Here is a 57,671-nt window from a genome sequence, read left to right as displayed (position 1 = left end):
TAACTTTCGGTAAAAATGGCCTAACACCAGAAAATGGCTTTGCTGATCACGCTGAAGTCCTTATTTACACACGTAAAGCCGCTAAACATGTTGGTGCAACCACAATGGACCGTCCTGAGTGGATTGCAGTGCACCCTGATGGTCACCAAGTCTATTGCACACTGACTAACAACAAAAACCGCGGTAAAGAAGGACAACCTGTAGGCGGCCCTAACCCAAGAGCCGAAAACCATTATGGTCAAATCGTTCGTTGGACACCACCTAATGGCGACCACACAGCAGATAAGTTTAACTGGGACCTTTACCTAGTTGCAGGTAACCCAAATCAGCATCAAGATGCTTATGCAGGTAGCCACAATATCGGTTCTCATAACATGTTTAACAGCCCAGATGGTATCGGTTTTGACGATGCGGGCCGTCTATGGATTCAAACAGATGGTAACTATAAAAACAAAGGAGATTTCCTAGGCCAAGGAAATAACCAAATGTTATGTGCAGACCCTGATACCGGCGAGATTCACCGCTTTATGACAGGTCCTGTGGGTTGTGAAATCACAGGTCTTGAATTCAGCCCAGACAGCAAAGCGATGTTTGTCGGCATTCAACACCCTGATGCCCACTTCCCAGAAGGTGGTAACAGCAAACCGCGTTCTACTGTGGTTGTCATCACCCGTAAAGACGGTGGTGTGATTGGGGCTTAATTAACACCAATCTTGTGTAGCAGAGCAAATAAACGCCCTTCAATTGAAGGGCGTTTTTTTATCTGAAATAGCCATGATAGATGGTCAAAGCAAAATACATATTGATGCCTTTTCATTTCTCAGTTTAAGCCCACCTTTTATATTCTATCTTTTAAAGGTAGAGCCTCTTCCATGATGAGATTGATCAAACATAGATATAACGGTTTTATAAGTTAGCAACTAATCAGGGAATAGATTATTATTTACAGGGGGCTTAGAAAATGTCTTGTTCGAACACTCACTCTCACACTGGCCATGTTCATGGCCCAAACTGTGGACACACAGCCATTAAACATGGAAACCATATTGATTACCTAGTTGATGGCGAGCTCCATCATCCTCATGGAGATCACTGTGATGGTCATGTTATCGAGCTGAGTGATACCAATGCTGATATTTGTAACCCAGTGAATACTTGCGGTGGCCATACTCATGGGCCTGATTGTGGCCATGAAGCGATAAAGCATGGGGATCACACAGATTATATTGTTGATGGGCGCTTGCACCACCAGCATGGATACCACTGTGATGACCACGGACCTGTTGATCTTGCTTAAAAAAAGCTTGGAAACAAAACCAGATCAAATTGAAAGTATATAAAGAAAGGTTTATTGAAATGACCCCAATACAGAAAGTATTGGGGTTTTATTTTTTACTAGCTATTCACTAACTTGCTAATAAAATCACGGCGTTCATTAACGGTTGAAAACTGAGCACTTTTTTCACCTTGAGCATCCGTAAATACGACTCGATTTTTATGAACCGAAATCGAGTAAACCGGTTGTTTAACTTGGATCTGTGTACCATTAAATATAACAGTCATAATAAAACTCACTATAAAGGCGCAGTCTAAACTACGCATCATTTCTAATAAGCCTCATTATCGTATAACGATTTAATTCTGAAGTTCTTCTATTTTATCACCATATCGAATAGCGAACTTAATTGGAATTGAGTACAGGACGCAACATTTTCTGTATTTCGTTGTTCAATAATTTAGCTTTAACGTTTGGATTTTTTAATCTTGCTTACGCATTCTTAGGTAAGACTGAAATCGAGGAAGTTAGTTCGAGGATTTGCTTAAATAAATCGCCGTCGAGGCTAACATTTAATAAATAAAGTAGCAACCACTACATAGCATTTAATGAAGTAGTGGTTGCTAGTGTTATTTCCTTATAAAAGCTAAACTAAAGCTATTGCTCATACCCATGATATACAACAATCGGGACATAGCCGTATTCCATACCCGCAGGCGGCGTAACGATAAGATTCTCATCGATTGACACTAACTCACCCTCAGTTGGTGCTGCCATATAATCCTTATCAATCGACCATTCTTTATGCATCTTCTCAATAAAGGCCTGTAGGTGCGCTTTCTTTTCCTCACTAAAACTAAACTGCTGGAACGCAGGCTGATCAATAAATCGATACCATTTATAATCCACAGTAGAACCATCATTAAGCTGTACAGTATAAGTTGTATTCTCTATTGGACCAGGGCTCACCCAAGCACCAAGCTCTGGAGCAGAGTAAGAGTCACCTTTTGTTTTAGCGATAAAGGTTTTATCAAATAAGCCTGTTTCCTCTGGCACGTCATCCATTGATATGGCTTGGTACTCGCCATTTTCATATTTAAAATATTGCGGTAAACGACCCGCTGGTGACACCTCACTGTTATTCCACTTGAGCCCCCAGGATATGCCATCATCGAAAACAGTTGGGGTAGCCGTTTCATTTATGCCACTAATGGAAGAGTCTGAGAACTTATAGTCTACCGAAGCTGTAAATAAGTCTAACGTCACACCAGCATTCGCAAACGAGCCATCCACAAGGTCAGCACCGCTTTCCCCACTTGATAGATCGTCATATAAAGCAGATTTAGAATAGAGTTTTACATCTCTCACAATAACTGAGCGATCATTGTCGTCGATAGGAAAATACAAGGCAGGTATTTTCCGATACTGATTTCCATCATTATCACTACCTTCAAAATGTGGGACTGTATTAAATTCCATTGCGCCGCTTGTGGAATCAGGCACTGCCATTTTTGCATCTAAGCCTTTGCCAATATCAAACTCATAGTCAAATTCTTCAGCAATACGACTCCAAGAATCAGGGATATAATAAGCCAATGGCCCTTTAAAATTCTCAGTATTAACGAACAAGGTCCAGCTATTATCCCCTGTCGGTGTATTTATTTGAGAGGCATCATTTTCAGCAGAGGTAAAAATCACCCTATCAACCACATCACCGCCAACACTTCTGTCTAAAGGCCTCGCCACATTATATAAAAGCGCCTTATCTTGAAGTTGATTTGATGGATATTGATAGATTTCTTCGGTCCATAAGTCGAGCTGTACCGACACACCACTATCGTCATCATTTAGGTAGACAGACCAAGCATCACGAGCAACCTCTTGAAACTGAGAAATCTCTTCCCCATTTTTATCAAGCTGCACCCATTCATCACCCTCTTTCTGTATAAATTCGCCTAAATAGCTAGGCTCATCAAGCGGTAATGACATCCAGGTATAGCCAATGAACTCACCATTTGGATTACCTTCAAACGTCATAGCATCTGGTGGAATAAGCACGCGATTACTCAGTTGTGCCAACCCCATTTTGTCATCATCAAGGGGGGCGCTTGAGTAGAAAAATGGCCAACCTGGTGTTGAAATTTCATAGTCATAACACTGGGAAGTACCATTAATAGAAAATTTGGGTTGGTTGGTTTGAAAACGATTATTTATCCAATAACCTGAGCCTCCCTCCATGGTTTGAAAAACATCTTGGAAGTGATTGCCACTGCGCTCAGACCAATTTGATGCCAAGGTACCTTCAGGACATAAGTCCTCCTCGACACCATTGTTATCAGGCCTTACCCAAATACCAGGTAAACCAATTTGCAGGGACTGCAGCGGTTTATTCAATAAAGGCCAAACAGAACTGTAAAAACCAATACCCGCATTATAGTCTTCATAGCCACTTGGTAAGGTGGCTGAGTACCAAATATAACCGAGAGTTTGAGTGCCATCTCTATAAGTGGGTGTCGCAGCTGAATCATCCAAAGAGGCATAAGTCACTCGGCTAGCAGTATAACCTCGTACAGAGCTATCTACAGGCGACATCACATTGTATATCTCAACCTCAGAACCCGATATGGCTGCTTGGTATATTTTATTCGTATATAGATCAATACGAACTTTTTTAGTAAAGGAGGAATCTACCAAGGCAACAGACCATTCATCCCGATAAAGTTCAACATACTCATCCACTTCATTGCCATTGGATAAGAGTTCAACCCATATTTTATCCTGCTGTAGGACGAATTCACCTAAATACTTATCATTAGCGCTCACTTTTTGGGTTAGCTGAAAAATCAAAATAAGTAAAATAAAACAACGATAGAAAATAGACGTTTTAGTATTCAGATTACTATTCATATATATTCCTTTGAATATTTAAAGTTTACCGACCAATATCCCACCAGCCACAGCCTCTGGGATTTAAATAACTCAGTCTGTGTTACTAAAAAGTCCTTTAAAACGGATGCTAAACGATCAAAATGACTGACAATTTTTACCTTATAGTAAGCTCAAAGCAGAACAAGACACTCGTGAAAATCCATGACATAACAATTCGCAACGTCTTGATAATACAGACAGCTAAAATCACCCTCTAAGCATTTAATATAAAATGCTAAAGGCTCATTTTTGTCTCAATTCCTCCCTTGATATAGTGCTAAAAGCCTATCAAGAAAGTTTTTATCGATTCACTTAAAAATCTAATTAAGACAATGTATTAAAGGTAGGAGTATTAAGATAAATAATAATGTTTATTAGGAAAAACAATCTAAGAATTGCTATCTTGCGAGCAGAAGCACAAATAGACTAAACTTTTTGGCACATTCAATTATTAGTATTTAGTGTGCGAATGCAAATCTGCACCTCACCTCTATAAAATGACCTATAAAATGACAGTCACTCTATGGGTAATCCGATAGAGTTAGGAGAGCATAAATACTTGTCATTAACGCTTTATGCGTTTGTAGCATAAGAGCCTTAGTTGCCTACTTAAGCAAAGTGTTAGCTACGCCTTCCACCAGACACCATATCATTGCATCTATCACAAGTAATGGAGCCACAATGGGTCACTTCAGGGTTATCTGATATTGTGCTAGTTAACTTGTCAATGAACTCCTTGAACCTGTAGATTCTTACTTGAGCTTCACCAAAACTGGCCACTTTTTCAATATTACGGGTAACGCATCTTAACTTTTCAAAGCCATCAGAGCATGAGCCTTCTTCGACCTCTGTGACGATATCTTTGCTTAGTGCCCACCGTCTAAAGAGAGTTCGACCAGCCAATTCCTCTGCATAATGAATTGGCGTACATGACTCAAAATCAACCCCCATGAGCATTATGAAAGCATCCTCTTTGAGCTCATAAATTTTCTTATATACGGAGTAAACATTTAACTCAGACTGTCCTAATAGGAGCCTCTGCCTATTTGTGCCAGCAACCACAAATGAGTTTGTTGGGTGAGAGGTGCGAGATGACATATCATGTTTTAAAAGTAATTTGGGGATGACCCCCATTGACCGTTCGATTTGATCATCACTGCCCAAATAATTAACCGGACAGATTTCTTTTACTGTTGAGTAATCAATGCCGTCATTTTCATAGTTTTTACGAATAGGGGACGTTTGTGATTGATAGAAAAACGCAGGACACACTAAAGTACAACCTGTGTCCATAAATGCTTCTATCAATGTTTCTGGCCCTTTATCTACCAAACCTAATGATTTAAATGATGCATGCAGACAAATAGTGCTATTAGACAGACCTAATTCATTTATTTTGCTTATAAAGTCACTTTTGGTTATCAACTGAACACCTTCCTGGCTAAATGTTAATTCAACTCCTGTTAGAGCTTGGAGGGATATTTATGTGAGTGCTGCTTTAACTCACTCATCTTGCCTGGATAAATATTGAAGGTTTAAATCTTCCTGATTCAATAAACTATCCTTTTTTCCGCTGAAGTTGAACTTAGCCATCAGTCTTTAAGGGACTCAAGGCCTTGCTTGTATTTTCTGATTCTAGAGAGAACCAATAAGGAAGACAGAATTAAGAAAGATAATACTCCTAAAGACCCAGCGCCATCACGATGGCTTATTTTCACTTGCTCAGGGTTTTCTTTAATACGCTCTTGGAAACTCGATAACTGGTTATTTAAATTGATCACCATATCATCAGCTGCTTCTTCAAAACCTTGAATACTATCTGCCCTCAGCTCCTCGCTTAAATTAACCAAAGTTGATTTACCAAGCACTCTGCTGGTACCTGGCGCCCTAAAAAGCATGGATTTACTTTCAATGTCATATACAACCGTATCCATTAGAGTGCTTGTATCGTTTTTTTCACCGGACACTAGATAAGCTCCCACAATGGTCCAGTAACTTAATGACAGCGCGCCCTCATCGGTAAATTGCACTTGGTCATAGGACACTAAAGCAATCACATCAATGCCATACATGGTCTTAATCTGAGAAATATTTGGAAAACTACCTCCTGGCGTCAGGTAAGCCGAGGGAATCACTTCAATACTGCTTACAAATTCTAACTCTCTAAAGTTGTCAGAGACGCTTTCTAAAATTTGATTCTTTTTAAACTCGGTAATTTTTCCTGAATAAGATTTACCTGTCCAAACGTTTTTTTGAGAGTTGTTGTCTGAGCTCTCAGGGACAAAGGCCACCCCTACACGCAAAGGCAAGGTTAAATGAGGAGTAGAAGCTGTCACTAAAAAATCGTCAGATGTCGGGTATAGATACTCCATAACACTACTTTTGGTGTTTATTCTTTGACTTGAACAACCTGATAAGCCCAAAGCGACTAACGCAATAAGAACAACTAAAGACTTCATTGAATTAAAAATCGCCATATATCCCTCGCAAAATAATACTCCAGCGGCTCACACTCATTAACAGACTAAAATTACAGTTAGTTTGTGTACTCACTTTAAATTGACATAAAACTCATTGTTTTGAAAATGTTTTTCACGTTATCTGGTCTCTACATCATGATTAATCTACATCATGATTAAATGAGTTAGAAAGCACGCAAAAAGCTTCTTATGCACTCCTTATCTAGATATAAACGTTATCTAGTGAAACTCAGCTATTTTTTACAGCACCTTAGATAAAAAAAACGCCCTTCATGAGAAGGGCGTTTTTTTCACTATTTAAACGCTTATTTTGGACACGTATTTACGCTAAACACACTGCTCTTCTTCAGGTTCGATATCTTCTGCTAAGAAACCACCCGTTTGGTGAGCCCAAAGTTGCGCGTAGATACCACCCGATTGGCTGAGTTCGTCGTGGGTGCCTTGTTCGACTACCTTGCCATCATCCATAACAATGAGTCGGTCCATGGCTGCAATGGTTGAAAGTCTGTGGGCAATGGCAATAACGGTTTTGCCTTTCATCAAGCGGTTTAAGCTCACTTGAATTGAGGCTTCGACTTCTGAATCCAGTGCCGAGGTGGCTTCATCTAATACCAGCAAAGGCGCATCTTTTAGTAAAACACGGGCAATAGCGATACGTTGACGCTGACCACCTGAGAGCTTGACCCCCCGCTCTCCAACCATGGCATCATAACCAAGATTTCCATGAGGATCAGACAGCGTCAGAATGAAATCATGAGCCTCAGCACGTTTCGCTGCAGCGATCATTTCATCTTCACTGGCATCAGGTCTGCCGTACATCAAGTTTTCACGCACGGTTCTATGTAACAAGGAGGTGTCTTGGGTCACCATACCAATTTGTGCTCTAAGGCTATCTTGCTGAACATCACTGATATCCTGGTCATCTATCTTGATGTTACCGCCTTCCACGTCATAAAAGCGCATTAGTAGGTTTACCAAGGTGGACTTACCTGCACCAGAGCGTCCGACTAGTCCGACCTTCTCTCCTGCTTTAATGTGCAGGTTCAATCCGTCTATACCACCTTCGTCTTTACCATATTGAAAACGTGTACTCTGATATTGAATATCACCTTTCTCAACAGTTAGCTTTGGTGCCCCTTCTTTGTCTAATACGGTTTGGGCTTTAGACAAGGTTTTCATGCCATCTGCGACTGTGCCTATGTGCTCAAATAAGCCACCGATCTCCCACATAATCCATTGGGACATGCCGTTTAATCTAAGCGCCATGGCAATCGCAATGGCAATCGCACCAACAGACACTGCGTTTTGCATCCATAACCAAATCGACAAACAAGCCACACTGAATGACAAGATGTAGTTAAGGGCTTGAACACTGACATTCAAAAAAGTCACCAAACGCATTTGCTTGTAAGTGGTATCTAAAAAGCCATCCATACTTTCTTGGGCATAATTCGCTTCGCGTTTATCATGGGAAAAAAGCTTCACCGTATTGATATTGGTGTAGCTATCGACAATTCGACCTGTCATTGTGGATCTGGCATCTGCCTGTAAAGATGAAATCTGCTTCAACTTAGGCACAAAATAAACCTGTACACAGGTATAACACACTAACCAAATCAGCATAGGTAACATAAGACGCCAATCCGATTGCGCCACTATCACCAACATGGAAATGAAATACACCAGAATAAAGACCAAGACATCCAATAGCTTCATCACAGCTTCACGCACAGCGAGTGAAGTTTGAAGCACCTTGGTGGCAACTCTTCCTGCGAAGTCATCCTGATAAAAAGAGACGCTTTGCTTTAATAAATATCGATGGGCCATCCAGCGTATCATCATGGGGAAGTTCCCCATCAAGGTTTGATGCACAACACATGAGTGAATAAAAACCACCACAGGAAGCGCCACTAATAACATGAGAGACATGTAAATCAGGCTCATACCTTCTTGTTGTAAAAAGGTTTCTGGCGTCTTAGTCGACAACCAATCCACCAGCTTACCCATAAAATCAAAAAGAATGACTTCTAAAATGGCAAGTAAAGCAGTCAGTAAAGACATGATGATTAACGGCCGTCCGAAGCCTTTAGTATAGTGACGACAAAACGCAATCAGACCAGTGGGTGGCTGAGTGGGTTCATCATCGGGAAAAGGTTGAGTCCATTTTTCAAAAAAACCTAACATAAATATCCTTTAGATTGTCCAGAATTGGACAACAGAAAATAGAGAGAGCACTCCTTTTAAAAACACGCAATTAAAACAAGGAGGGAAAGACTTTAGATTAACACAAGACAGGCTTTTTTTAGCACAACAGAAAGTTAAAATTCGTGTATAACACAGGCGAAAAATGTAAAAAATAAGACAGCCCCCTAAAAACCACTAGCCTATGCGTTTTCCTCTTAAAATCCCGTATACTCACCCCTTTAATGACCAGCATATAAGGCCTACCCTCACCAATGACACTCAATTTAGGTACGATTTTAATTCTAGGCTTGCTCAGTGCGTTAACACCACTGGCAATTGATACTTATCTACCCAGTATTCCTGCCATTGCTGAATCCATTAATACGGAAATTAATTTGGTGCAGCTAACAATTAGTATCTATTTAGGGGTTTATGCTTTTTCTCAACTTCTATATGGGCCTATTTCAGATGCTTATGGACGTCGTAAAGTCCTTTTGTTCGGCATGGCTGTCTTTTTTATCGGTACCTTAATTTGTATTTTTAGCACTGATTTTAATAGTTTGATGTTAGGCCGTGCTATCCAAGCCTTTGGTGGTGCTGGGGTGGCTGTTGCTAACCAATCTTTAGTCAAGGATGGCTTGAGTCCAGATCAGTTTGCCAAAGCCATGTCTTACATTATGTTAGTGATGTCAGTCGCACCTCTTATCGCGCCTCTTATCGGCGGCGCCATCTTACTTGTCTTAGATTGGCATTATATTTTTGTCTTTTTAGCCTTGATTACGTTAATCAGCGCCAGCTTGTTTTATTTTAAAATCCCTGAGACCTTAGCCCTTGAAAAGCGCCACCCTCTTGCGCTAAAAAGCGCCCTTCTTAACTACTATAAACTGCTAAGAAATCCACTTGTGATGGGCCATATACTGACAGGCGCCTTTCACTTTACTGGCATGATTACCTTTATCACAGGCTCAGCCTATGTCTATATCGAGTTTTATGGTGTGAGTGAACAGATGTTTGGCGTCTTGTTCGCCCTAAATATGATTGCCATGATGTTAGCGACCACCATCAACGCTCGTCTTATCGATAAGATTGGCGCTAAAAAAGTCACAGAGCATGCTCTAAAAGCAGTACTTGTTTGTTCTCTTATCATGCTTGGCTTGATGTTTTTTACCAAACCGAGTTTATCTATTTTGATCTTGCCCATTATCATTTTTGTTGGCTGCCTTGGCATTCTAGGTGGCGGCCTTATGGCAGGTGCAATGCAACATGCTGGCAATTTGAATGGCAGTGTCACTGCCTTAGCAGGTACAACACGTTTCTCAATGGGCGCGGTTGGCGGTATTTTAGTGAGCCTATTACATAACGATAGCTTCACGCCTATGCTAGGCATTATGGCAGTTTGTGGCCTTGCTTCTTTTACTTGTTATCATTTATTTTGTAAGCAAAGCGTCGCAACGAGCAAATAGAATTTAAACATCAAGAGGATAGCAATACCTTTGCCATCCTCTTTTAAATCCCCACAAGATAGGACTTAACATGTTACACAGCAGTGAATTAATTGAAAAAATAAAAAGCACACCCGAAGCCATTGCCTTCAATGACACTATGAGCACCATAGATAATGAGTACCAATTTCAAGCAGCAAGCTTTCAAAATGGTGAGCAAAGAAATGAAGCAGGTCAAAACAATGGCTCTTGCAAGATTTTCACCTTTGCAAAACTCCATAACCTAGATGCGATTGACACACTCCAGCTATTTGGTGATTTTTATCGTGTGGATGTACTGCAAAACCCTGAAGGGGAAGACCATCAAAACATACGTCAGTTTATGGTCCACGGCTGGGATGGTGTCAGCTTTGAGTCTATCTCGCTTACACCTAAAAGCTAGGGAACCTGCGATTAAGACCTTAAATCCTATAACCCAAAAAACGAGTACTATCTATAATGCTCGTTTTTTACTTTTGAACTCTTGTTTTACTTATTTATGTGTTTAGCCTAACTTGGCGAGCATGCCATGTCTTTGCTGCTTGTATTCACAATATTTTATGAAGTTTTGCTTATCGATAGGTTTTGAAAAATAATAACCTTGAAAGTACTGACAGCCAAAGTTTCTTAATATATTCACTTGCTCTATATTCTCTACACCTTCGGCAATGATATCGATATTTAAACTCAACGCCATGTTAATGGTTGCTTTAACGATGGCTTTATCATCGTCATCAGAACAAATATCTCGAATGAATGATTTATCAATTTTTATCGTTTGAATAGGCAGCTTTTTCAAATAAGATAATGAAGAATAACCTGTTCCAAAATCATCAATAGAGATATTGATGCCGATATCTTTTAGCCTATTCACTTTCTCACTCACCTCGTTAACATCACACATCAACACGGTTTCAGTGATTTCAAACTCAAGTCTTTTGGGATCAATATGAGTCTCACATAATATCCCCATCACCATATCAATGAAATCTTTATGGGCTAACTGCTTCATAGATAAATTGATCGAAACGATCAAGTCATGGTGATTGTCTTTATCCCATTCCATTAATTGTTTACAGGTTTCCCTTATTATCCATTCACCTAAAGGGATGATTAAGCCAGACTCTTCTGCGATGGATATAAATCTATCTGGGGTAATAAAGCCTAATTCGGAATGCTTCCAACGAATTAGCACCTCAGCGCCCATCACCCTAAAATCACTCGCATTTACTTTTGGCTGATAATAAAGTTCAAAATTATAGTTTTCAATTGCTTGACGTAAATCCGCACCCAAAGTGACATAAGCATTGGTGGATTTAATCATGTCAGGTTTGAATATTTTATAATTATTATATCCCCTAGATTTGGAGTCATATAATGCGATATCTGCTTTTTTCAGCAAGGTATCGACATCAGCGCCATGCTGCGGGTAATGACTAATGCCAACACTTGCCGTTAGCAGCATTTCCATTTGTTCAACGGGATAAATCGTACAAATTAAATCAATTAAATTTGATCCCAGTGTTTCTAACTCACTGATATCTTGTACGTTTTCTTTTAAAATTAAAAAATTGTCTCCGGCCATGCGAAATAAATATTCAGACTTTGAGACATAAGACTTTAATTTTTGTGTCACCAGAAGGATCAAGTTATCACCAGCCCTATGGCCAAAATGATCATTGACCGTTCTAAACCCATCAAGGTTTAACGAAATAATGCCATGCTGTAAGTGGCTTCTTTTGCTGAGTAACTTTTCAAAAATCATGTAAAAAAGATGGCGGTTGGGCAAGTCTGTCAATAAGTCATAATATTTAAGCTTAAAGGTTAAATCTTGTATGCTTTTGGAGGTTTTACATTCTTTGATGAAGAGGTGGTATTTATTTTTTTCGAAGTAAAGCTGTGCGGTAAATTCTTTGATTTCATTAAGCAGAAATAAACTAAAACTAAATTTATTATTTTTCCCATTATTGCTTTTAGAACAAACAATATTAGTTAACTCAGATTTAACTGTCTCCCCTTGAAAGACAGAACTGAACAAGCGGTTACCTTGTAACATATTAAAGTTCAGATCTAATATTAATATCATTGTGTTTTTAGGCATAATCTACCACTTTGGTATTTCTCTCCTGACAATAGATCTAAGCATCATCATCAAGAAAAGCGTTAATTTTTTAGTTTTCAGTCATCCTTAACGCTCAATTCATTGATAAATCAAAAAACATACTGAGAAAACGATTCGCATTCGCAGCAATTGGTTAAACTGTATATTAACTATACAATAACTTACACTTCGATTTAACCATTATGGATTAAAATACACATTTGAATGCTGACTTATTTAAATTTTATATATATCAATATTTTAAAGATTAGAAATTTGGTTAAACATAAGTTCACAATGTCTAATTTAGTGGAACAAAGTATCAAAAAAAACCTAGCCTGAGTAATCTCTGACTAGGTTTTTTTATCCGTCTCATTCGAAGAATTAACTTAGATTAGCGCTTGCTTTACCATTCGCTTCATCCTCTTCACGACGACCTTTTTGGATTTTCATAATGGCAAATGCTAGTAAGAAGGCTGGAATAAAGAACCACTCTTTAGCTGGTCTTTGTGTCTCTAACTGGAAACGAGTCACTTGCCAGTCAAAGTCTAACTTCTGCGCTTCTGCATAACCACCAAAGACCAGGTTATCAATATAGATAGCCCCGTTTTCTTCACGCACTTCCATACCCGCACCGTCATATAAACGGTCTCCAGCACTATCACCTTTGGCAATTGGAATGTTAACGGTTTTGCTTACCCAACGACCATCGATGTTTTCACCTTCAACAGAAATACGTAATTGCTGTAGATCTGGTGATTCATCAATGTATGCCATCATGCTAGTGGCTCCACGTTCCTCGAAAGGCTCGATGATTTGATCCAACCAGAAACCTGGGCGGAACAGGGTGAATGCAACCAATAATAAGAGTGCAGATTCGTACCAACGACTCTTACTAAAGAAGTAGCCTTGAGTCGCCGCAGCAAAGATCAACATAGCTGCTAGGGAAACAATAAAGACCATTACCCCTTGTGCGAATGTCACATCGATTAACAACAAATCAGTATTAAAGATGAATAGGAATGGCAGTAGTGCCGTTCTCATGGAATAGAAAAAGGCGGTAAAACCTGTCTTGATGGGATCACCACCAGAAACAGCCGCCGCGGCAAATGAGGCGAGACCAACCGGGGGGGTCACATCCGCCATTATGCCAAAGTAAAACACGAACATATGAATAGCGATTAGCGGTACGATTAGGCCGTTTTGCGCACCTAACTCCACCACCACACTCGCCATCAAAGAAGAAACAACGATATAGTTAGCTGTTGTTGGTAACCCCATACCCAGTACAAGACTGATTAGTGCAACCATCAATAGCATGATAATAAGCACACCACCTGATACTAGCTCAACAAACTCAGCCATTACTTGACCAATACCCGTCAGAGTCACAGTCCCAACTATGATCCCCGCTGTTGCTGTTGCCACCCCGATACCAATCATGTTTCGGGCACCGGTAATCAGACCATCCGCAAGGTCAACTAGTCCATCCTGACAAGCGGTTTTGATCTTACCTTGTTTACGCATCCAGGCTTTTAACGGCTTTTGTGTAAATAAGATAAAGGCCATTAGGACACAAGCCCAAAATGCAGATAAACCAGGTGATTTACGCTCTACCATCAAGAACCAAATTAACAATACAAGGGGCACTAGGTAGTACAATCCTGATTGATAAATGTCGGCAAATTTAGGCAGACGGACAATTTCAGCATTCGCATCTTCCATTGCAAGGTCTGGTTTTTTGGCAGATAAATAAAGCAGCCCAAAGTAACCAAACACCACAAAAGACAATAGTGCTATGTTGGCAAAATCACCAAACAACCACTTGATCGCAACGACCAAATAATAAAGTACACCGGCCAAAATCAGCATGCTTGCGGTAATTAAGCCAGAACGAAGCAGTTGAATTTTCCAAGGACGTGCTGGAGTGCTACGTGGCAAGCCTTGCATATTGCTCTTCATCGCTTCTAGATGAACGATGTAAAGCAAAGCGATGTAAGAGATCGTCGCAGGTAAGAAGGCGTGCTTGACCACTTCAATGTAGGAAATACCCACATACTCAACCATCAAGAAAGCAACTGCCCCCATGACAGGCGGCATGATTACGCCATTTACCGAAGATGATACTTCAACTGCACCGGCTTTCTCAGCACTAAAGCCCACCTTTTTCATAAGGGGAATCGTGAAGGTACCCGTGGTTACCACGTTAGCGATGGAAGAACCCGAAATTAGGCCTGTCATGGCAGAAGATAATACTGCTGCTTTCGCTGGGCCGCCGCGCATATGGCCAAGTAATGCAAAGGCTACTTGAATAAAATAGTTACCGGCACCGGCTTGGTTTAATAAGGCACCAAAAAGTACAAATAAGAAAACAAAACCCGAAGACACACCCAAGGCAATACCAAATACTCCCTCCGTGGTTAACCACATATGTGTCATGGCTTTTTCAATCGAAGCCCCTTTCCAACGTAAAATATCCGGCACATATTGACTATCGCCGAAGAAAACATAAGCAAGGAAAAGCAACGCCACTATCATCAATGGTGGTCCCAAAGAACGACGTGCAGCTTCAAGTGTTAAGGCGATACCAATCCCTGCTACCACTAGATCTAATGTGGTTGGCAAGCCTGGACGCAATGATAAGGCTTCATAAAATAAATACAGGTAACTTGCACAAAATGCAGCGACCAGAGCTAAAGCATAATCAAGGTAGGGAATACGATGTTTAGGGCTTTTACTAAAAGCAGGGAAAGCAAGAAAAGCAAGCATAACGGCAAATGCTAGGTGAAGGGCTCTTGATTCCGTATCGTTTAAAAAACCAATTCCCAATTGAGAAGGAAGCGGCGAACCTATCCATAATTGATAAAGCGACCAGGTTAGTGGTAATAAAAACAGTAAAGCAACAGCAAAACGACTTTTAGGTTGTCGATTTCCTGTATCTGCCTCAGCGATGAGGTCGTCCAGATGTTCCGCAGTGGGAGACACTTTCGCATCACTAGTCATACTAGGCTCCAGCAAGATTACCTAAGGCGTAATCAAAATCGAATTAATAAACGCAAATTAAAAAGGAGCAACCGAACCCATGTCAGGTCAGACTAGGTCCAGTCGCCCAAAGCTTAAATCGTAAGAAACTTATTTAACGCAGGATGGCGAGCTAGGCTCACCTTTTTTACACACTAAAACAGCCTGTTAAGCTTTCACTTAAACAGGCTGAATTTAGTCATTACGAATGCTGGTTACTTGATATAACCCATTTCGCGGTAGTACTTAGCAGCACCTGGGTGAAGTGGCGCAACTAGTGCCGTTGTAGCCATTTCTTCTGGTGTTAAGCGTTTGAACGCTGGGTGTAGACGTTTGAAAGAGTTGAAGTTTTCAAAGACAGACTTAGTCAACTGATAAACCACTTGCTCAGGAACATCAATAGAGGTTACCAAAGTTGCTTTAGGACCAAATGTTTCGATGTCTTCTTCGTTACCTGCATACATGCCACCAGGAATGATTGCAGAAGAGTATTCACCGTGCTCTTTCAAGATAGCTTTTGAAACAAGATCATTCATTGGGATCATGTTTACATCACATGTTGTTGTTGCTTCTTGAGCAGAACCGTTAGGTAGACCAGACAACCAGATAGTGACATCAAATTTATCATCACACAGTGCTTGTGCTTGCTCAGAAGACTTAAGCTCAGCAGCGATGCGGAAAGTCTCTTTTGTCCAACCACGTTCAGCCATTAGCAATTCCATCATGGCACGGTTACCAGAACCTGGGTTACCGATGTTTACACGCTTACCTTTAAGGTCTTCAAAAGTCGTGATGCCAGAATCAGCACGAGCCATCATGTGAATAGGCTCTGGGTGGATAGAGAAAACAGAACGTAGTTCTGGGTAAGCATTATCAGCAAACTGACCAACACCTGCTAGAGCAGACGCTTGAACATCAGATTGAGCAACACCAAATTCTAGTTCGCCTGAACGAATGCTGTTTACGTTATAAGCAGAACCACCTGTAGATTCAACTGAACAACGGATGCCATGAACTTTACGCTCTTTGTTTAACATACGGCAAATCGAACCACCTGCTGGGTAGTAAACCCCAGTTACACCACCAGTACCGATAGAGATGAAGTTATCACCAGCAGCCATTGCTAATACAGATGCACCGGCTAGTGCTGGAGCAAGCATGGTTTTCAAAATTGCTTTTTTAATTGTCATAATGTCCTCGTTATTTTTATATCGTTCAGTTTTACAAGGCATTACATAGCAAGGGCAGTGCCAAAAAACAAAAAATACACGTAAACATATGATAAATAGGACTTTTAATTTTATTTTGAGATGTAACACTAAGTTAACAAGAATATAATAAAAGTTATAAAGCAGAATCCTACGATGGCTAATTTCTTTCATTTTTAAGTCTATTAAGCCTAGATTTGGGGTTTATTACCTTAGCTATAACAAAAGCTATAGGTATAACCTTTGTTATACACTGATTGAGGCTTAAGATATGCGCCTGCTAAAGTCTGCTGTTCTTCTGTTTTACATCTAGTTAACATACCCAGATCAACCCTAAGCAAAATGACCTATGACTCAATTAAACCGCTATTTACCCAAGTTCCCACTGGTTACTATCACCACATTTTTGACCTGTGCACTTTTACTCATGTCGCAACAGCTTATGGCAGAGATAGATAATAAAAGCGGAATGCAAAAGCCGGTATTTGTAGTGGGTGCTGATCATAGTTACCCTCCCTATGAATTTGTAAACCAATATGGGGAACCAGATGGTTATACGGTGGAGTTAACCTTAGCTATAGCTGAGTTAATGGGTTTTGAAGTTGAGTTTCGCATGAGCGACTGGAAGACAGCGCTAAAAGGACTTTATCAAGAAGATGTGGATGTATTACAAGGTATTGCCTATTCCGTCGTTAGGGCCCAAACCATCTCTTTTTCGCCTCCCCACTCTATTGTTAACCAATCTATTTTTGCAAGGGATGACTCCCCCAATATCTCTAATGTCAGCATGCTTAAAGACAAAGAAGTCATCGTTCAAAATGCCAGCATTATGCATGAGTACCTCATTAATGAGGACATAGGGGCTAAGATCATCCCTGCCCCCACTCATTTAGAGGCTTTACGCTTATTAGCTGCGGGTAAACATGACTTTGCCTTAATCGCAAATTTACCTAGCTTGTATCTCACTAAAGAGATGGGGCTAAATAATATTTATCCTATTAGTAGTCCAGTACAAGGACAACGTTTGGGCTATGGTGTTCTACCTAAAAATGAAGCGTTAATCTCCCGCTTTACTGAAGGTTTAGCGATTTTGAAGAACACAGGCCGCCAGCAAGAAATTTATGAAAAATGGTTAGGCTCTTTGGAAAAGAAAGGCTTGCCTTGGGATATTATTGCTCAGATCGTAGGCATTGCAGCGAGCTTATTATTGCTGACGCTCGCAGGCATTGTGGTTTGGAACTCCATGCTTCGCAAGGAAGTAGAAAAACGCTCCTCCCAAATTCATGAGCAACAGCAACAGCTCATTCAGGCCGATAAAATGGCCTCTCTTGGTGTGCTGGTCTCTGGCGTTGCCCATGAGATCAACAACCCAACAGGCTTGCTCATGCTAAATCTTCCGCTCTTAAAAGAGGCCTGGATAGATGCGCTGCCCAAACTAGAAGCCCATGCACAAGAACATGGTGAATTTAAACTCGCCGGCCTTAGCTTTAACCGAATCAAACAAGAGCTCCCCTATCTGCTAGATGAAATGGATCAAGGCACCATTCGGATTCGAAATATTGTTAATGATTTAAAAGATTTTGCCCGTTCAGAACCGGACGAAATCAAGCAGGAAGTCGACATTAATAAGGTAATTCAAACTGCTGTCAGACTCGTAGATAAGTCTATTCGAACCGCCACAGACGAGTTTGAACTCAATCTTCAAGACCAACACCTCCTGATTATGGGCAGTGCTCAACGTATTGAGCAGGTAATGATAAACCTGATTATTAATGCTTGTGATGCTTTGGATTCAAAAGGGCAACGAATTCGCGTATCAAGTGAACTGAATCAATCCAATACGCAAGTCATTATTAAAGTAGAAGATCAAGGAGGCGGAATTGATGAGAACTTATTGCCACGCCTGACAGACCCTTTTTTCACCACTAAACGTGAACTTGGAGGAACAGGGTTAGGCCTATCTGTATCAGCAAGCATAGTGCAGGCCCATGAAGGCAGCATGACGTTTGATTCGGTAAAACTACTGGGTACCACTGTCACCATCTGTTTGCCCTGCTATATGCCTTAAAAGAAGGTTTAATTGGTCTAATCCCTACTAACAGATGCACTCTTTCCATAGATAGGGAATAATATGCCCACTAAAATTCACCGCAAAAATGGCATGATCGACTGAACTGCCATTTTATTTAAATTTTTAAGAAGTTTTAGCCAGATGTCAGATTCTAGTTTATATCCACAATTTCCCGTGCTCTTAGTTGATGATGAAGTGTCTTTTCTGCGCAGCATGTCTCTTACTCTTGAACGAAATGATATTAATAATATTCACACCTGTTCAGAGCCAAGATTAGTGCCTGAGCTCATGCAGCAATTAAATGCTGGCTTGGTTCTATTGGACCTCACCATGCCAGGCTTATCCGGACGAGATTTACTGACCTGGTTTAAAGAAGAGTACCCCGATGTATGCGTTATTGTGATTAGTGGCATCAACCAGGTTGAGGCAGCAGTCGACTGCGTTAAACAAGGCGCGTTTGATTATTTTGTTAAAACCACTGAACAAAGTCAGATCATTGAAGGTATTAAGCGGGCGATACGCACGCAAGAATTGAGCATTGAAAACCAGTTATTACGACGACAAATGCTAACCACAGAGCTGCAAAAACCAGAACTGTTTGATTCTATCATCACCGCCTCTAACACCATGTGGTCCGTCTTTAAATATCTAGAATCTATTGCTAAAACTAACCAACCTATTCTTATTTGTGGTGAAAGTGGTGTGGGTAAAGAGCTCTTTGCCAATGTCGCCCACTCACTCAGTGCCCGTAAAGGTGAGCTTGTGACAGTAAATGTGGCAGGCTTAGATGATGATATTTTCGCGGACACTTTATTTGGGCATAGCCGTGGGGCCTTTACAGGTGCAGATAAGGAGAGGCCTGGACTGGTTGAAAAAGCCGCTGGGGGCACTCTCTTTTTAGATGAGATTGGCGATTTAAGTTTGGCTTCCCAAGTGAAGTTATTACGTTTACTACAAGAAGGTGAATACTATCCATTAGGCAGTGATAAACCTAAGCGAATTCAAGCCAGAGTCATAGTTGCGACCCATCAAGATTTAGCCCTAAGACAAGAGCAAGGGAAATTCAGAAAAGATTTATTTTTTAGGCTGAAAACCCATCAAGTGAAAATTCCACCACTTAGGGAAAGACTATCTGACCTGCCTATTTTAATTGATCACTTTGTCAAACTGGCTTGTAATGAACTCGGTAAAAGCTACCCTAAGGTGCCCAAGCGATTACCTATCTTATTAAGTAGCTATACTTTTCCAGGCAATGCACGTGAGCTTAAGGCCCTTGTTTATGATGCAGTGAGCCGAAGCCATGACGGCACCCTAGACACGTCTAGCTTTACCCACTTATTTGACAAAGAAAATCTCAGCCTTAGTCAAGGAGACAGTGTGACCTTTCATCCTAATATGCCAGTACCAACATTGACTCAAATGGCAGAACAATTAGTCACAGAAGCCATGAGCCGAGCTCAAGGGAATCAGTCTTTAGCGGCGCGTATGTTAGGCGTTTCGCAACCTGCATTAAGTAAACGCTTAAAAAACATGAAAAATTAGTCAAAATGAGCCCATATCTAAAACACTTAAAAGCTTGATTATTAGGCTTGAAAAGCAAAGTTTGGACCCTATATATAAGTTTACAAACCATAGAAAAATTACTTAAAACATACTTTTCTTACTTTACCTATCGGCTATTTTCATCCATGATGAATCCATAGTAAGAAAAAGTTAAAGAATCTGGAGTACGCCAATATGATCGAATTTATGATGTTTTCAGCAGTTTGCTTGGCTATATTCGTGTTGGCAAAAAACCTAGGCGCACAAGCCCAAACACGCTCACTTAAGCCTATTCGCATTGAAACAGAAGAAGAGAAGCGCCGTAAGCAACTCGCTAAAAAACAGCAAGCCTCTAGACACTACAAAGATTAGAAACAGTTAATTCACTTTTCGAGTTTATAGTTTAAAAAAGCAAAGTAAGTAAAATCGTGAAATGTAAAAAGAAAGTAAAACCGAGTGATAAAAGCAAAAACCGATCAAACTCCCCGTTGATCGGTTTTTTTTATGTATCAAGCATGATTTGTTGAAAATTAGGCAAATACAACCTTTGGCGAGTTTGGTTTTTTCGCTTGATACATGGCGACATCAGCAGAACGTAATAAACTATCCACATCCTTCTCATCGCCAGCAAAGGTTCTCACCCCGACACTCGCACCCACACTTAGCGGCTTTCCTTTATAATAAAAAGGTTGATTAATAATGCCGAGTAACTCTATCCCAATTTGTTGAACAATCTCGCGATTAACCAAGCTATTTCCATACATACGCTGCAACAACACCACAAATTCATCACCACCTAGCCTAGCGACCAGGTCTTCATAGCGAATCAGGGCTTGTAGTCTCGATGAAATTTCGACTAAAAGCGCATCACCGGCCTCATGACCATGTTCATCATTAATTTTTTTAAAACCATCTAGATCTATTAATAATATCGCGGCTTGTTCTTTATAACGGCCATTACTGGAAACCACTTTTTCCATATTTTTTAAAAAATAACGACGGTTTCCTAATTGGGTTAAGGGGTCAGTTAAAGCCAATTTTTTGATTTGCTCTAGCATCTCCTCCCGCGCATCAACAAAAGGTTTTATGACCCAATAGTAAATGGGAAACAAAGACAGGCTCGCTAGAAAAAATGCATCAAGGACAGCAATAATGGTGGGAGAGAGGTTTAAAGGAAATAATTGAAATAGCATCATTATGGCCAGTTCGACCAAAAAGATAATCAATATAATGCGCAGAACGACCTGCTTAGTTGATAACAAACTCATATTAATGCTTCCACACTTGGGCTTTGCCTAAAATTATTATGTAAATAAAATCCCTCTTATTTTGACTCAACAAATACTGAGGTTATTAAAACTTTCCTAGCTTTTTTAAACCTTCTTTCTGGCTAAACATTATTCAAAAAACCATTAAACTAAATAATTATGCATTTAAGATGAATTTTTCATCCGCTAGACAAAACCCTTCATTTAAAACTTAATCCCTTAATTTAATTGAAAAATCCTTTGAAACTTCACGCCATTTCAAGACTCTATACTTATACTCAGTTAAGTTCGTAAACATTATAAAAGCGAGAACAACTCATTATGACGTTAATGCAAACCTGCTTTTGGTTCATTGCACTTGCTGGCAATGCACTCACATTATCTTGGTTTAGCCTTACTGGTTCGACTGCCGCTATCGTTTTTTTGATCTTCACCTTAGCGTATAGCGCTATCGGGGCCTATGACATTTTCTTCAGCCCACACAGCCTAAATCGCCTTTATCCTGTCTCTGCTTATATAAGATATTTTCTAGAGAATTTTCGTAAGGAGATTCATCAATACTTTGTGGCGAGCGAAACAGAGGAGCTCCCCTTTAATAGAGAACAGCGTAGTCTGGTTTATCGAAGAGCCAAAAATTTAAGAGACACCATTGCCTTTGGCACTCAAAGGGAACTACTAGAAGAAAATTATTTAAGTTTATGGCACTCCCTGTCTCCTAAAGAAGTAAAGGAAGAGCAAAAGCGAGTTCTTATAGGCGGGCCTGACTGCCTACAACCCTATAGCGCAGCTTATTTAAATATTTCAGCAATGAGTTTCGGCGCGCTTAGCCATCAAGCGATCGAAGCCTTAAATCTAGGTGCTCACAATGGCGGATTTAGCCATAACACAGGTGAAGGTAGCGTTAGCCCCTATCATTTAAAACACGGTGGTGACATTGTCTGGCAAATTGGCTCTGGATTATTTGGCTGTCGAACTCAATCTGGCGACTTTTGTCCAGATAGTTTTACTAAAACGGCCCTATTAAATCAGGTTAAGATGATAGAAATAAAGCTATCTCAAGGCGCCAAACCTGGACATGGTGGCGTTCTCCCGAAAGCTAAAATTACCGATGAGATCGCAAGGGTTAGAGGTATATCTAAGGAAGAAGACTGTGTTTCACCCGCAATACATCCAGAATGCAAAACACCAAAAGCACTGCTCAACTTCATCCAAACCTTGCGTACTTTAAGTAAAGGTAAACCCATAGGTTTTAAACTTTGCCTTGGTAATCCGGCTGAGTTTCTAAGCATTTGCAAAGCCATGCTAGAGCTGCAAATTTACCCTGATTTCATTACGGTAGATGGCGCTGAAGGTGGAACAGGAGCAGCACCTGTAGAGTTTTCAAACCGACTGGGTATGACCTGCCTAGATGCAGTTTACCTAGTTAACAGCATGCTCATTGGAGCAGGTATCCGTAATAAAATCAGCGTTATTGCCTCTGGCAAAACCGCATCCAGTTTTGATTTATTAAGCAAGATTGCCGCTGGGGCCGATACGGTCAATGCCGCTAGAACCATGATGTTGGCATTAGGCTGTATTCAAAGTCAGTCCTGTAATAGTAACCAATGTCCAACCGGTATTGCCACTCAAGACCCGGTTCGGGGGAAAGCAATTGATGTCCAAGCCAAGGCACAAAGAGTCACTTACTTTCAGAAAAATACCCTCCACAGCTTTTTTGAATTAGTCGGCAGCTTAGGCCTTGATGACCCAAGAAAACTTACCCCTAATATGATCAAAAGACGCACTAACTATAGTCTTAGCATATCCCTTGGGGTCATGATTCCTAGCTTAAAAGAAGGAGAGTTAGAAACAAATCCTGAGCTCCCCTACCCTTGGAAGCAATGGTGGGATGGAGCCCAAAGTGACGATTTTTATGTGCATGATGAACATGAATTAACACCACCCGAGCTTAACCTCAAAAACCTATAACACTTGAGCCTTTAATATTTAAGCGCTTCAGATTAGCAGCCAATTTCACTTAAACAGCATCTTGAGCTGGTCCCATCAATTGGGCTAGCTCGGACCGGCTGGAGATCGCCAACTTGTCATAGACTCGATAAAGATGATTTGAAATCGTCGAAGGTGCTAGCTGGAGCTTTTTCGCAACCTCTTTAAAGGTAAGTCCTTTACACACTAATTGAACTATCTCTTTTTCCCTAGCACTTAGCTTATCCAATGGGCCTAAAGGCCTTAAACCCACCTTAACTAGGCTTCCCATTAAAGTTAACTCAAACACTAGATCATGACTTATCACTGTATAAAGACGATCAGGGTCTACTTCAGTACTAAGGGCAGCGTGTGCAAGCGCATCTGGAATATCAATCGGCAAACTATAAATATTTCGCCTTGAAAAATGCTCATACAGTAAGGTCATAAAACTTGGATGAACATCATGAAAGCAGCCAGTAAGGTCACATAACGCAGCACATTCCTGACCTTGGGTATCTTGTAAAACCTGACCGACTCTTAAATGTAAAAAAGAAGCATGAGAGATAGCAGCAACAAGGTGAAACATGAGCTGTTTTTGTAACTGCTTCTCTTGCAGACTAAATGGGTGATCACGATCAAATCGATAAAGGCTTATTAGAGTATAAAGACCAGAATCCATCTCTAAATGTGCTGCAGCTAAGATACGCTCAATGCCATAGGGCTTAAACAAGGTGTGATAAAGTTCAGAGCGATAAAATACCTTGTCCTCAACCACGTCAGCCATGTCTATCGGTAGATCTAAATTATTCAGCACTTCATCTTTTATGGGGTTAATAGCCATAGTGGATTCTAAGTGTTCCACATACTTATCATCTAGACCGACTTGATCAACATAATGAAAATGAATATGGGTTTGATTGCCCGTCCCCCAAAATGCAGCATCAAATTCAATCACACTAGTCAGTTGTTCTAATGCCCAAACACGATACTTATCGGGCGCAATACTTGGAGCAGAGCGATAAAGGTGACTAATAAACGCGTCAATCATTTACGACTCCTATTAGGCTATTTTTACCATTTATATCACATCCCTTTTATCATAATAATCATCTCAGATAGCCATTAACTAAGCTTTTGAGTATGAGGAAATCCATGAAACCTAACAATATAATTGAGCCTGGTCTGCTTGCTAATGATGAAGAATTTACTGATGAATTTTTTCAACAGTTTGTTTTTCGCAAAGCAAAACAACCACTTAAGCTAACTGACTCAATCAGTAGAGACTACCAGTTTCCAACGCTCTACGGCAATGTCACCTGCGCTATCGGTATTTTCTTATGTGATTTCAAAAAAGCCCAAGCCCTATTGCCTCATCCAAAGATGAAGCCTGTCCCTATGCCGAGAGGCAGGGCGCTTGTTACTTTCTCCTGCTATGAGTATCAAAGGGTGAAAGGTGTCGCACCTTATAATGAAATCGCCATGACCATTCCGGTCATGATAGACCCCAAGGTAAACATCCCTGTATTACCTGTAATTAAAGACAGTTTATTCAGTAAATTTGGCTATTATGTTTTTCACATGCCCGTCACCTCATTAGAGAACCGCATTCGCGGTAACGATATTTGGGGGCTTCCTAAAGTAGTCGATACCATAGATATAAAGGTTGAAAACCAGACATCAAAAACACAGGCGACGGATGAATTTGGCAATCAGTACTTTACTCTATCTGTGCCAACGCAAGGATCTGCAATGTCATTTGATGTGAAATCTAATATTTACTCCAAACTAGGAAGTCAGTTATTACAAAGCCCAACCCAGTTTAAAGCCGAGTTTATGGTGAATAAATATATGAACCGACTTTGGCAAAAAGGCGGCAAAGATCCGGGGGCATTAATCATAGGTAAAGGCCCCTATGCGGAGCTTTTACACACCTTAGATATAGACCCCAACCCTTTTCAGTTTCGCTATGCAAAGCAGATGAATGCTTGCTTTGACTTACCTAACGAAGACTATAAAGCCCCCTTCACATTCTAAGGATAAAGGAAGATCCGATGAAATATGACCCTAAAACTCTTCTTTTAATTGGCGCAGGTGCCGTGGGATCGAGCATTACCGCTTGGATATCTCCTTACCATAAAAACTTTTTTGTGATGGATCAGGGGGAAACACTTGAGACGATCAAGCAAGATGGAATCTTTGCCTACAAACAAAACCAAAAGGAAAAAGGCGTCAAGATTAGGGCCAATACAATTGAGGATTTTGCTGACAGCCCTACACCCGATATTATTTTAATCTGCGTTAAGAACGACAGTTTAGAAGGCTTATCCCGTGCAATTATTCAGGCCAATGGGTAAAAATGTATTGAAAATTGTATTAATGTCGGTCTACAAAATGGCATACCTGCCCCTTATAACAGAGCAATTTATCAAATTTGCCAACGGGAGTTTAATCAAGCTCAATTTACTCCCCTTAATGTTAGCGATCTGGCATCGCAAATTTTAGCGATAAAACAAGGTACGCTAAATACCGTCTAATGAATTATGGCTAAATGAATAAAGCTCAAGAGCCATTAAGTGAAACAATATTACAGCGCTAAACCACAAAATAGATGAATTATTCTAACCTATTTGGTGAAAAAGCATCGTTTGTCCCTACTTTGAATGCGATCTATTATGTAATTGTTGTAATTAAACAACAAACCACAGTAAAGAAGGAGATACATTATGGATTCACAACAAGAGTACGAAGCACTATTAGCGAAATGGGGATTTGCCTCTGAAAGCCAAGATACTGCCAATAAGTTTTATGAGTTTGGCAAAAAAACACACGCTTTCTTTGCCAAAAAAATCAGCAAAATTGTGGCTAGTTTTCAATCTAAACCACAAAATGTGCAGCTAGGCTTAAATCATTAAGTCTAGCTGTTTTTTTATTTTCAGATTACCCACAAAACAGCCTGCCAAACCCTTAATACCCATCACTCACAATCCTCTTAGTATTTAAGAGATATTGCCGATTCTTGTAAAAATCAAACCGTTACACTCTTTATGACTTACAACACAGGTTTGTAGGTTTAGACATTCTTTATTGGGATTAGATTACTCAGTTTAGGCTTTGTATAACCGCGCCATTATCATCTTGCAGTTATTTCAATTTGGCCAGGGGCTAGATTTTCTAGCCTCTTTTTTATTCTAACTATCAACTAAATCTGTGCTTCACTGCATTCCTTTTGATAACAGTGCAGCTTGTTTCTTAGGAAGTTTATTCACCACTTGTAAATAAGAATGCTCTATTTGGCGCTCTATTTCTCCAGGCGGTAATTCACCATCAAGTAATAAGGTATTCCAATGCTTTTTATTCATGTGATAGCCTGGGACAACACTGTTAAACACATCCCTTAACTCAAGAGCATGCTCTGGATCGCACTTTAAATTTAGCCTTAAGATATCTTCCTTTTCGTAGATCAATCCAAATACTTTGCCTGCCACCTTAAAAACCATGGTATCTGGGCCAAAGGGAAAGCTATAGCTTGCACCGATTAAAGATGAGAAAAAACGAGCCCAAACTAATGCAGATTCAGAAAGCCCCTGATATTTCTCTAAATCCTCTTTTTCCTTATCACCTTGATCATTCACCATTTTACTGTCTCCCTGTTTGTGTCTCTATCTAGTCAAGATAATCGCTAATCAGGATCTTTTTTGATCCCGTATTCACGTAATTTATTCGCCACAGAACTATGACTCATGCCCACCTTATCTGCCAACAGGCGGCTACTTGGGTAACTTGGAAATAAGCTGGCTAACAGTTTGGCCTCAAATTGCTTCATGGTTTTATCTAAAGACCCTTCAATCAGCTCAAGCTCAACATCAGGCTGCTGCTCTTGGGCTTTATTGACTAAATTAATATCACCTAAATCAATGGTACTTTTACTGGTCAATAAACAGGCCTGGTAACAAACATGCCTAAGTTCAGTAAGGTTCCCAGGCCAAGTATGCAAGGCTAGCTTACTAAAAGCGGCCCTGCTCACTTTTAACATGGGCTTATTTAAGTCTAAGCAGGCGAGTTTGCAGTAATAGTGTGTCAACTCAGAGAGGTCCTGTTTACGTGACCTAAGGGGCGGTAAATGCAATGAAAACTGAGCAATACGATACAAAAAGGCTCTTTGTGCAGGGTAACGTTCAGCCAGTTCTTCTAACGGAGTGTCTGAGACAAAAATCAGTCGATTAAAAGTAAAGTCTAAATTTGGCACCTTATCTAAAAAGTCCAGAACGACCTCATGCATCTCTACACTTATCCATTGGGGTTCATTTACTATCCACCATTGGCTTTGAGGTGATGCCTCTAAGTGCTTAAGCGTTAGCTTATTACCACTCATACTCTTTACTATACCTTGATTAATTCCATTCAATTTTTGCCAACTTAAATGCATTGCTTTAACCAAGTCTTGCTTGCCACTGCCCGCTTCACCGGATAAAAAGAGGGGAGATTTAAGCGCCAAAAAGGCAGTCAGTTGTTTCACTAATGCTTTCATTAAGGGGCTTTTCGCCACCACCTGCTCAAGTGCAACATCTTGCACCGCAGCATGACGTAATTTTTCTGCCTGCGCACCCAAACGTGTTTCTGACTTAATTTGAACCAAGGTGCCAGCTCTGACAGGCTCACCTTCAACCTCATCGGGTATGTATATAGGTAAGATTTCAAGTAACAAGGTTTTACCCGCCACCCTTACCCTTTTACTTTGAAAGCGTTTTAATTTGGTTAAGTTAGCACTGGAGAAATACTCTTTACTAAAATGCACCCCTTTAAGGTACTGGCTGATAGGTTGACCAAAGGGAGAATCCCCTAGCTGCAAGTCATCCATAGCCGTCTGATTTGCCATCATAATATGACCAAACAGATCAAGAGAGACGACACCATCCGATAAGGTTTCGATCAAGGTAAATAACGCATTATGAGCTCGGTCGGACGGCGTAAACATGGCCGTTTTAACATCAAAAACCCCATCAATCCGCCTAATTTCAGCCATCAGTGTTTGCAAGTGTTCAAAGGCAATATCAGCAAAAGCGCAATACATACGATCATGCTTACGATCGATTTCAATACCTTTTAAGTCAATATCATAGGGAATGAACAGATCTAATACTTGGCTCGCCATTCCAATTCTGTCATGACAATGAATTTCTAAAATCATGATTTTTCAAGCCCATTGACACCCTGTATTGCTTGTCGCTTAAACGGTTCGTCTGTCACTAACAATAAAGAATGATAAGGTGAAAAGGTTTGATACAAAGGCAAAATGGCAGCTCCAACAATACTTGAGGTGGCACCGGTCACAGCTACGTCAATAGGCGGTAAATCAAGTACTTTAGGTGCGGATTCTCTTACACTCAGTGTTAATACATTAATCAATACCTTTAACACAGAAGAAGGTAATCGCCCTCCTAACAGGATACGCTTTGGATCTTGCAGAGCAATAATACTAATGAGAGCAGGCGTAATGTCAGCAGCCACTTTTTCACACCAATTAGTGACTAAAGCTTGCACATTTTTCACTTGCCAAGCATTGTCATTACTCGGGTAAGTCACCTCTTGCTGTGCAAAAAAACGCTTTAACGATACGGTTGAAAGGGCCTCTAAAATCCAAGCACCAAGCTCACCTTTAGCCGTGGGAATAAGACCAAAATTACCCGCTTTACCGGCTGCACCTTGCACACACTCACCTTTAGATACTATGCCACCACCACACGCGGCGCCGACAAAAATATAGAAGAAGTCCTGGGCAGAAATCTCTCCGCCACTTAATAAAAGCTCATTAATCGCAGAGGCATTTGCATCATTTTCGCAAATCACTGTTTTTTCTGTATGCCTTGCAAGCCAAAGCTTGAAATCATCCGATGCCCAATAGGTCATCGCATTTCTTAAGTGCATCAAGTCTAGTGCTTCATCGGCTTTCAAGACTAAGCTTTCTAACCATTCGGCCATATAATCAGGCATGGTCAGACCCACTCCCTGCACCTTGTTCCAATCATCCCCTAAGTTATCTCGCACCTCTTCAATCAGACCCAGCGCTATTTGCTTAGCTTCCGTTTCGGTGGGGAAATGCACATGACATTGGCGCAGCAGCAAGCAGGCACCATTAAAGTCGACTAAGGCGGCACTGATATGGTCTCTATCAATATTAATACCTAAGCCATACGCACCTTGAGCATTGATCTCAAGCTTAATTGAAGGCTGACCACGTTTACCCTTCACTTTCCCAGTAATGCAAACTAGCTCCTTCTCAATTAAATAAGAGGTAATCACAGATATGGTCTGAGCACTTAACCCCGCAAGCTCTGCAATTTGAGCCCGCGAAATACCAGGCTGTTCACGCACAGCTTGTAAAATAATTCGCTCATTATAAAGGCGGCTTTGTTCAGACGTACTACCTGAATGTTTCATTGACCCTTTGATCCCCTCTAAAAGCCTAGCTTTCAATAAAAAAAGATAATTCAAACAATATGTTGAAACTACTTAATTTTATTAATTAAATCTAATTGATTTAATTAATAAATAGATTACCCTATTAAAGTATTCATCAAATAATTTGCGAGTAGTGTATTAAAATGGCTAATCCTGATTTTCAAAGCTCTGAGTTTCTGACTCAACACATTTCAAATACCATGGCTTTTTATCATCCTAATTGCATTGACCCTGAAGGGGGTTATTTCCATTTTTTTAAAGACAATGGCAAGGTTTATGACACAAAGACACGTCATCTAGTCAGCAGTACCCGCTTTATTTTCAATTATGCAAAAGCCTTTCAAGCCACTCAAAACCCAGATTACTTCGAAGCCATGCTCCATGGACTTAGCTACCTAAGAGAAAGACATAAAAAAGCAGATGGAGGCTATACCTGGCTATTAAAAGGCGATGAAAATCTTGATGATACTAACCATTGTTATGGGCTAGCGTTTGTACTTTTAGCCTACGCTCAAGCTCTTAAGTCAGGTGTGAAAGAAGCCAAAGCTTGGTTAGAAGAAACATTTGAGCTAATGGAAGCTCACTTTTGGGATGCTGACTTTGAGCTGTATCGTGATGAGATTAGCAACCATTGGCAAGACGTTTCAGATTATCGTGGCCAAAATGCCAATATGCATAGTTGTGAAGCCATGTTAGCAGCCTTTGATGCAACCCAAGATAAACGTTATTTAGAACGTGCTCAATGCTTGGCAAAAAACATTTGTCAACGCCAAGCCAATCTCTCAAATGGTGAAATATGGGAGCATTACGATATTAACTGGCAAATTGATTGGCATTATAACCTTGATGACCCTAAAAATTTATTTCGACCTTGGGGCTTTCAACCAGGCCATCAAACCGAGTGGACTAAGTTATTATTGATGCTAAATGACAGAGCACCAGCTGACTGGCTAGTTGAAAAAGCGAAACACCTCTTTGATATGGCATGGGAAAAAGCGTGGGATAAGAGCAACCAGGGCTTGGTTTATGGCTATGACCCTAAAGGCCAGGTCTGTGATAGTGATAAATACTTTTGGGTACAAGCGGAAAGCTTTGCTGCTGCCGCTTGGTTAGCTAACAGTACCGGAGAAGATAAGTACTGGCAGATTTATCAACAGCTTTGGCAATATGCGTGGGAGCATATGATAGATCATAAACACGGTGCTTGGTTTCGCATTTTAACCCAGGACAACCAAGCGATAGATGATAATAAAAGTCCTGCGGGTAAAACCGATTACCATACAATGGGCGCCTGCTACGAAGTACTACCACTCGTTTAAAGACTCTAAGATTAAGGAATCTGTACAAATGAATCAGGCACATACTTATTGAGCCTGATTCAACCGCTTTAAAATCCCCATAAAACCGCCTTCACTTTCTTCCCCCCAAGCTTAATTGAGCTTAAAGTTTTCTAAAAATCTAGACTAATGTCTAAACGATCTAATATGACAAATACACCAGAAATTGACCTAATGGATTTTTCATTAGTCCCTAAATACAGTATGATTCGGGTCAAATTTGTGATGAGAGTTTGATATGCAGCTAGATAAAGTGGATTTAAATTTACTACGTTACTTAGACTCTCTACTTCGTGAACAAAATGTGACTCACGCAGCCAATCAATTAGGCATTACTCAGCCTGCCATGAGTAACGGTTTACGCCGTTTAAGAGACTTGTTTCATGACCCTCTTTTAGTCAGAACAAGTGATGGTATGATGCCAACTGCTTTAGCGATTCAGCTGCAACCAAGAGTCAGCTTGATTTTACAATCCGTAGATGAAGTCCTTCATCTAGGGCAAAGTTTTGATGCAAGCTCAAGTTCTCGTGTATTTCGCATCATGGCAAGTGATTATGCCGAAGCAACCTTAATTCCTCCTTTAATGGCACGCCTTCAAAAAGAAGCTCCCAACGTCATTCTTGATGTCATGAATCCAAGTGATGTGAGCTTTCACGATGTTGAAAAAGGTAAGGTTGATCTTATTATCAACCGCTTTGAAACCTTACCCCAATCCTTTCATCAAAAGTCTGTGTGGGTTGACCGCTTTGCCTGCATTGCCCATAAGGATAGCGAATTAGCACTTAACCCTAGCCTTGATGCTTATTTAAAAGCACAACATGTTTGGGTGAGCAAAACAGGCTTTGGTGTGGGTGTGGGCATTCAACCGGATGAGGTACAAAAACTAGGTTGGGTTGACTCAACGCTTGCCGATATGGGACTAAAACGCAGTATTCGTTTATTCACCCGTAACTATAATGTTGCTATGCGTGCCACAGAACAACTAGGGCTAGTGGCTACACTGCCCTTACTTGCGACACGCCTTTTGGCTGATAGCAGTGAAACGGTCGTCTTACCTACTCCATTTGAAATCCCGCCTGTCGAGCTAAAAATGCTGTGGAGCCCATTATTACAGCATGATCCAGGGCATATGTGGATTAGACAGACTATTTCAGCCTGTGCTCAAATCATTGCTGACAGTAACTAAAACAGTCGCTAGCTAAGATCAGGGGCACAAAAAAAGCGTGTTAAATTAACACGCTTTTTTCAACGCTAAATAGGCGTGTTAAAGCCCAGAGACACTCACATCCAAGTCTTTAATTAAGCCATTATTAATACCATAAACCCAACCATGTACTTGTAATTCTTGACCCGCTTTCCAAGCATTTTGAACTATGCTGGTTTGACAAACATTTGCCACTTGTTCAACCACATTAAGCTCACATAAAAGATCAAATTTACGTTTTTCATCGGTTTCTGCATCTATCGCTTGCTGATGAAAACGGTACACATCTTTGATATGTCCAAGCCAGTTATCAATTAAGCCATGCTCTTGTCCATCCATTGCCGCTTTAATGCCACCACAGCCATAATGACCAACAACCATAATATGCTTCACCTTCAATACTTCGACAGCAAATTGAATCACTGACAAGCAGTTTAAATCACTATGTACGACCACATTAGCAATATTGCGGTGAACAAAAACTTCACCAGGTAAAAGATTGATGATCTCATTAGCTGGCACTCGGCTATCGGCACAGCCAATCCATAAGTATTCTGGTTTTTGCTGCTTCGACAAGGTTTCAAAAAAGTCTGGCTGCTCACGAGTAATGGATTCTGCCCACTCTCTGTTGTTAATAAATAGATCATCTAACTTAGGCATTAGGGTTGTTCTCCAGCTCAGTATTCGACTGCTTTTGTAAAAGACTAAAGGTGACATCTGCGGTTAACCTTAAGTGTGTTAAGGCCTCGATGGCTTTGCGCCCAGCATATGGGGCTTTGTGCATATGGGGTGTCATTGCGAGTAAATCCATTAGTGCTTGCTGAGTATTTACCTCAAATGAAAAGCGGATTGATTGGCTCGATATCAGTTTAAAACCTGAAATCCCATCATAATTTGGTGCCTTATGAGGCCGAATTTCTGGGTATAAAACTTGCCTCAATTCAAGCAAGTGGTCTTCCCCAGAATCTGCGACAACAATAAAACCTTGATCACTTAGAACCCGCTCAAATTCAGACCAAACAGGGAAACCAAACAGACATAAAATAGCATCAAATCGATTTTCAGGCATGGGTAAATGAGCATTAGATGCCACCAGCCAAGACAATGCTTTATTGCGTTTACTTGCTGCAGCAACAGCCCATTTAGAGATATCTAACCCGACACTCGATTTGAGTTGATAATCTTCTTGAGTCGCTAAATAAGATAGATAATAGCCTTCGCCACACCCTGCATCTAAAAGTCGAATGTCATCATTCAATGACTCAGTTAAACCGATTTGCTCTGTTAGAATCTGATGAAGCTTTTGCGCAATAGGAAGATAAGCCTGGCTGTTTAAAAATGCCTGCCTTGCTTGCACCATTGCCTTGCTATCACCAGGGTCTTTAGATCTTTTATTTTGTACAGGAAGAAGATTGGCATAGCCTGTTTTGGCAAGATCAAAACTGTGGCCGTTTTGACAAATTAAAGTACGCTCTTTTAATGTTAAAGGTGAGGAGTCGAGCGGGCATATCAGATCATTTAGCACTGTCTTAACAGATCCATCAAAAAATATTGCGTTAGTCTAGGCAGATGTGAATAAGGACACAAGAAAAATAACCTTTATGCATATATAAACCTTCTATTAGAGTTAAATAGCATAAACACAAGAGCTCATTAATGCAGTGCTCTTATCCCCTCTTGCTGAGACTCGCTCTTGGCGTCTCGCGCAATATAAAGATTAAACTCTTGTCGGGGCATAGGCTTTGAAAAGAAGAAGCCTTGAACTTCTTGGCACTGATAGCCTTTTAACACATCAAGTTGAGTGTGTGTTTCTACACCTTCTGCAATCACTTTTAAGTTTAAGCTTGACGCCATAACAATGGTTGCTTTAACAATCGCATTATCGTCTAAATCACTGCTTAGATCTCGAACAAATGAACGATCAATTTTCAGTGTTTGAATCGGGAATTTTTTAAGATAAGCAAGGGATGAATAACCTGTACCAAAATCATCAATTGATAAAGAAAGACCTAACTCTCTAAATCCATGTAACTTTTCAATGGTCTGATCAGCATCTGCCATCAACATACTTTCGGTTAACTCAAGCTCAAGGTTTTTCGGATTAATACCCGTTTCAATCAGCACTTGATGAACCATATTAACAAGATCAGCTTGCATAAATTGTCGGCCTGATAAGTTAACTGACACTGTCATATCAGGAAAGCCAAGCTCACGCCATTCTTGCAACTGCTTGCAGGCCGTTCGTATAACCCATTCACCTAACGGCAGGATTAAACCCGTTTCTTCTGCAATCGGAATAAATCGATCAGGGGAGATCATACCAAACTCAGGGTGACGCCAACGAATTAAAGCTTCAGCACCGACAGTCGTTTGATCCAGCAAATTTATTTTTGGTTGGTAATAAAGTTCAAACTCTTGTTTTTCTATGGCTCGCCTCAAGCCACCACCCAGTGTTAAGTAGGCATTCAACGATTGCGACATGTTACTGTCGTAGACTTTGTAGCTATTATGCCCAATAGACTTTGCTCGATACATGGCTACATCAGCCAATTTAAGCAAGCTATCAACATCTTGAGCATGGGTCGGATAATGGGCGATACCTATACTTGCTGTAATCAGCATTTCCATATCGGCAATAGGATAAGCAGCACAAGCCACCTGCATCAGATTTTGTGCCAAGACTTCTAACTCTTCAATCTGAGTCACCCCTTCTTGCAATAGGGCAAATTCATCTCCACCTAAGCGAAACAGCCTTCCGCCTTTAGGCAAAGCTGTCATCAAACGTTTGGCAACCTGCACTATAAGCTCATCCCCTACCCTATGACCAAAACTGTCATTTACCACTTTAAAACCATCAAGGTCTAAATAAAGTACACCAAACTGAGTAAGGTTATTTTGCGCGGTTTGCAAGGTAAGGTCGAGTTCTTGATATAGCAGATGGCGGTTGGGAAGATCAGTTAAGGCATCGTAATTTTTGAGTTTGAAGAGGGCGTTTTCTTGTTCTCTTAATTTATGTACATCTAATAAAGAGACATAACTTTTTGATTGCCTGCGGTCATAAGAGACTTCTAGTTTATGCCAACGAACACCTTGATTGGTGGACAGCCTTAGCTCCCATGATTGGGTTGTTAAACCTTCACTTAAAGATTGAACCCTAGCAATAAATTCAAGAATCTTATTAAGGTCAGAATTTAAAGCAAAAATCTCCTTAAGGTGCACAAGACCGACAAAGGTATCATGAAATAAAGGACTCGCATCGACCAAGTTTTGCTTATCATCAAACACAGCTAAAGATAAATGGGAAAATTCACCAACACATAATTGAAATACCCCCATTTTATCTGCTGAATTAGGAGCTAAGGCTTTATTATGGAGTTGCTCGGGTAAGTATGAGGACCTATGTTGATTACGGCTTAATGGCCGACCTTCAATAAAAGGTTGAGAGTCAACTCTTGGTTGAGTTCGCAATAAAGAATGGCGCTTAATTGCTTTTACCTTAATGCCATAGGTTTTAGGCCCCAGCAAAACAATATTGGCATAGCAGTCATAGTACTGCCCTTTAACAGATAGAAAGGTCCAACTGATAGGTTTTGCTGGTCCCTTTTCTAAAGCGCGTAAAAAATTAATGAGCCTACGACGTAGGGCCACAGAAATAGAAAGGTTTTTACACTCTTTATTTAAACCAGACTCGAAAAACAGCACAGATGCAGCTTGGTTATACCAAGCAATACTAGCGTGATCGACGTCTATAACCCACTCAGGGGCTTTGGCCAACTCCTTCGGCCCAGTTCTTTTTATAGACATCAATATAACAACTTTAAAATCAGCCGCTATTTATGCCTTAAACACCTAACTATTACAAGCCTCACCAATCGTTAGGGACGACAAATATAGGTGCATAACACTTATCTAAATCATTTTTTAACCAATTGATTATAAAATGCCTAGGCCTTTGGTCCTGCTCAAACTTTTCGGCAAGGTTTTTGTGCCAACTAGCAAGATGGGTAAAATGATTGACTGACTCTGCTTGGACGGGCTTTGTTATCCAAAAAGGCTTTTCCAACTCTTGAGCAGAATCAAAATAAGGCGCGAGTAAACTAAGGTCAGCAAGGCGAATCCAATAACCCCGTTGTGATTCTGGATTAATTAGCTCGCCTTTATTTGCGCTCACAAAATCAACTTGCCCTAGGTATTTTTCTAGCCCTTTGGCTGAGTTTATTTGCTGATATAAGATTCCAAACATGCACAAATGTACTTGGATTGGCCGATTCAAACCATAGGACTCAAGTAAGGCATTCGCCTCAGTTAAGTCTAAAATGGTCAACTGATGAGATTTGGCTCGCTGATATTTTTTATCAAAACTATCGTTTTTATTAGGCCCAATCCAATGCCCCTTTTGCTCAGGAGACGCCAAATAAAATTTAATAGCCACTTCAAGCTGATGTAACCCCCCTTGCTCATCTTTGACTAACGCGTCTACCTCACCCAAGGTTCGAGTCGATGAAATAAGCTGCTGATGCTCAAACACGACGTCAAGAGAAGAGAAATGATTAATAGCAAAGGAGAAAAGGCTTTCAAAATAACTGCCTAGGAAATGGGACTTACATTGAGCCAAGCTAGCCTCTAAAGGCTCTGGCGCTAAATCTAACTCAGCTATTTTTTGTGGCCAGTCAGGTAACCAAAAAGCACTGAGATCAATATCTTGATAGATAAGAGGTGCTTGTAAAATGAAGGCTAGGTCACTGACACTTTGGTGTTTATAAAACATATTATGATGAGTTCAATCTTGATTAAGGCATGCGTCTATTGCTTCGAGTGCGCTGACAATCGCTTGCTTAGCAAGCTCATCCTGAGTGCGATAGAACTCTTGAGCCATTGGGGCGATACAAGAAGAACTGGGTAGGCTTTGTCCACTGGCTAACATAGGCTTAAACTTCTCCAGCATCACATACCTAAGCCATTGATCAAAGTTCATGGTATCGATACAAAAAGGCTCCTTGCTTGTCAGCGCTTCCTCGCTGGGTATTGGCATATCCCAAACATTGACTTGGCGCATCACCTTTTCCAGATTAAGGAGTAGATCTGCTAATTTATGATGTTTATCCAACCTGATTTCTCTCCCAAAAAAAGGTAATATTGCAAGCATACTATAACGCATCATTAAGCAGATACGGTTTCTGCTCAATGTCACTTAAGAGCATTCGCGTAAATGAAAAATATTGAATCCCTTACAGACCTCTTTGAATTAGTTGACTGTAAAGCAAGTTTTTATGACATTGGACGTCATGTTACCAAAATCACTCCAGCACAAGTTATCCAGTTTGATAAAAAACAGCAGCCTTACCCTTACGCTTTCAAGCAGCAAGCTTGGTTAGCGATTTTATTACACCCTAAAAAAGCGGACGTGGATGCTGAGCCTGTAATCTGGTTTATTCGATTACCTATTGATGAAAAAGGCAGCATTAACTTAGGTACCCGTGATCACCTTATCAAATCCATTGTTGATAAAATCCTAAACAAAGAAGGTGATACAGATATCAGTGATGCGTTAAAAGATAACCCTTATGCCTTCCAGCCAAACCATGAAAGAATGGCAAGTTTTCATGCAAGCTTATCCCTAGGTTTCAAAAAAGCACCATCAAGTTACTTTGAGCAGCTAATCACTTATTTAGAATCAGACCTAGATGAGAAAGATACCTCTTGGCAGTCACTTGGCCTACAGGGCATTGCCGATTTAGCAGTAAGGTCGAATCAAGAAAAGTATCTTCCTTTGATCAAAAAAGCCATTGAACATGCCCCAAAACCTGTCGCGATTGCATTGGCAAAAGCATTGGAACATGAGAAGCCAGAAGAAGACTACCTTGATTTCGTTGAAAGTCTGTACCCAGCCACAGGTGATACTGAACTAAGAGCAGCTTTAATTCGCTCCGTCTCTAAATCAACACCGTCTGAACATTTACTCCAAACCATCAAACTGTCTTTGGTAACCGCTGACAATCAAGCAACAGATGATGAGTTACAACTGATTGTGGCTATCGTAGCTAAGTGCCCTTCTTGGTTTAATACAGACTCTGAATTGCTTGCTTTGAGTATGGAGAACTTGGCAAATAGAAATGATGCTTATGTTGCCTTTTCACAAATTGCATCAGAACTAAGCCACACCCCTGTCGTAAGAGGATCCCTGTGGTCACTGTTTAGAGGTGAGAATCGTAGCCCTAAATTGACTCAAGCCATAGGTAGCTTATTTACAAAAGCGCCTGAGAAAGTTCAATAAATATCGCCCTTAAGCAGAACAAAAAAAGCCATTATTCAAAAGAATAATGGCTTTTACATATATGCTAAAGCGGGGATGATACTTCTCAAAAAGCCCCTAAATTACGTCAAAGGGGTGCCTTGCTTGATACTTTTTCCCATCACTCTAAAAAGAGAAGAGGTGACTTTGCCTACTTCCCTAGTGTCTCGTGTGATTAAGGTGTACAGGTGAACGCATTTGCTTTCTATGCTCAAGAAATGCTTCACTTAATTCATAATCACCATTTTCATCATACTGAACTGCACCGCGATTCACTAAAGCCTCTAATGTTTTAGGCAATACTTTTTGACGTCTGTCTCCCTTTACAAAGAAGTACTGATCATCAACTTGGACCACTTTAAATCCAGACTCTAAAAATCCAACACATAAATTTTGAGTAGGTGTAAGTTTTAATTTCATGTTGCAACCCCTACGCTGTTACTTTAATTGAATGTCCGTATAAATATAGTCAATATTTATAGAAACAAAACTTTGAGTGTGCTTTTTCAATTTAGTTCCGAGTTTAGAGAGACTTAAGTCTGTGCAAACCCCGCATTTATCCCTTTATCTCCCGCCAATAAATAAAAAAGGCTAGCCGAGATATACTCAACTAGCCTTTTAAAAAGTGCCCACATTTATGTCGATATGAAGACTTTATCCAAGACTCCCAGGCACCTTATCCAGATTAAAATCAATTAATCCGCAAAAACAACCGTCTTATTACCATGCACTAGCACTCTGTCTTCAAGGTGATACCTCAAGCCTCGAGATAAGACTAATTTCTCAATATCCTTACCTAATCGCACCATAGCAGGTGCTGTATGACTATGACGAACACGAATCACGTCTTGCTCAATAATAGGGCCCGCATCCAAGTCAGCGGTTACATAATGGCAAGTTGCTCCGATTAGCTTCACACCACGCACTGCCGCTTGATGATAAGGCTTAGCCCCAATAAAAGATGGCAAGAAACTGTGATGAATATTAATCACTTGGTGACGATATTTTTCACAAAGGTATTCAGGAAAGATTTGCATGTATCGAGCTAACACTATGGTTTCAGCTTGTGATTCATCAATGCACTTTTCAATCTTTTCAAAGGCTTCCATCTTGTCTTCTTTTGGAACCTGGATGAAATGAAATGGGATATTAAACCATTCCACCATAGACCTTAGTTCCTCATGGTTGGCAATCACACCAACAATGTCACAATAAAGCTCACCGGTATGCCAGCGATGAAGAATGTCATTCAAGCAATGGGATTCACGGGTTGCCATCAAAATAACTTTGGGGCGCTCTTCAGAATCCTTTATATACCAATCCATTTGAAACTTTTTAGCGATAGGTTCAAACGCCTGCTTAAATTCTGCCAAACTGATTGCCATATTTTCAGCATCCACTTCGTGACGCATGAAAAACCACTTTTGCTCAGGGTCGGTATGGTGACTGGCTTCCATAATAGAACCATTGTTTTCTTGTATAATGTCACTAACGGCAGCCACAATACCCACAGTGTCAGGGCAACTAATAACCAGTCTGAATGTATTATTCATTTAAAAACTCTTTAATTTCTTAACTTACTAAACACCTGATTGAGTGAACTCACTTCAAGTGACAGAGAATGCTTACAGGTCAAGATCAATTTATATTTCAACAGCTTGAAAACTTGACTGACAAGTCAAATTATACCTATTTACTTACTTATCTCACAGACCTAAACAGATAACTTTTATAAGGTCTCAGAGAATAGGTCTATATTATCTAACCCTGCTTGTTCTTCTTGAGACTTATGTTTAATAATCCAGCACTGGTGTATTTTACTATTACGTTCAAAGTCTAAATCCAAGGATGCTTTGGTAATATTCTCAACCTCGAAGGTATCCAAAATACTTTGATCCAAGGTAAAACGACGATAATTATTGGAGAAAATCAGTTCACCGTCTTCTTCTAAACGCGCCATGGCCAAGGTCAATAGATCAACATGATCTCGTTGGATATCCAGTACATTTTCCATCTTCTTAGAGTTAGAAAATGTCGGTGGGTCCATGAAGATCAAATCAAACATGTCTTCGCTATTTTTCAACCACTCAAAGCAGTCAGCTCGCACTACTTTATGATCCCTTTCGCTGAATTCGTTTAACTCGATATTACGTCTTGACCAATCCACATAAGTGTTTGACATATCTACACTTAAAGTGGATTTAGCGCCCCCTTGCCCAGCATGTACAGAGGCGGTTGAGGTATAGCTAAACAGGTTCAAAAAGCGCTTGCCGTTAGCTTTAGATTGAATCAGTTTACGCACAGGTCTGTGATCTAAGAAAAGCCCAGTATCAAGATAATCTTTCAGGTTTACGATAAAGTCACAATCATACTCAGTCACCTGCATCTCATGCTTAGACTGATCCAGCTTTTCATATTGTTCACGACCCGTCTGGCGCTGACGATATTTCACTATCACTTGAGACTCTGAAATATTAAGCGCATTAGGAATAGCCGCGACCACATCAAACAGCCTTTGTCTCGCTTTTAAAGGATCAATGCTTTTAGGCGCTTGGTATTCCTGTACATGCGCCCAGTCTTGGTATAAATCAATCGCTACAGCATATTCAGGCATATCCGCATCGTAAACACGGTAACATTCAATTTTATTTTTCTTAGCCCATTTAGAATACTTTTTGAGGTTCTTTTTCAAGCGATTGGTAAACATTTCAGCCCCAGCACCATTTACTGCAGGCGCAGTGATCGCATCTTGCTTAATAAAGCGCTCAACCACAGGGAAACGATAAGCACGACACTCTAAACCGCCGTTTAGTACACGTGTTTGCTTCTCAGGTCTTAAGGGAATTTGTTTAGCCAAACCTTGGTTACTGGTTAACATAAACAAGCGCCAATTCATGCAATTTTCAACCACCCATTCACCCAGTTGACGATAAAGAGCAACTAAGGCCAACTCGTCACCAATTCGCTCGCCATAAGGAGGGTTAGTCATGACAAGTCCAGGAGCGGCGTCTTCCGCTATAGCAAAGTCATATTCTTGAAATGGAGCAAGATCAACTTCGACAACACCAGTTAAGCCCGCCCTTTTAATATTTTCACGGGAATGCGCAATGGCCTTTTGATTGTTATCCGTACCAATAAAACGCACATTTAAATCCGCTGGAGCAACACGCTCATTTTTAGCAAAGTCGTTTAATTGTTGCCACAATCTATGATCATGTTGAACCCAGCCTTTGAATCCCCAAAAATGACGACGAGACCCAGGGGCAATATTTAACGAGATAAGTGCCGCTTCCACCAAGAAAGTACCTGAACCACACATAGGATCAATTAACTGTGAAAACTCATCTTGTCCCCACCCAGCTCTAAGTAACAAACCTGCTGCAAGGTTTTCTTTAAGAGGTGCCATAGCCCCATGTTGACGATAACCACGACGGTGCATACTGCCGCCGGATAAATCCAAACTTACGGTGACTTTTTCACGTTTAATTCGCACGGATACACGAATATCTGGCTCTTGTTTTTCAACACTTGGACGTTCGCCATTTCGTGCAACAAAGTAATCTGCGATCGCATCTTTTGTTTTTACCGCGCCAAATTGGGTATTGCGAATGCTGTGGTTGGTACCATGACAATCGATCGCCAAGGTTGCCGTTGCCGTCATATGTGCAGACCAGTCAATGCTTTTCACACCTTCATAAAGGTCATCAGCACTGTCTATATCAAACTGAGCTAAGGGCAACATAACTCTTGTCGCAACCCGAGACCAAAGACATGCGGTATACATGCCTTCTAGATCTGTCGACAGCTTAACTTGCCCTTCACCCAAACGGGTTTGCGTTAAGCCGCGAGCTGCTAGTTCTTGGGCAAGAACGTTTTCTAGACCCAAAGGACAGGTAATCTCAAGTTGATAGTCAGCAGCTAAAGTTGAGCCTGCTTCGAGTTGCGAATTTTGTCTAGTTGTCATTTTTAATTACTTTTTAATGAAAATTTATACTCTTTTAGAGCAAAGTGTTTTTAGACAATCCTCTTTTTCTCGACTAGTACTTAAAGTTCGACAAAAGAAAGTATAGAGGATTAGTCACATGAAGAAACAGAAACGAGACCTTCAACATCGCGCCTACATTCGTGGATATAGAGCAGGAATGGCAGGCCGTTCAAAAGGCCTATCTAATCAATGTCATGAGAATTCACGTTCTGACTGGTTAGCAGGTTGGAGAGAAGGCAGAGTGGATATGTGGGATGGCCTAACACCAGTGGAAGGAACCTTTAAAGCGATCAGTTCTCCCCATTAATTAGCCTCCGTTTCTTACCCTGAGGTAAAGACAAGTGTCTTTACCTCATTCTAATTTACCTTAATCTACCACCTAACCCAGTTTCAAAGTTTTGATTAAATTGTCTTTTCTTCAATGTTTAACGCGTTTTTTATTTCCCCTGATTAACTTCATTCAGGTATCCACTGGTACTTGTAACCGCCGCTCTCACTAATTCTGGACCTTTATAAATAAAGCCACTGTAAAGTTGAACTAAACTTGCACCCGCTTGTAGTTTTTCAATGGCATCATCACCCGTTAAAATACCGCCAACACCAATAATAGGTAATTCACCTTGTAAATGTTCCGACAAGGTTCTTACTACTTGTGTTGAAGCATCCTTAACCGGAGCACCACTTAAGCCACCCGCTTCATCAGCATATTTGTGGCCAGCGACTGCTTCACGAGATAGGGTAGTATTAGTCGCAATGATGGCATCAATTTTCTGTGCTTGAAGAGTATCAGCGACCATTTTGATTTCATCACTCGTCATATCCGGTGCTATTTTCACTGCTAATGGCACATGCTTACCTGTGCTATCAAAGTAACGCTGTTTTGCATCAACTAAAGGTGAAATAAGCTCGGCTAGACTTTCACCAAACTGTAAGCTTCTAAGACCTGGTGTATTAGGAGAGCTAATATTGGCGGTTATGTAGTCAGCGTAAGGCATCACTCCATTTAAACAAGCCAGGTAATCTTGTACTGCATCTTCAACAGAGGTGGTTAAATTTTTACCAATATTGACGCCAAGGATTCCTTTATAATCGTGGTGTTTAATGCGACTGATCATGTGATCTAGCCCTTTATTATTAAACCCCATACGATTAATAATGGCCTCATGCTCAGGCAATCTAAACAGTCTTGGCTTGTCATTACCTGACTGCCCTTTTGGTGTTACTGTCCCCACCTCAACAAAACCAAACCCCATTTGACCAAACGCTTCAAACGCATCGGCATTTTTATCAAGACCAGCAGCCAGCCCCACCGCATTAGGAAAAGTCAGCCCCATCACCTCAACCGGAGAATCAGGTACTGAATCTAATAGAAGTCGATTAACACCCAGCCTTTGACCAGCCGCCAATAATTCTAATGACAACTCATGTGTCACCTCTGCATCCATTTTAAATAGTACAGAGCGAGCGAGGTTATACATAATCAAAAACTCCTAGTTATTTTCATTTAGGGTGAGCCGGTTTTTATGCCGCAATTTTATAGGTGCCTAGTTTACTTCTTTTTTATGTCGAGCAAGCGATAATTTTGATCAAATTCCACTTCAAAGGTGCCATAAATGCCAGAGTGGGTTAAAAAAGGTCTAAATATGGCTAAAGGTAGCTGAATTTTTCGACCATCACGGCTTTGCACAAGAAGGTTTTTTGCTCTTCCTTGATACAAGTCCTGAAATTTATGGGCTGCTAAGGCAACATCCACTACAACTAACGCCATCTTATTCCCTTTAAAACTTGAACTATCCCCATGAAGACTTGTCTTCTTGGAATTCAATCATTTAAGATTGTCGTATTATATTGTGTCTCCACTTTTATTGACAGAAGTAAGAGGATCATTCACTCGATGGATGCTGTGATAACCCGTTTAAAAGATTACTTGAATCAGGCCATTATTGGTCAGAATACACTCACTGATAGATTGTTAATTGCCTTAATTGCTGATGGACATGTTTTACTTGAAGGACCACCAGGTATTGCAAAAACAACAGCGGCAAAAGCCCTAGCAAAAAGTATCGATAGTCAATTTCACCGAATTCAATTTACCCCAGATTTATTACCAGGGGATGTAACTGGCTCTGAAGTTTATCAACAAGAAACAGGGCAATTTCAATTTGTACCTGGACCTGTCATAAACAATATCGTTTTAGCAGATGAAATTAACCGAGCGCCAGCTAAGGTTCAATCAGCCTTGTTAGAAGCCATGGGTGAGCGCCAAGTGACTGTTGGCAATAAAAGTTATCAGTTACCTGAGCTATTTTTTGTCATAGCCACTCAAAACCCGATTGAGCAAGAAGGCACCTACCCTTTACCTGAAGCTCAATTAGATCGCTTTATTATGAAGCTTAAAGTAGGTTACCCAAGCGCAGAAGACGAGCTAAAAGTCTTAAGATTAGTACGTAACCAAAGTGCTAATAAACTCACTATCGATTCACCGAATTGCTCTGGCGATGATATACAAGCATTAAGAAACCAAGCACTCGGTTTGTATATGGCCGAATCCATTGAAAACTACATAGTCCAATTAGTGATGGCAACCAGACACCCTGAACACTACTTAGAAAGTTCGGTTAATCTGATTGATTTTGGCGCCAGTCCAAGGGCAACCATTGCATTAGACCGTTGTGCACGTGCTCATGCCTTATTAAAAGGCGAGCAATTTGTAACACCTGATGATGTAAGAGCGGTTGCTCATGATGTGTTAAGGCACAGAATCATCCCTTCTTTTGAAGCTGAAGCGAAAGGTTATACCTCGGATTCCCTTCTTGATCAGCTGATAGAAAGAGTGCCTGTGGCATAAAATTTATGGATGCATTAATTTCACCAGACTCCCCGGAACTGGATGTTCGTCAATTGTCTGAGCTTGCTATTTTTGCAAAAAATTTAGGCAAGGCCCCACTTCATCCACACAGACGCCCCATGCTTGGCTCCCATCTCACTAGGATGAAGGGTCATGGCATGGAAATGCTAGAAGTCAGAGAGTATCAAGCAAGCGATGATATGCGCCATATTGATTGGCGAGTCAGTGCTAAGACAGGTAAAACCCATACTAGGGTATATGCCGAAGAAAGAGAGCATAGCCGTATTTTGGCGTTAGACTTTTCCAGTCAGGCCTATTTCGGTACTCGACATACTTTTGTTTCGACACGTATGGTGCAATTACAGGCCTTAATTGCTTGGCGCACTAGGATACAAAACGACAAAGTAGGTGGTTTTTTACATTTTGCTGATAAGGAAATTTACTTACCGGCAAAAAATCAATCTAGTCACTTTAGTGCGCTACTATCAGCCTTTTCAGACGCGACAAAAGTCGAAAACAGATTAGCACTAAATCATACCTCTAGCCCTTGGCAAGCACTTATTAAACGCAATGTTCGTCATCAACAAATTATTATTACGAGTGATAAACTCACTTTGACTGACTTTGATTTTGAACAATTACAAAGATTGTCCAAATTTAATTTGATTCATTGGATCAGTATTGAGGATGAACGTCTTGATCATTTACCTGAAGGTCAATATCGATTAGAAGACACAGGTGGCGTTAGAACAATACAGGTAACCAAGCAAAATTTAGAAAACTATCAAGCGCAAAGATTAGCCGCAAAACAAGCGCTCAATAATCAACTGAGCAGGATTGGGATTCCTTTCCATCATTTTGGACTAGAGGAATCACCCGTACAAATTGCAAGACACCTTATGGCTTTTGGCGCTTTAAGTTAAGTGATAAGGGATACGAGAATTTAACGCTATATGAATCAAGCTAATATACCTTCAACCCAAGGACCTCAAATAGAGCTGCCCAATACAGCCTATATATTGCCGGATAGCATCGCCATGTGGCCGCCTGTATGGTGGACATGGCTGGTTGTCGCTTTTATTTTTATCGGATTAATCTGCCTTATTACGTACCAATATTTTTTATATAAAAGGAATGCTTATCGTCGTGACGCTTTTCAATTAATTGATAGCATCCAAGATAAAAAAGATGATGAGCTCCTAAGCCATTGCCATCAGATAATAAGACGCTGCTTAATCACCCTTGGCCGAAATGATCTCGCCTCCTTACCCAGCCAAACACTGTTCAATCAGCTCGATATAGATATCCCCAGCAAATATCAATTTAAGCAACTGGGAGATATTTTTATCAATGGCGCTTATCAGCCAACACTCTGCCTTGACCCTGAGCAAAGGGCCAAAATACTCCAGTTAACTAAATATTGGTGTAGGAGGCACAAAGTCCATGCTTGAGTTTATTTGGCCTTGGTTTTTACTTGTAAGCCTATTACCCCTTTTAATGAAGCTAACTAAAGCTGCTGAATCAGAGCAAAAAGCACTTTGGTGGCCTCATCTCGCTAAATTTAATCAAGGTGAACTTAACCTTAGCGTTAAAAAACAAAGCTTCTCCAAACATATCATTCGTCTTTTTTTATGGATTTCATGGCTATTACTTGTCGTCGCGATTGCAAGGCCTGTCTGGTTAGGGGAACCTAAATCAGTCACCCCTTCAGGCCGTGACTTACTGATTGCATTAGACCTATCTGGCAGTATGCAAACAGCAGACATGAAAATAAATCAGCAGGCGGCAAATCGCTTAGATGCAGCAAAACAAGTACTTAATCGCTTCATTACAGAGCGACAAGGCGATCGCATTGGGATTATTGTGTTTGGCAGCAAAGCTTACCTACAGGCACCACTTAGTTATGATCTAGATACCATTGCGCAGCTGGTTAATGAAACCCAAATAGGGTTTGCGGGCGAAAATACGGCGATTGGTGATGCTATTGGTTTAGGCATTAAGCGACTAGCCAACATTGATGCAGATAAACGTGTCATGATTCTAATGACAGATGGCGCCAATACTGCAGGCAGAGTCAAGCCTGATCAAGCCGCGCAATTTGCCGCTAAACAAGGAGTCAAAATCCACACCATAGGCATAGGTGCAGAGCAGATGGTGAGCCAAGGTTTCTTTGGACCAAGGGTCATTAACCCTTCCACCGACCTTGATGAAGAACTGTTACAAAAAGTGGCTGACCTGACCCAAGGACAATACTTTAGAGCGAAAAGTACTCAAGAGCTTGCATCAATATATGCAACGTTAGATGCACTAGAGCCCACGCCAGGTGAAGATCAATGGCAAAGACCAAAAACAACCCTGTTTAATATGATTGCTTTAGCGAGTTTATTTTTTCTCTTTTTAGCCCTATACACTCGCTGGAATGCGATTAGAAAGGGACAATTTTAATGACATTCTTTGACACTATATATTTTTCAAACCCTAGCTATCTGATTCTTATTTTCTTTGTTCTCTTTCTCTATATTTTAAAAAAAGAAAATAAGGTCACTCAAAACCAACTTACTAATTTTATTGATGCAAAATTACTGCAACACCTAGTCACAGCAAAAAGCGGTAAACGCTTACCCAGTTGGATTGGCATTGTACTTGTCAGCTTATTAATCATAGGGATAGCCGGCATTAGTTGGGAAAAAAAGGTAGAAAAACAATTTATTACCCCCAAACAAACCATCTTGATTCTTGATCAATCTTTATCCATGTATGCCACTGATATCAAACCTAACAGGCTCACCAGGGTCAAACAGAAGGTTCAGGATGTTCTGGGTAATATCAAAGAAGGCAATGTTGCCTTAACAGCTTATGCGGGTGATGCCTATGTTATTAGCCCTTTTAGCCAAGATAAATCAACCCTCAAGCATTTTTTGTTGGCTCTAGACCCAATAATTATGCCCCTATATGGCAGCGATACAACTCAAGCTTTCGAAACGTCCCTGGCTTTAATCAAAGACAAAGATCAGTTTACTAATGTGATTTTATTTACAGATGATATAAAACCAAGTGAGTTTGAAGGCATTAAAAGCCTCATTAATAATTACAATATTAAGCTAAATATCATCGGTGTTGGCACCCAAGATGGGGGCCCTATTGTACTACCGGATGGTAATATTCTTCGTACTAATAAAGGGCAAGTTTTGGCTAAGCTGCCAATAAAAGAACTAAATCAATTTGCAAGGGAATTAGGGGCAAGCTATTACCCGAGTGACTTACTGCCCAGTGACATCGAGAGTATATTAAACACAGAATTAAATAACCCGAAAGACGCGATTGAAGCCAAAAGCCAGTCTATTGATTGGGTTGATAAAGGTCATTGGTTTGCTTTGCCATTCTTATTTTGGCTACTTTATCAATTTAGAGCAGGGGTTATGCTGTCTATATTCATTTTGGTGTTACCCATCGCCCAAAAAGCAGATGCCTCTCCCTTAGACTGGTTTTCAACCCCTGACCAAAAAGCTCAAAAATTGGTTGATCAAGGTGATTGGGAAAATGCCCAACCTTTATTCGAAAACCCAAAATGGCAAGCAGCCAGTCAATATGCTCTTGGTAACTATGAAGCAGCAGCACAGCAGCTTGAAGATTTAAACAAACAAAACAACTCCTCTAGCCTTGCTTATAACAAAGGCAATAGCCTTGCCCTTGCGGGTAACTTAGAGGCAGCAATCACCGCTTATGAAGATGCATTAAATCTCAATCCAGATTTCAAAGAAGCACAAGAAAACTTAGACTATCTCAATAAGTTAAAACAAGAAGAACAAAAAAAGCAGCAGGACAAGAACGCTGACAATTCAAAGCAAGAAAATAAAGATCAGCAAGCAGACAGCCAAGACGCCCAGTCAAATGATCAGGCTGATCCAGAGCAGGAAGGCGAACAGGATCCAGACAAGCAGGATATGGAAAATGCCAGACAGGATAATAACGCTGAACAAAGCAAACCAGAAGCACAAGAGCAAACACCTCCAGAACAAAAAGATTCTCCCCTTACATCAGAGGAGCAAGTTGCCCTTAATCAGTGGATGAGACAAATTCAAGATGATCCAGGCGGGCTACTTAAAAGAAAGTTATGGTATTTACACCAGGAAAAACGTGCTGAAAACCGCTATAGACAACAGGATGGACTCCCAATATGGTAGTGGATATAGGTTTGATGTCATTTACTCAAGATAATAAGAAATTTATGTTGCAACAAAGCGGCTTATTTAGCCTTTTTAAAATACTAGCCATTTCAGTGATGCTCATCATAAGTACACTAGCAAGTGCTGCCAGCGTGACAGCAACACTTGATAAACAAGTGATTTATGAAAATGATCTAGTACAGCTTACCATTCGTACAGACTTCCCAGAAACAGGTCAAGGCCCTGATTTATCTGCCTTAAAACGTGATTTTGATATATTAAGCCAAAGTCAAAATAGCCAATTTCGCTTTAATTTAGGCACTAGCCAATCTTTAAGTTTTTGGGTTATTTCTTTGATGCCAAAATCTACGGGGGATTTTCTGATTCCACCAATAAAAGTAGGTAATTATGCATCTGAGCCAATCACGCTAAAAGTAAAAACAGCCCAACAACTACTGGACGAAAACGGCAACCCGCCTGTTATTATCGATCTTGAAGTATCACAAACTGAACCTTACCTTCAGCAAGAACTGATTGTTAGCTTAAAATTATATTCTGCTTTTGCCCTTCAAAATGCCAATATCTCCACACCAAACCATCCCAATTTAGTGATTGAGAGGCTAGCAGACGACCAAATTCATTATGAAGAAGTTAATGGCACTCAATATCAAGTAATTACTCGAGAATACCTTGCCTTTGCCCAACAAAGCGGAAACATTGAAATACCGCCGCAAAAAATATCAGCCATGATTAACACCAACCGAGGAAGAAGACTAATCAAGGCACAAAGCAAAGCCATTAACTTAAATGTTTTGCCTATTCCAGCCAGTTACCCAAGCGATGATTGGTTACCAGCAACTAAGGTAAGTTTATTAAACACCCTATCCCCTACGAGTGAGGTGAAGGTGGGCGATACACTAATTTGGCAAATTGACGCTTTTGCCAATGGCGCGTTAGCAGAGCAAATGCCCGCATTTTCTTTCGCCAGCACCCGCTACTATAAGCTGTACCCTCAACCAACTAATCTCAACAACAGAAAAACAGATACTGGCATCATTGGCGAGCAATCCATCCAAATAGAAGTTGTCCCGACTATTCCTGGAAAACTCGAATTACCTGAGGTTGAAATTGTTTTTTGGAATACACAAACCCGGCAACTAGAGCGCACCTATGCCGTTCCACCTTCAGTAGAAGTCACTGGGATGGCGTTAACTGACCTATCTAATAATGGACAAGCAACAAAATTACTTGCTCCTCAAACAGGTTCAGTTGCGCCTATTTCTTTAGCTAAACCCAAAGAAAAAGAGAGTGAAGAAACTCCCTCAACTGATAACCAAGCCGATCCAACAGAAGCAAGCACAATGACTGTAAATCAAGGCTGGAGCATCAAAAGCATTATTTTATGGATATTGGCGATAGTTGCGATTAGCACACTTATGAGCGCTATCTTCTTGATGCTAAAAAAACGTAAAGAAGTAAATAAAACAGAGGATGTTCCAACACTACAAGTCTTCGCACCACTTAACACTCAAGATGAGAAAAGCGCTTATCAAGAACTAATACGAGCGTGTCAAAATAATGACCTTAAAACCTTACGAGGCAGAAGCTTAGAGTGGGCAAGACACAGATGGGGAGAAGATAAAATCAATGGCCTTGATGATATAAAAAGGCTCAGTGAGTCTTCAACTTTAAGCCAACTTTTGATGGAAGCCGAGCTTATCATGTATTCAGATACTGCCGCGACTGACTGGGATGGATCTGATCTTGCAGATGCCCTTGAAGAATTTTACAGCGGAGAAGTAAAACCCAGCCAATCCAGTCAGCTGAAGACTTTATACCCTAATTTTTAACTGAATTTGTGCACGCTAATGCAAGTGCAACCTAGGAGTTTAACTTGTCGACTATTTTTCAATCAGGTATCACAGCAGCAGCAAACTCTGACGCCCTGTTTATCACTTTAAACGTCTTACCAAACAAGGAAACCGAGCTTAAAGCCGCTTTAAAACAAGCTCACACCTTAATCTCTGAGTTTCAACAAAGTAGCCCAGCAAGCCATCCCCATGGTGTTATCGCTATTGGCAGTGAGTTTTGGGATACACTGAGCCCTAATGCTCGCCCCAAAGAGCTCATTTCTTTTCCAAATCTTCCCGATTCCCCAGCAACGCCTGCTGACCTGATGCTACACATTCGCTCAAACCGTCGAGATATGACGTATCAATTAGCACAAAAACTGATGACAATACTCTCAGGTTTAGTTGCCTTAGTAGAAGATACTTCTTGCTTTAGATACCTTGATAGTCGAGACCTAACAGGCTTTGTCGATGGCACAGAAAACCCAGAAGGGAGCCACCGAGCCAATGTTGCTCTTGTTAAAAAAGAAGACGACCCAGACTTCGCAAACGGCTCATACATTCACTTGCAGCGCTTCGTTCATAACCTTGATCACTGGAAAAGATTAGCGCTAAAAGAGCAAGAAGATATTATGGGGAGAACCAAAGAAGAGAACATCGAATATAAAAGCCAAGACAAGCCTCTGACAGCCCATACCAAACGTGCTTCGGCCAAAGATGAATCAGACCAAGGTTTAGAGATACTTCGCCATAGCATGCCCTATGCTGACTTAACTCAGGCAGGGCTTTTATTTGCAAGTTATTGTCACACTCCTATCAACTTTAACAAGATGTTAGAAAACATGATGGTTGGCGATGGCTCAGGCCATACAGACAAGTTGATGAATTATACTAAAGCAGTCACTGGGCAAGCTTTTTTTGCACCTAGTAGCCACTGGTTTGAGAACAATTAACAGGTATAAAAAGCGTCAAAAAGACCATAAAAAACCCATCAAAAGATGGGTTTTTTTATATCAAAAGAATAACTTCAATTAACTCTCATAAGAATATGATGAGACGGAGGTTACCTTTCTACTAAAGCAGCATTTTCTAATGCTTTTTGATGAGCAGCGACAGCAAGCGAAACGCCACTTTGGTTTAGGTAACGCTCAATGTAATCTCTTTGAGCATCATCCTCACCTACTTCACCATCTTTAACCTCTAGCAAGTTCACAAGCACCAGGTCACCATCGTTTAAGCTTTGTACCTTAGACGTTGCCACATCACCTTGCGGTCTTGCCATTTTGAAAACGATTTCACTTATGTCATCACGGCCACGACTAGCAAGCTCAACACGCGTCCAAGCACTATTATTTACATCAGCTTGCATTTGAGCTGCTTTTTGCTTCAAGCTCGCTGTAGCCTTACGTTTAAGCAAAATCTCTTGCACATCCGCGCTGGCTTCTTCTAAGCTCATATTTGACTGAGGTTTATGCTCATTAATTCGAACAATTGCGACCTGCTCTTCATTTAGTTCAAGCAAACCACTATTCAAACTATCTTCTAGTAATTCAGGACTAAAAGCGGCAGCAATTGCTTGCGCATTGGAAGAAATAAGCTCTTGGCCACCTTGGCGACCAAACCAATCTGAATGCATAATATTCACATTATACTCTGTTGCCAGAGCATTAAGGTCATCACTTGCATAAGCCAAATCAGTAATATCTTCTTGCGCGCTTAACAAAGCATCTTGCGCTTTACGATCAAGAATTTCTTGTGTTAACTCTGGCTCCATTTCTGCCAAGCTTGGCGTATCGACATTAGTAATCTCTCTAAGCTCAATAAGGTGATAACCAAACTCAGTTTCAACAACACCCGATACTTGATCAACTACCATGCTAAACAATACATTTTCAAATTCAGGCACCATCATACCTGAGCTCACATAACCTAGATCACCACCGGCAGCTTTAGAACCTAAGTCATCAGAATACTGCTTAGCTAAAGCTTCAAACTTGGTACCTGAGTCTATTTTAGATTTAATGTCTTGTGCTAAAGCACGGGCTTCTTCATCGCTGCGCTGATCATTTGCTTCGATTAAAATGTGAGAAGCGCGACGCTCTTCTTTTGGCGCTGTTGACGTTGCCGCCTGATAAGCTTGCTCTAATTCAGCACTGGAAACATTGACCTTATCGTGGAAATCAACTGAAGAAATAATCACATAATCAAGCTTAACCTGTTCTGGGTTCTGGAAAGATTGTGTGTTTTCATCAAAATAAGCTTGTATTTCAGTATCAGAAACCTGAGTCAAAGCCACTTCATCCGCTAAAGAGTAACGAATGTAGTCATAGCTACGCTGCTGATTTTGTAGTTTTAATACTTGGTCAACTTGATTCGATAGAACGAACTCAGAGCTAGACAAGGCAATTCGTCCTTGTTGCAATAAAATGTCTTGCTTGATTCTTTGCTTGAAAGCTAAAGGTGTATAACCCAAGGTACGAATAAAGTTTAAATATTTAGTTTGATCAAATTGACCGTCAGTTTGAAACTGCTCGGCTTGTATTAAGTATTGATCAACTTGAGCATCTGACACAGCTAGATTTAAATCATTAGCATTGTTTGTCAAAACAGCTCTTTGAATTAATTCATCCAAAGCACGACGTTGAAGTAAAGTATCTTCCAATAATGCAGGATCAATTTGACCACCCATCATGGAAATTAATTGACGTCTTTGAATTTCTGCAGACTGTAACAATTCAGTACGCGTTATCTCTACACCGTCCACTTCAGCGACCGTATCTGATGTCGTAAAGCCGGTTACAAGCGCATCCACTCCAAATAGAGCGAAAGTCACTACGATAAAACCTATGATTATCTTAACGACAATCCCTTGTGACTTATCTCTTATATCTTGGAGCATGTTGCCTCCATGTTAAATAATATTGATATAAAAAAGGGTGCACCCCTTGGAAGGAGCACACCCTTTCGTTTAATGGCGGAACAGACGAGACTCGAACTCGCGACCCCCTGCGTGACAGGCAGGTATTCTAACCAACTGAACTACTGCTCCTAAAACTCAACTAGTTCACTGAGTCTTTAAGGCCTTTACCCGCTTTAAAACCAGGAACTTTAGCCGCTTTAATAGCAATTTCTTCGCCAGTTTGTGGATTACGACCAGTACGTGCAGCACGATCTTTAACTGCAAATGTACCAAAGCCAACAAGAGTTACTTGATCGCCTTTAGCCAATGCGCCAGTGATTGCTTCAAGTGTTGCGTCTAGAGCATTACCTGCAGCCGCTTTAGAAAGATCAGCAGATGCTGCAATCGCATCAATAAGTTCAGATTTATTCACGTTGTACCCCTTCAGTATTCTCGTGGTTCCTTAGTATTATTATCAGCATACTAATGCTGTAAGGTTGAGCATTTATACAAGCCCAACCCACCCCATGTCAATATAGAGTTTGACCTAATGATGACTTACAGCTTCTTGTTCATCAACAGTTTTTTCAGCTGATGATGCACTTTTTGCTGTTTTTGGTGAAGGAATATACTCTAAAGCCACATCTAGCACTTCATCAATCCACTTCACCGGTACGATTTCAATATCCGCTTTAATATTATCAGGTATTTCTTTTAAATCACGTGTATTTTCATGCGGAATTATGACAGTTTTAATACCCCCTCTGTGAGCCGCCAGAAGCTTCTCTTTTAGGCCACCTATGGGTAACACCTCACCACGTAAAGTAATCTCTCCTGTCATCGCCACAGAGGCCTTAACAGGCACCTTAGCCAGCACAGACACAATGGCTGTACACATTGCTATACCTGCGCTTGGGCCATCTTTAGGAGTAGCGCCTTCAGGCACGTGAACGTGTAAATCAATCTTTTCATGAAAGTCTTCTGCAATCCCCAAACCTAATGCTCGGCTTCGAACAACGGTCAAAGCAGCTTGAATGGATTCTTGCATCACATCACCCAAAGAACCGGTTTTTACATGACGACCTTTACCCGCCATGCCAGCGGCCTCAATGGTAAGTAACTCACCGCCTACAGAGGTCCAAGCAAGGCCTGTTACCTGTCCAATTTGGTTCTTATCTTCTGCTTTTCCGTAACTAAAACGCTTAACACCAGAAAACTCTTCTAAGTTGTCTTTAGTCACAGAAATAGCATTTTTATTTTTGTTCAAAGCTTGTTTTTTCACTACTCTACGACAAACTTTGCTCAATTCTCGCTCTAAGCCACGCACACCCGCTTCCTTGGTGTAGTAACGAATAAGGTCCATTAAAGCCTCATCTGTTACCTCAATTTCGTGATTTTTTAAACCTGACAATTTAATTTGTTTTGGTAGTAAATATCTTAGGGCAATGTTTAATTTTTCGTCTTCTGTATAACCAGGAATACGAATAACTTCCATACGATCCAATAGAGGGCCAGGAATATTCATGCTATTTGAAGTACAAATAAACATGACATCAGACAAGTCATAGTCAACTTCTAAATAGTGATCATTGAAGGTGTGATTTTGCTCTGGATCAAGCACTTCCAATAAAGCTGACGCAGGATCACCACGCTGATCCATCCCCATTTTGTCGATTTCATCTAACAAAAACAGAGGGTTTTTCACTTTCACTTTGGCTAATTTTTGTAAAAGCTTACCCGGCATTGAACCAATGTAAGTTCGTCGATGACCACGTATTTCAGCTTCATCACGCACGCCACCTAATGACATACGCACATACTTACGGTTAACCGCCTTCGCAATCGATTGCCCCAAAGAGGTTTTACCCACCCCTGGCGGCCCAACTAAACAAAGCACAGGGCCTTTAACTTTCTTAACCCTTTGCTGCACAGCTAGAAACTCTAAAATACGTTCTTTAACGTCTTCAAGGCCATAATGGTCTTGGTTTAATACCTTCTCAGCATACGTAAGATCATTTCTAACCTTACTTCTTTGCTTCCAAGGTAGAGACAGAAGCCAATCAATATAACCCCTAACAACTGTCGCCTCTGCCGACATAGGCGACATCATGCGGAGCTTTTTAAGTTCTGCATCTGCTTTTTCTGCCGCTTCTTTACTCATACCTGAGTCTTTAATCTTTTCTTGCAGTATATCTAATTCGTTACTGCCCTCATCCATATCACCCAGCTCTTTTTGAATCGCTTTCATCTGCTCATTCAAATAATATTCGCGCTGGCTTTTTTCCATCTGCTTTTTAACGCGACTGCGAATACTTTTTTCTAGATGTGCGATATCAAGCTCACCATCCATTAAAGCAATTAAGTATTCTCCACGATCAATTAAAGAAGAGGCTTCTAATAGCTGCTGCTTGTCCTCAAGCTTAAGGCTCATGTGTCCAGCAATACTATCAATCAAGGAACCAAGCTCTTCAATCGCCTTCACCGAAGTGACAACTTCGCTAGGGATCTTTTTACTGCCAGACACATACTCATCAAGCTGCTTTAGAAGTGCTGCTCTCATTGGGCCATAATCGGTACCCTCTTCTTCAAGCGCTTCTTCTAAAGGTTCAACGTTCGCTTTAACAAACTCCCCTTCATCTTCCAGACTAGAAAGGGTTGCTCTTACACCACCTTCTACTAAAACTTTTACCGTGCCGTCAGGAAGGCGCAACAACTGCATCACTTTGGCCGTGGTGCCTATCGCATAAAGGTCTTCTTTTTCAGGGTTATCTTTTGAAGCATCTTGCTGAGCAACCAGAAAAACATGCTTATCGTTTTCCATTGCTTTCTCTAACGCAGCAATAGACTTAGCACGCCCAACAAACAAAGGCAGCACCATATGCGGATAAACAACCACATCACGCAATGGCAACATAGGTAGAGTTAAAATTTCAGACATAATAAATTCCAATTAGTGCGCATAAAAAATAAAGGCGCTTATATCAAGGTATCAAGAAGACATAAGGGCAGGATGTGAAAAAACAAGCTCTTGAGTGTGACAAATGTAAAATGCATCAATTAATTGTAGTTAACACCTTAAGATTGACTGACATTCTTCAACTTG

At 40.6% G+C, this 57,671-nt stretch carries 48 protein-coding genes and 1 tRNA gene (1 of these 49 running past the window's edge); 22 read left to right on the top strand and 27 right to left on the bottom strand.

Annotated features, from left to right (window positions below; all coding sequences use genetic code 11):
- A protein-coding gene (locus MED121_RS10955; RefSeq protein WP_009833759.1) for a PhoX family phosphatase crosses the window boundary here: on the top strand, window positions 1-701 show its final stretch. 1,228 nt of this gene lie to the left of the window's left edge; only the last 701 of its 1,929 coding nucleotides appear in the window; the start codon falls outside the window, past its left edge; it ends in the stop codon at window positions 699-701.
- Window positions 702-961: 260 nt separating this feature from the next.
- A complete protein-coding gene (locus MED121_RS10950; RefSeq protein ID WP_009833758.1) occupies window positions 962-1,297 on the top strand; it encodes a hypothetical protein in 336 nt (111 codons plus the stop codon).
- A 98-nt stretch (window positions 1,298-1,395) separates the two neighbouring features.
- Here the strand turns inward: MED121_RS10950 and MED121_RS10945 are convergent, their stop codons facing one another.
- The 5 genes from MED121_RS10945 to MED121_RS10925 all read right to left on the bottom strand — a co-directional run bounded on the left by MED121_RS10945 (window position 1,396) and on the right by MED121_RS10925 (window position 8,868).
- Window positions 1,396-1,605 carry a hypothetical protein gene (locus MED121_RS10945; protein WP_009833757.1) on the bottom strand — a complete coding sequence of 70 codons (210 nt, stop codon included), beginning with the start codon at window positions 1,603-1,605 and terminating at the stop codon, window positions 1,396-1,398.
- A gap of 328 nt (window positions 1,606-1,933) precedes the next feature.
- Entirely contained in the window at window positions 1,934-4,183 is a 2,250-nt protein-coding gene (locus tag MED121_RS23700) for a hypothetical protein (protein ID WP_009833756.1), read from the bottom strand.
- A 642-nt stretch (window positions 4,184-4,825) separates the two neighbouring features.
- On the bottom strand, window positions 4,826-5,629 hold the full coding sequence (locus tag MED121_RS10935; protein WP_009833755.1) for an AAC(3) family N-acetyltransferase: 804 nt from the start codon (window positions 5,627-5,629) through the stop codon (window positions 4,826-4,828).
- 167 nt (window positions 5,630-5,796) lie between these two features.
- Window positions 5,797-6,681 carry a rhombotarget lipoprotein gene (gene rhlP, locus MED121_RS10930; RefSeq protein WP_009833754.1) on the bottom strand — a complete coding sequence of 295 codons (885 nt, stop codon included), beginning with the start codon at window positions 6,679-6,681 and terminating at the stop codon, window positions 5,797-5,799.
- Window positions 6,682-7,011: 330 nt separating this feature from the next.
- Entirely contained in the window at window positions 7,012-8,868 is a 1,857-nt protein-coding gene (locus tag MED121_RS10925; protein WP_009833753.1) for an ABC transporter ATP-binding protein, read from the bottom strand.
- Between the two features lie 272 nt (window positions 8,869-9,140).
- Here MED121_RS10925 and MED121_RS10920 point away from each other — a divergent pair, with 272 nt between their 5' ends.
- On the top strand, window positions 9,141-10,331 hold the full coding sequence (locus MED121_RS10920; protein WP_009833752.1) for a Bcr/CflA family multidrug efflux MFS transporter: 1,191 nt from the start codon (window positions 9,141-9,143) through the stop codon (window positions 10,329-10,331).
- A gap of 70 nt (window positions 10,332-10,401) precedes the next feature.
- Window positions 10,402-10,752 carry a HopJ type III effector protein gene (locus MED121_RS10915; RefSeq protein ID WP_009833751.1) on the top strand — a complete coding sequence of 117 codons (351 nt, stop codon included), beginning with the start codon at window positions 10,402-10,404 and terminating at the stop codon, window positions 10,750-10,752.
- 102 nt (window positions 10,753-10,854) lie between these two features.
- Here MED121_RS10915 and MED121_RS10910 read toward each other — a convergent pair whose 3' ends face one another.
- The 3 genes from MED121_RS10910 to MED121_RS10900 all read right to left on the bottom strand — a co-directional run bounded on the left by MED121_RS10910 (window position 10,855) and on the right by MED121_RS10900 (window position 16,661).
- Window positions 10,855-12,450, bottom strand: coding sequence for a bifunctional diguanylate cyclase/phosphodiesterase (locus tag MED121_RS10910; RefSeq protein WP_009833750.1), 1,596 nt, complete (start codon window positions 12,448-12,450; stop codon window positions 10,855-10,857).
- A 384-nt stretch (window positions 12,451-12,834) separates the two neighbouring features.
- The gene (locus tag MED121_RS10905; RefSeq protein WP_009833749.1) at window positions 12,835-15,453 is read right to left on the bottom strand and encodes a TRAP transporter permease; all 2,619 of its coding nucleotides are present in this window, start codon (window positions 15,451-15,453) and stop codon (window positions 12,835-12,837) included.
- Between the two features lie 233 nt (window positions 15,454-15,686).
- Window positions 15,687-16,661: a TAXI family TRAP transporter solute-binding subunit gene (locus MED121_RS10900; RefSeq protein ID WP_036180240.1), complete on the bottom strand. Its 975-nt coding sequence runs from the start codon at window positions 16,659-16,661 to the stop codon at window positions 15,687-15,689.
- 367 nt (window positions 16,662-17,028) lie between these two features.
- On the opposite strand from MED121_RS10900, the gene MED121_RS10895 reads away from it, so the two are divergent.
- From MED121_RS10895 to MED121_RS24420, 3 genes are all read left to right on the top strand, one after another.
- The gene (locus MED121_RS10895) at window positions 17,029-18,747 is read left to right on the top strand and encodes a transporter substrate-binding domain-containing protein (protein WP_009833747.1); all 1,719 of its coding nucleotides are present in this window, start codon (window positions 17,029-17,031) and stop codon (window positions 18,745-18,747) included.
- 144 nt (window positions 18,748-18,891) lie between these two features.
- On the top strand, window positions 18,892-20,292 hold the full coding sequence (locus tag MED121_RS10890; protein WP_009833746.1) for a sigma-54 dependent transcriptional regulator: 1,401 nt from the start codon (window positions 18,892-18,894) through the stop codon (window positions 20,290-20,292).
- A 195-nt stretch (window positions 20,293-20,487) separates the two neighbouring features.
- A complete protein-coding gene (locus MED121_RS24420; RefSeq protein WP_009833745.1) occupies window positions 20,488-20,664 on the top strand; it encodes a hypothetical protein in 177 nt (58 codons plus the stop codon).
- A gap of 158 nt (window positions 20,665-20,822) precedes the next feature.
- Here MED121_RS24420 and MED121_RS10885 read toward each other — a convergent pair whose 3' ends face one another.
- On the bottom strand, window positions 20,823-21,560 hold the full coding sequence (locus MED121_RS10885) for a GGDEF domain-containing protein (protein ID WP_009833744.1): 738 nt from the start codon (window positions 21,558-21,560) through the stop codon (window positions 20,823-20,825).
- Window positions 21,561-21,881: 321 nt separating this feature from the next.
- On the opposite strand from MED121_RS10885, the gene MED121_RS10880 reads away from it, so the two are divergent.
- The gene (locus MED121_RS10880) at window positions 21,882-23,528 is read left to right on the top strand and encodes an FMN-binding glutamate synthase family protein (RefSeq protein ID WP_036179972.1); all 1,647 of its coding nucleotides are present in this window, start codon (window positions 21,882-21,884) and stop codon (window positions 23,526-23,528) included.
- Between the two features lie 49 nt (window positions 23,529-23,577).
- Here the strand turns inward: MED121_RS10880 and MED121_RS10875 are convergent, their stop codons facing one another.
- The gene (locus MED121_RS10875; protein WP_009833742.1) at window positions 23,578-24,576 is read right to left on the bottom strand and encodes a LuxR C-terminal-related transcriptional regulator; all 999 of its coding nucleotides are present in this window, start codon (window positions 24,574-24,576) and stop codon (window positions 23,578-23,580) included.
- A gap of 104 nt (window positions 24,577-24,680) precedes the next feature.
- On the opposite strand from MED121_RS10875, the gene MED121_RS10870 reads away from it, so the two are divergent.
- The 3 genes from MED121_RS10870 (at window position 24,681) to MED121_RS10860 (ending at window position 26,440) form a co-directional block, all read left to right on the top strand.
- A complete protein-coding gene (locus MED121_RS10870) occupies window positions 24,681-25,562 on the top strand; it encodes an acetoacetate decarboxylase family protein (RefSeq protein ID WP_009833741.1) in 882 nt (293 codons plus the stop codon).
- A gap of 17 nt (window positions 25,563-25,579) precedes the next feature.
- Window positions 25,580-25,882: a 2-dehydropantoate 2-reductase N-terminal domain-containing protein gene (locus tag MED121_RS10865; RefSeq protein WP_009833740.1), complete on the top strand. Its 303-nt coding sequence runs from the start codon at window positions 25,580-25,582 to the stop codon at window positions 25,880-25,882.
- A gap of 369 nt (window positions 25,883-26,251) precedes the next feature.
- Window positions 26,252-26,440: a hypothetical protein gene (locus MED121_RS10860; protein WP_009833738.1), complete on the top strand. Its 189-nt coding sequence runs from the start codon at window positions 26,252-26,254 to the stop codon at window positions 26,438-26,440.
- A 300-nt stretch (window positions 26,441-26,740) separates the two neighbouring features.
- On the opposite strand, the gene MED121_RS10855 is transcribed toward MED121_RS10860, so the two are convergent.
- Genes MED121_RS10855 through MED121_RS10845 form a run of 3 tightly spaced genes read right to left on the bottom strand, consistent with a single transcriptional unit; the run spans window position 26,741 to window position 29,966 of the window.
- Window positions 26,741-27,163: an MmcQ/YjbR family DNA-binding protein gene (locus MED121_RS10855; protein WP_009833737.1), complete on the bottom strand. Its 423-nt coding sequence runs from the start codon at window positions 27,161-27,163 to the stop codon at window positions 26,741-26,743.
- 44 nt (window positions 27,164-27,207) lie between these two features.
- Window positions 27,208-28,716 carry a TyrR/PhhR family helix-turn-helix DNA-binding protein gene (locus MED121_RS10850; RefSeq protein WP_009833736.1) on the bottom strand — a complete coding sequence of 503 codons (1,509 nt, stop codon included), beginning with the start codon at window positions 28,714-28,716 and terminating at the stop codon, window positions 27,208-27,210.
- A complete protein-coding gene (locus tag MED121_RS10845; RefSeq protein WP_009833735.1) occupies window positions 28,713-29,966 on the bottom strand; it encodes an ROK family transcriptional regulator in 1,254 nt (417 codons plus the stop codon). The genes MED121_RS10850 and MED121_RS10845 overlap by 4 nt, the downstream gene beginning before the upstream one ends.
- 164 nt (window positions 29,967-30,130) lie before the next feature.
- Between MED121_RS10845 and MED121_RS10840 the strand changes: the two genes are divergently transcribed.
- Together MED121_RS10840 and MED121_RS10835 are read left to right on the top strand one after the other, a co-directional pair.
- Window positions 30,131-31,306, top strand: a complete 1,176-nt coding sequence (locus MED121_RS10840; protein WP_009833734.1) for an AGE family epimerase/isomerase — start codon at window positions 30,131-30,133, stop codon at window positions 31,304-31,306.
- Window positions 31,307-31,562: 256 nt separating this feature from the next.
- A complete protein-coding gene (locus tag MED121_RS10835; protein WP_009833733.1) occupies window positions 31,563-32,510 on the top strand; it encodes a LysR family transcriptional regulator in 948 nt (315 codons plus the stop codon).
- A gap of 78 nt (window positions 32,511-32,588) precedes the next feature.
- On the opposite strand, the gene can is transcribed toward MED121_RS10835, so the two are convergent.
- The 5 genes from can to MED121_RS10810 form a co-directional block, all read right to left on the bottom strand.
- Window positions 32,589-33,188, bottom strand: a complete 600-nt coding sequence (gene can, locus MED121_RS10830; RefSeq protein WP_009833732.1) for a carbonate dehydratase — start codon at window positions 33,186-33,188, stop codon at window positions 32,589-32,591.
- Complete coding sequence (locus MED121_RS10825) at window positions 33,181-34,053, bottom strand: putative RNA methyltransferase (RefSeq protein WP_009833731.1); 873 nt, start codon at window positions 34,051-34,053, stop codon at window positions 33,181-33,183. The genes can and MED121_RS10825 overlap by 8 nt, the downstream gene beginning before the upstream one ends.
- Window positions 34,054-34,181: 128 nt before the next feature.
- Window positions 34,182-36,332, bottom strand: a complete 2,151-nt coding sequence (locus MED121_RS10820) for an EAL domain-containing protein (protein ID WP_009833730.1) — start codon at window positions 36,330-36,332, stop codon at window positions 34,182-34,184.
- 61 nt (window positions 36,333-36,393) lie between these two features.
- A complete protein-coding gene (locus MED121_RS10815) occupies window positions 36,394-37,296 on the bottom strand; it encodes a DUF1853 family protein (protein ID WP_009833729.1) in 903 nt (300 codons plus the stop codon).
- 12 nt (window positions 37,297-37,308) lie between these two features.
- Entirely contained in the window at window positions 37,309-37,674 is a 366-nt protein-coding gene (locus tag MED121_RS10810; protein WP_165474619.1) for a YqcC family protein, read from the bottom strand.
- A gap of 63 nt (window positions 37,675-37,737) precedes the next feature.
- Here MED121_RS10810 and MED121_RS10805 point away from each other — a divergent pair, with 63 nt between their 5' ends.
- Complete coding sequence (locus MED121_RS10805; RefSeq protein WP_009833727.1) at window positions 37,738-38,802, top strand: DUF3549 family protein; 1,065 nt, start codon at window positions 37,738-37,740, stop codon at window positions 38,800-38,802.
- A 177-nt stretch (window positions 38,803-38,979) separates the two neighbouring features.
- On the opposite strand, the gene MED121_RS10800 is transcribed toward MED121_RS10805, so the two are convergent.
- The 3 genes from MED121_RS10800 to rlmKL form a co-directional block, all read right to left on the bottom strand.
- Window positions 38,980-39,240: a hypothetical protein gene (locus MED121_RS10800; RefSeq protein ID WP_009833726.1), complete on the bottom strand. Its 261-nt coding sequence runs from the start codon at window positions 39,238-39,240 to the stop codon at window positions 38,980-38,982.
- Between the two features lie 275 nt (window positions 39,241-39,515).
- A complete protein-coding gene (gene purU / locus MED121_RS10795; protein WP_009833725.1) occupies window positions 39,516-40,373 on the bottom strand; it encodes a formyltetrahydrofolate deformylase in 858 nt (285 codons plus the stop codon).
- 176 nt (window positions 40,374-40,549) lie between these two features.
- Window positions 40,550-42,784 (bottom strand): bifunctional 23S rRNA (guanine(2069)-N(7))-methyltransferase RlmK/23S rRNA (guanine(2445)-N(2))-methyltransferase RlmL, encoded by a 2,235-nt coding sequence (gene rlmKL / locus MED121_RS10790; protein ID WP_009833724.1) that lies wholly within the window; start codon window positions 42,782-42,784, stop codon window positions 40,550-40,552.
- Window positions 42,785-42,902: 118 nt separating this feature from the next.
- Here rlmKL and MED121_RS10785 point away from each other — a divergent pair, with 118 nt between their 5' ends.
- Entirely contained in the window at window positions 42,903-43,112 is a 210-nt protein-coding gene (locus MED121_RS10785; RefSeq protein WP_036179969.1) for a ribosome modulation factor, read from the top strand.
- A gap of 130 nt (window positions 43,113-43,242) precedes the next feature.
- Here MED121_RS10785 and MED121_RS10780 read toward each other — a convergent pair whose 3' ends face one another.
- A complete protein-coding gene (locus MED121_RS10780) occupies window positions 43,243-44,283 on the bottom strand; it encodes a quinone-dependent dihydroorotate dehydrogenase (RefSeq protein WP_009833722.1) in 1,041 nt (346 codons plus the stop codon).
- A gap of 71 nt (window positions 44,284-44,354) precedes the next feature.
- The gene (locus MED121_RS10775; RefSeq protein ID WP_009833721.1) at window positions 44,355-44,573 is read right to left on the bottom strand and encodes a DUF2835 domain-containing protein; all 219 of its coding nucleotides are present in this window, start codon (window positions 44,571-44,573) and stop codon (window positions 44,355-44,357) included.
- Window positions 44,574-44,699: 126 nt separating this feature from the next.
- On the opposite strand from MED121_RS10775, the gene MED121_RS10770 reads away from it, so the two are divergent.
- The 7 genes from MED121_RS10770 to MED121_RS10740 are packed head-to-tail and all read left to right on the top strand — an operon-like array spanning window position 44,700 to window position 52,622.
- Window positions 44,700-45,653 carry a MoxR family ATPase gene (locus MED121_RS10770; RefSeq protein WP_009833720.1) on the top strand — a complete coding sequence of 318 codons (954 nt, stop codon included), beginning with the start codon at window positions 44,700-44,702 and terminating at the stop codon, window positions 45,651-45,653.
- Between the two features lie 5 nt (window positions 45,654-45,658).
- Window positions 45,659-46,576 (top strand): DUF58 domain-containing protein, encoded by a 918-nt coding sequence (locus MED121_RS10765; RefSeq protein ID WP_009833719.1) that lies wholly within the window; start codon window positions 45,659-45,661, stop codon window positions 46,574-46,576.
- Between the two features lie 30 nt (window positions 46,577-46,606).
- Window positions 46,607-47,104: a DUF4381 domain-containing protein gene (locus MED121_RS10760; RefSeq protein ID WP_009833718.1), complete on the top strand. Its 498-nt coding sequence runs from the start codon at window positions 46,607-46,609 to the stop codon at window positions 47,102-47,104.
- Entirely contained in the window at window positions 47,097-48,098 is a 1,002-nt protein-coding gene (locus tag MED121_RS10755; RefSeq protein ID WP_009833717.1) for a VWA domain-containing protein, read from the top strand. Before MED121_RS10760 ends, MED121_RS10755 begins: the two co-directional genes overlap by 8 nt.
- The gene (locus tag MED121_RS10750; RefSeq protein ID WP_009833716.1) at window positions 48,098-49,837 is read left to right on the top strand and encodes a VWA domain-containing protein; all 1,740 of its coding nucleotides are present in this window, start codon (window positions 48,098-48,100) and stop codon (window positions 49,835-49,837) included. Before MED121_RS10755 ends, MED121_RS10750 begins: the two co-directional genes overlap by 1 nt.
- Entirely contained in the window at window positions 49,831-51,669 is a 1,839-nt protein-coding gene (locus MED121_RS10745) for a BatD family protein (RefSeq protein WP_009833715.1), read from the top strand. The genes MED121_RS10750 and MED121_RS10745 overlap by 7 nt, the downstream gene beginning before the upstream one ends.
- A gap of 44 nt (window positions 51,670-51,713) precedes the next feature.
- Window positions 51,714-52,622, top strand: coding sequence for a Dyp-type peroxidase (locus tag MED121_RS10740; protein ID WP_009833714.1), 909 nt, complete (start codon window positions 51,714-51,716; stop codon window positions 52,620-52,622).
- 110 nt (window positions 52,623-52,732) lie between these two features.
- Here MED121_RS10740 and MED121_RS10735 read toward each other — a convergent pair whose 3' ends face one another.
- From MED121_RS10735 to lon, 4 genes are all read right to left on the bottom strand, one after another.
- The gene (locus tag MED121_RS10735; RefSeq protein ID WP_009833713.1) at window positions 52,733-54,568 is read right to left on the bottom strand and encodes a SurA N-terminal domain-containing protein; all 1,836 of its coding nucleotides are present in this window, start codon (window positions 54,566-54,568) and stop codon (window positions 52,733-52,735) included.
- 73 nt (window positions 54,569-54,641) lie between these two features.
- A tRNA-Asp gene (locus MED121_RS10730) sits at window positions 54,642-54,718 on the bottom strand.
- Between the two features lie 10 nt (window positions 54,719-54,728).
- Window positions 54,729-55,016, bottom strand: a complete 288-nt coding sequence (locus MED121_RS10725; RefSeq protein ID WP_269447904.1) for an HU family DNA-binding protein — start codon at window positions 55,014-55,016, stop codon at window positions 54,729-54,731.
- Between the two features lie 99 nt (window positions 55,017-55,115).
- Window positions 55,116-57,506, bottom strand: coding sequence for an endopeptidase La (lon, locus tag MED121_RS10720; protein WP_009833711.1), 2,391 nt, complete (start codon window positions 57,504-57,506; stop codon window positions 55,116-55,118).
- Between the last annotated feature and the right edge of the window lie 165 nt (window positions 57,507-57,671).

It is taken from the genome of Marinomonas sp. MED121 (assembly GCF_000153025.1).
GTDB lineage: Bacteria > Pseudomonadota > Gammaproteobacteria > Pseudomonadales > Marinomonadaceae > Marinomonas.
This window is presented reverse-complemented; position numbering and strand designations above follow the sequence as displayed.

Coding starts and splice junctions, on each gene's coding strand:
- MED121_RS10950 (WP_009833758.1), top strand. CDS start 962: ATGTCTTGTTCGAACACTCACTCTCACACTGGCCATGTTCATGGCCCA.
- MED121_RS10945 (WP_009833757.1), bottom strand. CDS start 1,605: ATGATGCGTAGTTTAGACTGCGCCTTTATAGTGAGTTTTATTATGACT.
- MED121_RS23700 (WP_009833756.1), bottom strand. CDS start 4,183: ATGAATAGTAATCTGAATACTAAAACGTCTATTTTCTATCGTTGTTTT.
- rhlP (WP_009833754.1), bottom strand. CDS start 6,681: ATGGCGATTTTTAATTCAATGAAGTCTTTAGTTGTTCTTATTGCGTTA.
- MED121_RS10925 (WP_009833753.1), bottom strand. CDS start 8,868: ATGTTAGGTTTTTTTGAAAAATGGACTCAACCTTTTCCCGATGATGAA.
- MED121_RS10920 (WP_009833752.1), top strand. CDS start 9,141: ATGACACTCAATTTAGGTACGATTTTAATTCTAGGCTTGCTCAGTGCG.
- MED121_RS10915 (WP_009833751.1), top strand. CDS start 10,402: ATGTTACACAGCAGTGAATTAATTGAAAAAATAAAAAGCACACCCGAA.
- MED121_RS10910 (WP_009833750.1), bottom strand. CDS start 12,450: ATGCCTAAAAACACAATGATATTAATATTAGATCTGAACTTTAATATG.
- MED121_RS10905 (WP_009833749.1), bottom strand. CDS start 15,453: ATGACTAGTGATGCGAAAGTGTCTCCCACTGCGGAACATCTGGACGAC.
- MED121_RS10900 (WP_036180240.1), bottom strand. CDS start 16,661: ATGACAATTAAAAAAGCAATTTTGAAAACCATGCTTGCTCCAGCACTA.
- MED121_RS10895 (WP_009833747.1), top strand. CDS start 17,029: ATGACTCAATTAAACCGCTATTTACCCAAGTTCCCACTGGTTACTATC.
- MED121_RS10890 (WP_009833746.1), top strand. CDS start 18,892: ATGTCAGATTCTAGTTTATATCCACAATTTCCCGTGCTCTTAGTTGAT.
- MED121_RS24420 (WP_009833745.1), top strand. CDS start 20,488: ATGATCGAATTTATGATGTTTTCAGCAGTTTGCTTGGCTATATTCGTG.
- MED121_RS10885 (WP_009833744.1), bottom strand. CDS start 21,560: ATGAGTTTGTTATCAACTAAGCAGGTCGTTCTGCGCATTATATTGATT.
- MED121_RS10880 (WP_036179972.1), top strand. CDS start 21,882: ATGACGTTAATGCAAACCTGCTTTTGGTTCATTGCACTTGCTGGCAAT.
- MED121_RS10875 (WP_009833742.1), bottom strand. CDS start 24,576: ATGATTGACGCGTTTATTAGTCACCTTTATCGCTCTGCTCCAAGTATT.
- MED121_RS10870 (WP_009833741.1), top strand. CDS start 24,681: ATGAAACCTAACAATATAATTGAGCCTGGTCTGCTTGCTAATGATGAA.
- MED121_RS10865 (WP_009833740.1), top strand. CDS start 25,580: ATGAAATATGACCCTAAAACTCTTCTTTTAATTGGCGCAGGTGCCGTG.
- MED121_RS10860 (WP_009833738.1), top strand. CDS start 26,252: ATGGATTCACAACAAGAGTACGAAGCACTATTAGCGAAATGGGGATTT.
- MED121_RS10855 (WP_009833737.1), bottom strand. CDS start 27,163: ATGGTGAATGATCAAGGTGATAAGGAAAAAGAGGATTTAGAGAAATAT.
- MED121_RS10850 (WP_009833736.1), bottom strand. CDS start 28,716: ATGATTTTAGAAATTCATTGTCATGACAGAATTGGAATGGCGAGCCAA.
- MED121_RS10845 (WP_009833735.1), bottom strand. CDS start 29,966: ATGAAACATTCAGGTAGTACGTCTGAACAAAGCCGCCTTTATAATGAG.
- MED121_RS10840 (WP_009833734.1), top strand. CDS start 30,131: ATGGCTAATCCTGATTTTCAAAGCTCTGAGTTTCTGACTCAACACATT.
- MED121_RS10835 (WP_009833733.1), top strand. CDS start 31,563: ATGCAGCTAGATAAAGTGGATTTAAATTTACTACGTTACTTAGACTCT.
- can (WP_009833732.1), bottom strand. CDS start 33,188: ATGCCTAAGTTAGATGATCTATTTATTAACAACAGAGAGTGGGCAGAA.
- MED121_RS10820 (WP_009833730.1), bottom strand. CDS start 36,332: ATGTCTATAAAAAGAACTGGGCCGAAGGAGTTGGCCAAAGCCCCTGAG.
- MED121_RS10815 (WP_009833729.1), bottom strand. CDS start 37,296: ATGTTTTATAAACACCAAAGTGTCAGTGACCTAGCCTTCATTTTACAA.
- MED121_RS10810 (WP_165474619.1), bottom strand. CDS start 37,674: ATGCTTGCAATATTACCTTTTTTTGGGAGAGAAATCAGGTTGGATAAA.
- MED121_RS10805 (WP_009833727.1), top strand. CDS start 37,738: ATGAAAAATATTGAATCCCTTACAGACCTCTTTGAATTAGTTGACTGT.
- MED121_RS10800 (WP_009833726.1), bottom strand. CDS start 39,240: ATGAAATTAAAACTTACACCTACTCAAAATTTATGTGTTGGATTTTTA.
- purU (WP_009833725.1), bottom strand. CDS start 40,373: ATGAATAATACATTCAGACTGGTTATTAGTTGCCCTGACACTGTGGGT.
- rlmKL (WP_009833724.1), bottom strand. CDS start 42,784: ATGACAACTAGACAAAATTCGCAACTCGAAGCAGGCTCAACTTTAGCT.
- MED121_RS10785 (WP_036179969.1), top strand. CDS start 42,903: ATGAAGAAACAGAAACGAGACCTTCAACATCGCGCCTACATTCGTGGA.
- MED121_RS10780 (WP_009833722.1), bottom strand. CDS start 44,283: ATGTATAACCTCGCTCGCTCTGTACTATTTAAAATGGATGCAGAGGTG.
- MED121_RS10775 (WP_009833721.1), bottom strand. CDS start 44,573: ATGGCGTTAGTTGTAGTGGATGTTGCCTTAGCAGCCCATAAATTTCAG.
- MED121_RS10770 (WP_009833720.1), top strand. CDS start 44,700: ATGGATGCTGTGATAACCCGTTTAAAAGATTACTTGAATCAGGCCATT.
- MED121_RS10765 (WP_009833719.1), top strand. CDS start 45,659: ATGGATGCATTAATTTCACCAGACTCCCCGGAACTGGATGTTCGTCAA.
- MED121_RS10760 (WP_009833718.1), top strand. CDS start 46,607: ATGAATCAAGCTAATATACCTTCAACCCAAGGACCTCAAATAGAGCTG.
- MED121_RS10755 (WP_009833717.1), top strand. CDS start 47,097: ATGCTTGAGTTTATTTGGCCTTGGTTTTTACTTGTAAGCCTATTACCC.
- MED121_RS10750 (WP_009833716.1), top strand. CDS start 48,098: ATGACATTCTTTGACACTATATATTTTTCAAACCCTAGCTATCTGATT.
- MED121_RS10745 (WP_009833715.1), top strand. CDS start 49,831: ATGGTAGTGGATATAGGTTTGATGTCATTTACTCAAGATAATAAGAAA.
- MED121_RS10735 (WP_009833713.1), bottom strand. CDS start 54,568: ATGCTCCAAGATATAAGAGATAAGTCACAAGGGATTGTCGTTAAGATA.
- lon (WP_009833711.1), bottom strand. CDS start 57,506: ATGTCTGAAATTTTAACTCTACCTATGTTGCCATTGCGTGATGTGGTT.